Source organism: Flavobacterium sp. GQ95 (assembly GCF_059758655.1).
The window spans coordinates 228,323-285,993 of sequence record NZ_JCAXEB010000003.1 but is presented as its reverse complement, the minus strand read 5'-3'; the positions used below and the strand labels follow the sequence as shown (position 1 = coordinate 285,993).

Annotated in this window: 67 protein-coding genes (2 of these 67 running past the window's edge); 4 read left to right on the top strand and 63 right to left on the bottom strand. The window is 33.0% G+C overall.

Annotated features, from left to right (window positions below; translation table 11 throughout):
• The 26 genes from hisH to AC6CH4_RS08410 all read right to left on the bottom strand — a co-directional run.
• Positions 1-442, bottom strand: the 5' portion of a protein-coding gene (gene hisH / locus AC6CH4_RS08535) for an imidazole glycerol phosphate synthase subunit HisH (protein ID WP_498102007.1). 185 nt of this gene lie to the left of the window's left edge; the window shows 442 of its 627 coding nt (coding positions 1-442); it begins with the start codon at positions 440-442; its stop codon lies off the left edge, out of view.
• On the bottom strand, positions 439-1,569 hold the full coding sequence (locus AC6CH4_RS08530) for an N-acetyl sugar amidotransferase (protein WP_498102005.1): 1,131 nt from the start codon (positions 1,567-1,569) through the stop codon (positions 439-441). Before AC6CH4_RS08530 ends, hisH begins: the two co-directional genes overlap by 4 nt.
• The gene (locus AC6CH4_RS08525; RefSeq protein WP_498102003.1) at positions 1,566-2,105 is read right to left on the bottom strand and encodes a GNAT family N-acetyltransferase; all 540 of its coding nucleotides are present in this window, start codon (positions 2,103-2,105) and stop codon (positions 1,566-1,568) included. Before AC6CH4_RS08525 ends, AC6CH4_RS08530 begins: the two co-directional genes overlap by 4 nt.
• Positions 2,095-3,066 carry a CDP-glycerol glycerophosphotransferase family protein gene (locus AC6CH4_RS08520; RefSeq protein ID WP_498102001.1) on the bottom strand — a complete coding sequence of 324 codons (972 nt, stop codon included), beginning with the start codon at positions 3,064-3,066 and terminating at the stop codon, positions 2,095-2,097. The genes AC6CH4_RS08525 and AC6CH4_RS08520 overlap by 11 nt, the downstream gene beginning before the upstream one ends.
• Positions 3,066-4,355, bottom strand: coding sequence for a DegT/DnrJ/EryC1/StrS family aminotransferase (locus tag AC6CH4_RS08515; RefSeq protein ID WP_498101999.1), 1,290 nt, complete (start codon positions 4,353-4,355; stop codon positions 3,066-3,068). Before AC6CH4_RS08515 ends, AC6CH4_RS08520 begins: the two co-directional genes overlap by 1 nt.
• 1 nt (position 4,356) lies before the next feature.
• Positions 4,357-5,304: a Gfo/Idh/MocA family protein gene (locus tag AC6CH4_RS08510; RefSeq protein ID WP_498101997.1), complete on the bottom strand. Its 948-nt coding sequence runs from the start codon at positions 5,302-5,304 to the stop codon at positions 4,357-4,359.
• Positions 5,297-6,010, bottom strand: a complete 714-nt coding sequence (gene pseF / locus AC6CH4_RS08505; RefSeq protein ID WP_498101995.1) for a pseudaminic acid cytidylyltransferase — start codon at positions 6,008-6,010, stop codon at positions 5,297-5,299. Before pseF ends, AC6CH4_RS08510 begins: the two co-directional genes overlap by 8 nt.
• A 7-nt stretch (positions 6,011-6,017) precedes the next feature.
• On the bottom strand, positions 6,018-6,872 hold the full coding sequence (locus tag AC6CH4_RS08500) for a hypothetical protein (RefSeq protein WP_498101993.1): 855 nt from the start codon (positions 6,870-6,872) through the stop codon (positions 6,018-6,020).
• Between the two features lie 11 nt (positions 6,873-6,883).
• Complete coding sequence (locus AC6CH4_RS08495) at positions 6,884-7,411, bottom strand: hypothetical protein (RefSeq protein WP_498101991.1); 528 nt, start codon at positions 7,409-7,411, stop codon at positions 6,884-6,886.
• 12 nt (positions 7,412-7,423) lie between these two features.
• Positions 7,424-8,476 (bottom strand): pseudaminic acid synthase, encoded by a 1,053-nt coding sequence (pseI, locus tag AC6CH4_RS08490; RefSeq protein ID WP_498101989.1) that lies wholly within the window; start codon positions 8,474-8,476, stop codon positions 7,424-7,426.
• Positions 8,473-8,940, bottom strand: a complete 468-nt coding sequence (locus tag AC6CH4_RS08485; RefSeq protein ID WP_498101987.1) for a GNAT family N-acetyltransferase — start codon at positions 8,938-8,940, stop codon at positions 8,473-8,475. The genes pseI and AC6CH4_RS08485 overlap by 4 nt, the downstream gene beginning before the upstream one ends.
• Positions 8,934-9,971, bottom strand: a complete 1,038-nt coding sequence (gene pseG, locus AC6CH4_RS08480; protein ID WP_498101985.1) for a UDP-2,4-diacetamido-2,4,6-trideoxy-beta-L-altropyranose hydrolase — start codon at positions 9,969-9,971, stop codon at positions 8,934-8,936. Before pseG ends, AC6CH4_RS08485 begins: the two co-directional genes overlap by 7 nt.
• Complete coding sequence (pseC, locus tag AC6CH4_RS08475) at positions 9,952-11,151, bottom strand: UDP-4-amino-4,6-dideoxy-N-acetyl-beta-L-altrosamine transaminase (protein ID WP_498101983.1); 1,200 nt, start codon at positions 11,149-11,151, stop codon at positions 9,952-9,954. Before pseC ends, pseG begins: the two co-directional genes overlap by 20 nt.
• Positions 11,152-12,162, bottom strand: coding sequence for a UDP-N-acetylglucosamine 4,6-dehydratase (inverting) (gene pseB / locus AC6CH4_RS08470; protein ID WP_498101981.1), 1,011 nt, complete (start codon positions 12,160-12,162; stop codon positions 11,152-11,154).
• A gap of 32 nt (positions 12,163-12,194) precedes the next feature.
• A complete protein-coding gene (locus tag AC6CH4_RS08465; RefSeq protein WP_498101979.1) occupies positions 12,195-13,268 on the bottom strand; it encodes a Wzz/FepE/Etk N-terminal domain-containing protein in 1,074 nt (357 codons plus the stop codon).
• A 9-nt stretch (positions 13,269-13,277) separates the two neighbouring features.
• A complete protein-coding gene (locus AC6CH4_RS08460) occupies positions 13,278-15,728 on the bottom strand; it encodes an SLBB domain-containing protein (RefSeq protein ID WP_498101977.1) in 2,451 nt (816 codons plus the stop codon).
• A gap of 42 nt (positions 15,729-15,770) precedes the next feature.
• Positions 15,771-16,817 (bottom strand): dTDP-glucose 4,6-dehydratase, encoded by a 1,047-nt coding sequence (gene rfbB, locus AC6CH4_RS08455; protein ID WP_498101975.1) that lies wholly within the window; start codon positions 16,815-16,817, stop codon positions 15,771-15,773.
• A 12-nt stretch (positions 16,818-16,829) separates the two neighbouring features.
• Positions 16,830-17,837, bottom strand: coding sequence for a mannose-1-phosphate guanylyltransferase (locus AC6CH4_RS08450; RefSeq protein WP_498101973.1), 1,008 nt, complete (start codon positions 17,835-17,837; stop codon positions 16,830-16,832).
• 34 nt (positions 17,838-17,871) lie between these two features.
• Positions 17,872-19,155 carry a nucleotide sugar dehydrogenase gene (locus AC6CH4_RS08445; protein ID WP_498101971.1) on the bottom strand — a complete coding sequence of 428 codons (1,284 nt, stop codon included), beginning with the start codon at positions 19,153-19,155 and terminating at the stop codon, positions 17,872-17,874.
• Positions 19,156-19,451: 296 nt separating this feature from the next.
• Entirely contained in the window at positions 19,452-19,916 is a 465-nt protein-coding gene (locus AC6CH4_RS08440; protein WP_498101969.1) for a UpxY family transcription antiterminator, read from the bottom strand.
• An 83-nt stretch (positions 19,917-19,999) separates the two neighbouring features.
• Positions 20,000-21,391, bottom strand: a complete 1,392-nt coding sequence (locus AC6CH4_RS08435) for a UDP-glucose 6-dehydrogenase (protein WP_498101967.1) — start codon at positions 21,389-21,391, stop codon at positions 20,000-20,002.
• Between the two features lie 27 nt (positions 21,392-21,418).
• Entirely contained in the window at positions 21,419-22,402 is a 984-nt protein-coding gene (locus tag AC6CH4_RS08430; RefSeq protein ID WP_498101965.1) for an SDR family oxidoreductase, read from the bottom strand.
• Between the two features lie 10 nt (positions 22,403-22,412).
• Positions 22,413-24,854, bottom strand: a complete 2,442-nt coding sequence (locus AC6CH4_RS08425) for a polysaccharide biosynthesis tyrosine autokinase (RefSeq protein ID WP_498101963.1) — start codon at positions 24,852-24,854, stop codon at positions 22,413-22,415.
• A gap of 14 nt (positions 24,855-24,868) precedes the next feature.
• Positions 24,869-25,657: a polysaccharide biosynthesis/export family protein gene (locus tag AC6CH4_RS08420; protein WP_498101961.1), complete on the bottom strand. Its 789-nt coding sequence runs from the start codon at positions 25,655-25,657 to the stop codon at positions 24,869-24,871.
• A 70-nt stretch (positions 25,658-25,727) separates the two neighbouring features.
• Positions 25,728-26,348, bottom strand: a complete 621-nt coding sequence (recR, locus tag AC6CH4_RS08415) for a recombination mediator RecR (protein ID WP_498101959.1) — start codon at positions 26,346-26,348, stop codon at positions 25,728-25,730.
• A 162-nt stretch (positions 26,349-26,510) separates the two neighbouring features.
• Positions 26,511-26,876, bottom strand: a complete 366-nt coding sequence (locus AC6CH4_RS08410) for a CoA-binding protein (RefSeq protein WP_498101957.1) — start codon at positions 26,874-26,876, stop codon at positions 26,511-26,513.
• A 150-nt stretch (positions 26,877-27,026) separates the two neighbouring features.
• Between AC6CH4_RS08410 and AC6CH4_RS08405 the strand changes: the two genes are divergently transcribed.
• Entirely contained in the window at positions 27,027-27,656 is a 630-nt protein-coding gene (locus AC6CH4_RS08405; protein ID WP_498101955.1) for a MarC family NAAT transporter, read from the top strand.
• An 83-nt stretch (positions 27,657-27,739) separates the two neighbouring features.
• On the opposite strand, the gene ctlX is transcribed toward AC6CH4_RS08405, so the two are convergent.
• The 37 genes from ctlX to rpsL form a co-directional block, all read right to left on the bottom strand.
• A complete protein-coding gene (gene ctlX / locus AC6CH4_RS08400) occupies positions 27,740-28,675 on the bottom strand; it encodes a citrulline utilization hydrolase CtlX (RefSeq protein WP_498101953.1) in 936 nt (311 codons plus the stop codon).
• Between the two features lie 64 nt (positions 28,676-28,739).
• Complete coding sequence (locus AC6CH4_RS08395; protein WP_498101951.1) at positions 28,740-29,654, bottom strand: dimethylarginine dimethylaminohydrolase family protein; 915 nt, start codon at positions 29,652-29,654, stop codon at positions 28,740-28,742.
• A 65-nt stretch (positions 29,655-29,719) separates the two neighbouring features.
• Entirely contained in the window at positions 29,720-30,997 is a 1,278-nt protein-coding gene (locus tag AC6CH4_RS08390; RefSeq protein ID WP_498101949.1) for a citrate synthase, read from the bottom strand.
• A gap of 155 nt (positions 30,998-31,152) precedes the next feature.
• Entirely contained in the window at positions 31,153-32,445 is a 1,293-nt protein-coding gene (gene eno, locus AC6CH4_RS08385) for a phosphopyruvate hydratase (RefSeq protein ID WP_056195292.1), read from the bottom strand.
• A gap of 100 nt (positions 32,446-32,545) precedes the next feature.
• Positions 32,546-33,664, bottom strand: coding sequence for a glutamine-hydrolyzing carbamoyl-phosphate synthase small subunit (gene carA / locus AC6CH4_RS08380; protein WP_498101947.1), 1,119 nt, complete (start codon positions 33,662-33,664; stop codon positions 32,546-32,548).
• A gap of 248 nt (positions 33,665-33,912) precedes the next feature.
• Positions 33,913-34,401, bottom strand: coding sequence for a 50S ribosomal protein L17 (gene rplQ, locus AC6CH4_RS08375; protein ID WP_007803683.1), 489 nt, complete (start codon positions 34,399-34,401; stop codon positions 33,913-33,915).
• A gap of 36 nt (positions 34,402-34,437) precedes the next feature.
• Positions 34,438-35,430, bottom strand: a complete 993-nt coding sequence (locus tag AC6CH4_RS08370) for a DNA-directed RNA polymerase subunit alpha (RefSeq protein WP_026109818.1) — start codon at positions 35,428-35,430, stop codon at positions 34,438-34,440.
• 21 nt (positions 35,431-35,451) lie between these two features.
• Positions 35,452-36,057 (bottom strand): 30S ribosomal protein S4, encoded by a 606-nt coding sequence (gene rpsD, locus AC6CH4_RS08365; RefSeq protein WP_026982953.1) that lies wholly within the window; start codon positions 36,055-36,057, stop codon positions 35,452-35,454.
• Positions 36,058-36,150: 93 nt separating this feature from the next.
• Positions 36,151-36,534, bottom strand: a complete 384-nt coding sequence (rpsK, locus tag AC6CH4_RS08360; RefSeq protein ID WP_007803677.1) for a 30S ribosomal protein S11 — start codon at positions 36,532-36,534, stop codon at positions 36,151-36,153.
• A gap of 8 nt (positions 36,535-36,542) precedes the next feature.
• The gene (gene rpsM / locus AC6CH4_RS08355) at positions 36,543-36,917 is read right to left on the bottom strand and encodes a 30S ribosomal protein S13 (protein WP_007803675.1); all 375 of its coding nucleotides are present in this window, start codon (positions 36,915-36,917) and stop codon (positions 36,543-36,545) included.
• 2 nt (positions 36,918-36,919) lie between these two features.
• A complete protein-coding gene (ykgO, locus tag AC6CH4_RS08350) occupies positions 36,920-37,036 on the bottom strand; it encodes a type B 50S ribosomal protein L36 (RefSeq protein ID WP_072945378.1) in 117 nt (38 codons plus the stop codon).
• Positions 37,037-37,048: 12 nt separating this feature from the next.
• Entirely contained in the window at positions 37,049-37,264 is a 216-nt protein-coding gene (infA, locus tag AC6CH4_RS08345; protein ID WP_007136545.1) for a translation initiation factor IF-1, read from the bottom strand.
• A gap of 7 nt (positions 37,265-37,271) precedes the next feature.
• Complete coding sequence (secY, locus tag AC6CH4_RS08340; RefSeq protein WP_056195286.1) at positions 37,272-38,618, bottom strand: preprotein translocase subunit SecY; 1,347 nt, start codon at positions 38,616-38,618, stop codon at positions 37,272-37,274.
• A gap of 13 nt (positions 38,619-38,631) precedes the next feature.
• Complete coding sequence (gene rplO, locus AC6CH4_RS08335; protein ID WP_026982954.1) at positions 38,632-39,084, bottom strand: 50S ribosomal protein L15; 453 nt, start codon at positions 39,082-39,084, stop codon at positions 38,632-38,634.
• 11 nt (positions 39,085-39,095) lie between these two features.
• A complete protein-coding gene (gene rpmD / locus AC6CH4_RS08330) occupies positions 39,096-39,278 on the bottom strand; it encodes a 50S ribosomal protein L30 (RefSeq protein WP_017495010.1) in 183 nt (60 codons plus the stop codon).
• A gap of 12 nt (positions 39,279-39,290) precedes the next feature.
• Positions 39,291-39,815: a 30S ribosomal protein S5 gene (rpsE, locus tag AC6CH4_RS08325; RefSeq protein WP_085950271.1), complete on the bottom strand. Its 525-nt coding sequence runs from the start codon at positions 39,813-39,815 to the stop codon at positions 39,291-39,293.
• Between the two features lie 3 nt (positions 39,816-39,818).
• Positions 39,819-40,169: a 50S ribosomal protein L18 gene (rplR, locus tag AC6CH4_RS08320; RefSeq protein WP_007803661.1), complete on the bottom strand. Its 351-nt coding sequence runs from the start codon at positions 40,167-40,169 to the stop codon at positions 39,819-39,821.
• 11 nt (positions 40,170-40,180) lie between these two features.
• Complete coding sequence (gene rplF, locus AC6CH4_RS08315) at positions 40,181-40,723, bottom strand: 50S ribosomal protein L6 (RefSeq protein WP_056195281.1); 543 nt, start codon at positions 40,721-40,723, stop codon at positions 40,181-40,183.
• An 18-nt stretch (positions 40,724-40,741) separates the two neighbouring features.
• Positions 40,742-41,140 carry a 30S ribosomal protein S8 gene (gene rpsH / locus AC6CH4_RS08310; RefSeq protein ID WP_017495014.1) on the bottom strand — a complete coding sequence of 133 codons (399 nt, stop codon included), beginning with the start codon at positions 41,138-41,140 and terminating at the stop codon, positions 40,742-40,744.
• Between the two features lie 104 nt (positions 41,141-41,244).
• The gene (gene rpsN, locus AC6CH4_RS08305; RefSeq protein ID WP_007803655.1) at positions 41,245-41,514 is read right to left on the bottom strand and encodes a 30S ribosomal protein S14; all 270 of its coding nucleotides are present in this window, start codon (positions 41,512-41,514) and stop codon (positions 41,245-41,247) included.
• Positions 41,515-41,517: 3 nt separating this feature from the next.
• Positions 41,518-42,069 carry a 50S ribosomal protein L5 gene (rplE, locus tag AC6CH4_RS08300; protein WP_007803652.1) on the bottom strand — a complete coding sequence of 184 codons (552 nt, stop codon included), beginning with the start codon at positions 42,067-42,069 and terminating at the stop codon, positions 41,518-41,520.
• 2 nt (positions 42,070-42,071) lie between these two features.
• Positions 42,072-42,386: a 50S ribosomal protein L24 gene (gene rplX / locus AC6CH4_RS08295; RefSeq protein ID WP_007803650.1), complete on the bottom strand. Its 315-nt coding sequence runs from the start codon at positions 42,384-42,386 to the stop codon at positions 42,072-42,074.
• 11 nt (positions 42,387-42,397) lie between these two features.
• A complete protein-coding gene (gene rplN, locus AC6CH4_RS08290; RefSeq protein WP_007803649.1) occupies positions 42,398-42,766 on the bottom strand; it encodes a 50S ribosomal protein L14 in 369 nt (122 codons plus the stop codon).
• Between the two features lie 2 nt (positions 42,767-42,768).
• Positions 42,769-43,029, bottom strand: a complete 261-nt coding sequence (gene rpsQ, locus AC6CH4_RS08285; RefSeq protein ID WP_007803646.1) for a 30S ribosomal protein S17 — start codon at positions 43,027-43,029, stop codon at positions 42,769-42,771.
• Between the two features lie 17 nt (positions 43,030-43,046).
• Positions 43,047-43,238: a 50S ribosomal protein L29 gene (gene rpmC, locus AC6CH4_RS08280; protein WP_007803639.1), complete on the bottom strand. Its 192-nt coding sequence runs from the start codon at positions 43,236-43,238 to the stop codon at positions 43,047-43,049.
• A 13-nt stretch (positions 43,239-43,251) separates the two neighbouring features.
• Positions 43,252-43,677: a 50S ribosomal protein L16 gene (gene rplP / locus AC6CH4_RS08275; RefSeq protein WP_007803637.1), complete on the bottom strand. Its 426-nt coding sequence runs from the start codon at positions 43,675-43,677 to the stop codon at positions 43,252-43,254.
• 19 nt (positions 43,678-43,696) lie between these two features.
• Positions 43,697-44,458, bottom strand: coding sequence for a 30S ribosomal protein S3 (gene rpsC / locus AC6CH4_RS08270; RefSeq protein ID WP_007803635.1), 762 nt, complete (start codon positions 44,456-44,458; stop codon positions 43,697-43,699).
• 5 nt (positions 44,459-44,463) lie between these two features.
• Positions 44,464-44,877 (bottom strand): 50S ribosomal protein L22, encoded by a 414-nt coding sequence (gene rplV / locus AC6CH4_RS08265; RefSeq protein ID WP_007803631.1) that lies wholly within the window; start codon positions 44,875-44,877, stop codon positions 44,464-44,466.
• Between the two features lie 6 nt (positions 44,878-44,883).
• Positions 44,884-45,162, bottom strand: a complete 279-nt coding sequence (gene rpsS, locus AC6CH4_RS08260) for a 30S ribosomal protein S19 (RefSeq protein ID WP_007803626.1) — start codon at positions 45,160-45,162, stop codon at positions 44,884-44,886.
• Positions 45,163-45,168: 6 nt separating this feature from the next.
• On the bottom strand, positions 45,169-45,993 hold the full coding sequence (gene rplB, locus AC6CH4_RS08255; RefSeq protein ID WP_007803623.1) for a 50S ribosomal protein L2: 825 nt from the start codon (positions 45,991-45,993) through the stop codon (positions 45,169-45,171).
• A gap of 9 nt (positions 45,994-46,002) precedes the next feature.
• A complete protein-coding gene (gene rplW / locus AC6CH4_RS08250) occupies positions 46,003-46,293 on the bottom strand; it encodes a 50S ribosomal protein L23 (protein WP_310278824.1) in 291 nt (96 codons plus the stop codon).
• A gap of 7 nt (positions 46,294-46,300) precedes the next feature.
• Positions 46,301-46,930: a 50S ribosomal protein L4 gene (rplD, locus tag AC6CH4_RS08245; RefSeq protein ID WP_026982957.1), complete on the bottom strand. Its 630-nt coding sequence runs from the start codon at positions 46,928-46,930 to the stop codon at positions 46,301-46,303.
• Complete coding sequence (rplC, locus tag AC6CH4_RS08240) at positions 46,930-47,547, bottom strand: 50S ribosomal protein L3 (protein ID WP_007803612.1); 618 nt, start codon at positions 47,545-47,547, stop codon at positions 46,930-46,932. Before rplC ends, rplD begins: the two co-directional genes overlap by 1 nt.
• Positions 47,548-47,950: 403 nt before the next feature.
• Positions 47,951-48,256 carry a 30S ribosomal protein S10 gene (gene rpsJ / locus AC6CH4_RS08235; protein WP_007803605.1) on the bottom strand — a complete coding sequence of 102 codons (306 nt, stop codon included), beginning with the start codon at positions 48,254-48,256 and terminating at the stop codon, positions 47,951-47,953.
• Positions 48,257-48,267: 11 nt separating this feature from the next.
• Complete coding sequence (gene fusA, locus AC6CH4_RS08230; RefSeq protein ID WP_056195273.1) at positions 48,268-50,424, bottom strand: elongation factor G; 2,157 nt, start codon at positions 50,422-50,424, stop codon at positions 48,268-48,270.
• Between the two features lie 10 nt (positions 50,425-50,434).
• Positions 50,435-50,911, bottom strand: a complete 477-nt coding sequence (gene rpsG, locus AC6CH4_RS08225; RefSeq protein WP_007803600.1) for a 30S ribosomal protein S7 — start codon at positions 50,909-50,911, stop codon at positions 50,435-50,437.
• A 22-nt stretch (positions 50,912-50,933) separates the two neighbouring features.
• Positions 50,934-51,317 carry a 30S ribosomal protein S12 gene (rpsL, locus tag AC6CH4_RS08220; protein ID WP_007136570.1) on the bottom strand — a complete coding sequence of 128 codons (384 nt, stop codon included), beginning with the start codon at positions 51,315-51,317 and terminating at the stop codon, positions 50,934-50,936.
• A 334-nt stretch (positions 51,318-51,651) separates the two neighbouring features.
• Here rpsL and AC6CH4_RS08215 point away from each other — a divergent pair, with 334 nt between their 5' ends.
• The 3 genes from AC6CH4_RS08215 to AC6CH4_RS08205 form a co-directional block, all read left to right on the top strand.
• Positions 51,652-53,202 (top strand): BamA/TamA family outer membrane protein, encoded by a 1,551-nt coding sequence (locus AC6CH4_RS08215; RefSeq protein ID WP_498101940.1) that lies wholly within the window; start codon positions 51,652-51,654, stop codon positions 53,200-53,202.
• Positions 53,203-53,287: 85 nt separating this feature from the next.
• Positions 53,288-56,533, top strand: a complete 3,246-nt coding sequence (locus AC6CH4_RS08210) for a SusC/RagA family TonB-linked outer membrane protein (RefSeq protein WP_498101938.1) — start codon at positions 53,288-53,290, stop codon at positions 56,531-56,533.
• Positions 56,534-56,544: 11 nt separating this feature from the next.
• Positions 56,545-57,671, top strand: partial view of a SusD/RagB family nutrient-binding outer membrane lipoprotein gene (locus tag AC6CH4_RS08205; protein WP_498101936.1) — the 5' portion only. It continues 319 nt past the right edge of the window; 1,127 of the gene's 1,446 nt are visible here — the first part of the coding sequence; the start codon lies at positions 56,545-56,547; its stop codon lies beyond the right edge, outside the window.

Sequence of the window (57,671 nt, the reverse complement as noted above, 5' to 3'; positions counted from 1 at the left end):
TAGAATTATCTATGTTTCTATTAAATAGTGGTTTAATACTATTTACGGTTACATCATTCCACCCAACGTGCGGAACAGCAAATTCTTTAGGAAGTTGTAATTTTTTTACTTTTCCTTCAATCCAGTTTAATCCTTTGTGGATGCCATTTTCTTCAGACAATGTAGCCATCAATTGCATCCCAACGCAAATTCCTAAAATGGGTTTCTTTTTTTCAAGAACTTGTTCATTTAAAATGAGATCAAGATTTCTCGCTCTTAAATTATTAGCTGCTTCTTCAAACGCACCAACACCTGGCAATATAAGGACATCAGCGTTTTTAATTACAGATTCATTGTCAGATATAATTAACTTGTTATACCCAATATACTTTATTGCATTTGAAACGGAATTAGTATTACCAACTCCATAATCAACTATTACTATGTTTTGTTTTAAACTCATAAGCCAACTCCTACTTCAAATTTTGGAACCCATCTATTTTCTCCATCCCTTTCAAATAAATCTTTATTCACTGATTGATCAACTTTTTCCCAAAATTGTTTTTCAGTAATATCTATGTAATCACAAAAACTCTTGATGTATTTCGGAGAACAAGCTCCATCATATTTTTTATTTAACGCAATTGCTTCGTCGCGTGTCATTCGTCCTAAACGAATGTCTTCATTCACATAATCACTGATACGTCCAAATCCAAATTTTAAATATTTGATCATTTGGTTTAAACCTACCCAATCTTCATCCAGAGAAGTTATTCCTAATGGATCACCTATATCTTTTGGCGACTCATTTCTAATATCTAATCCTCTTAATGCTGAAAAGTTACCATTATCTAACAATGACCAATCTTTCCAAAAATACCCAAGAAATGTGATACGTAAGTTCGCATCCTCCATTTCTTTTTCTGATGGATAATTATATTGTAAGATATCCTGCCTTTTAATTTCATTATTTAACAGCCATGTAATATCTCCTCCTCCTAAAGTATTCATTTTACGAAGATTATTTCCGTCACTGCCATTTTTCCCCATTACATTTAAATCGCCAAGTTGTAATGCAGCATTTTCACCCCACCAAATTAGGGGTATTTGATAAGCGATAGCAAGGCGTGGAACACTACTAAATAAAGCAAGTTCAGTTGATTTTGCCCAGTTTGTATATTCAAAAAAACCTTTCCTCATCAATTTTTTCCATACCTGTGGACTTGGATTAATCGAAATACAATCAAATCCATGAGCAATCATATTCGAAACATTGTCAACTCCACGTTGTGTAACTTGCTCAGGAGGATAGCCTAGACTAACTAGAAGTGGATTCATTTTTAGTACATCTTTTACAAAAAAAGCTTGTCGTGTACTATCCTTACCACCACTAACACCTATAATACAATCGTAACCCGATTGAGCATTGGCTTTTCCAAAAGCTACAATATCATCTAATTCTTTGCGCCTTTCATCCCAATCGACTGTTTTAAGGCTTTCAAAATAATTACAAGCCGGACAAACACCCTTGTCATCAAATTTTGTACCTGGGCGAGTATCTACTTGTAAACATTTTTTACAATATTTCATATCTCTGTTGCTAAAATTCCGTATTCAACAATATCATAGTATTGTCCTTGTTTAAAAATCGCTTCTTTTCTAAGTCCTTCTTTCTTCATTTTTAACTTCAACGCCAGTTTTTGCATTCCTGAATTTTCACTTGAAGTCCCACAATAAATTCTGTGAAGGTTTAAAGTTTTAAAGCCATGATTAATTAATAATATTCCTGCTTCGTACATAATGCCTTTGCCCCAAAAAGTTTTATCGCCGAGTAAAAATGCGATTTCTGCATTTCTATCTAGCCAGCTTATATTTTGAAGACTAATATTCCCAATATGTTTAAGACTTGCTTTATCCACAACAGCTAGTATTAGATCATTCTTTGATGACCTTGAATGGTCAATATAACTTGACAATTTTTCTTTTGTCATAGGAAATCTTCCATGAGAATTAAAAGCTGTAATTTCTGAGTCATTTAACCATAAAGAATAATTACCATCTACATCATTTGGATTAAGTGATCGCAAATAGATATTTTCTCCTTCTAAAAAAAAATCAGTATTCATCTAAATATATTATATTACTTACTAGATTTTCACTATTAGCTTCTACACCTATATTTAACCCCTTAAATGGATCATTATTAAGGTGATTATCTAAAAATCTTATTATCGGCTTATTCATTATACTTGCTTCTATTAATAACGAAGAGAAAAAACCCATAATAATATCTGCAAAATAAATGCTTTGATTCGTATCGACTTCTAATGGTAAAATAGTAAAGTTGTTCTTGTCTTCAAATATTTCTACAAGCTTTTCAACAGATTGGTTTGGGTGCATTTTAATTAAAAAATGATATGTGTCTTTAAATTTTTTATCGGCTTCTCTAATACACTCTTTTACTTTCCTTGAAGCAATAAACTCATCAAAACCAAATTTTTCAATTCCATTAACATTAGAAAGAGGGTCTGGAGCAAATAGAATCATTTTTTTACTTTCGTCAAGGTGCAAATTGCGATAAAATTGCATTCTATTTATCTTTGGCTTCCAATTTTTTAACCAGACATGATATGGATTTCCTGCTACAAACAACTTACTTTTAGCAATTTTTTCTTCTATTGCAATTTGTTTTGCCCTTTCATCTAAAACCCAAATTTCATCAGGAAAACTCAATCCTTCCTTAGTCAAAAATCTATCTGATATTGAAGTCCAATGATCAACAAATGAAATAGTAAAAATATCTTTCTTTTTTGAGTGATCAATTGCTTTTTTTTCTAAATCTGAGGTATAAGATGTTCCCGTAAATACTATATCAGGTTTAAATTCATCTATATATTTAATAATCTCTTTACTAAGTTTTACTACTTTAACTTTAGATTTAAAATCATTATAAAATACATATTCTCTATCTGAAATGATCAGTAGATCTAATGCATCAATGCTTTCACAAATAGACAAACAAGGCTTCGCTCCTCCAGGATCGCTAAATATTACGAGTATTCTTCCTTGTAATTTATCTTTAAACACTACCTCAATTCATTTATATTCTCCAAAACTTTTTGAAAAGCATTCACTACATCATTCATGTCACCCATTGTCATTCCCGGACGCATAAACTCGTGAGTAAAGAGTCTTTCAAAGTGCATTTGTTCTGTAATTGGGCATAATCCTTTTGGATAGCTTATATTTTTATCTGCTAAATGATGCTCAAATGCCCAAGCTGCTTTCTGTTGATAAATTGGCTGCAAGTAAATTGGCATTACATAACCTGCACCAATTAAAGGTGCTGTTTCTCTTAAAATTGCTGATGGTAATTCTGCTTTTAATGCATTTACAAAAGTGTTTCTATCCACTCCAATCAACTCCTTATCATATTTTATTGGATGCACATAATAAGTATGAACTGAACCGTCATTTACTTCTGGTTGTAATTCCAATCCTTGTATTCCTCTTAAATTTGCATTTAAATACGCAACATTCTTTAACCTCTCTTCTAATAAACTTGGTAATTTTTTTAACTGTTCTATACCAATAGCGCACTCAATTTCTGTCATACGATAATTAAATCCAATCATATTTGTCAAGTCCTTAATTTCTTTTGGTCCTACAACATTTTCGGCATGATTTCTTATCATCTGACATCTATCTACTAACTCACTATTATTAGATGTAATTACTCCACCTTCACCTGTATGAATGTGTTTATGATAATTTAAACTAAAAATACCTAAATCACCAATAGTTCCTAAATTTTTCCCCTTATACTTACCCATTGGTGCTTGCGCACAATCTTCAATGACATATAAGTTATGCTTTTGGGCCAATGCCATAATTGAATCCATTTCTGCTGGATGACCAAAAATATGAACAACTAAAATTGCCTTAGTGCGCGGAGTTATACAAGCTTTAATACTGTCCGGAGACATACAAAAAGTAACTGGATCTATATCCGCAAAAACAGGTATTCCGCCATATAATAAAGGTGCAATAGCACTTGCAGACATTGAATATGGGGAGACGATAACTTCATCACCTGGCTGAATGCCAATTGCTCCCATTGCAGTATATAAACCCGAAGTATTTGAATTAACAGACACTGCATGTTTTACATTAAAAGCTTCTGCCCAAGCTGCCTCAAAAGCTTTTACAGTAGGACCACCTAAGAAATCGCTGTGATATGCACCTAAAAACTGCGAAAGATTTCCAGTATCTAACACTTTCATTACCGCATCTTTTTCTTGTTGTCCAATAGTATTATATGCTGGAAACAACTCTGTTCTTATAGCTTTGCCGCCGTTGATAGCTAACTTTGACATATTAATTAATTTTGTAGTTTAACATTTTTAAATTTAAGTTAATAGAGTTAATAAAGTTATCTTCTAACTCTGGTTTTTCTATCAATTCGATAGCATGATTGGTTACAGCTATCATATAACTTTTTAAGCACTCTTTTTTACTAAGATCTTCTTGAAGTATGAGAGGTAAAAGAAATGTAGATTTACCTTCTGATTTATAAATCTCAATACGATTACCTGCATCTTTAATTAAAATTTTGTGTTTTTTGAAATATAAATCTATTTCAAAATGAGAAAACAATACATTACTAAGTCCTAATATATCAAAATTAACATTATCCCAAAGCGCCATTAATGACAATGTAGCATCATTATCAAATTGGTCAAAAACTTTATTATGAATTTTAATTTGATCAAGAGTTATTTCTTTATCTGTAAGAAATTCTAACAAATCCATCGCATGACTGCAGTTATTAACAAAACCTCTTTGATATCGAATAGAAATATTTGTTAATTCATCCCCATATAAATCACTTTGAATAAACAACTTAAGACTTAAGAAATCAGGTTGAAATCTTCTCATGTAATTCACAAGTATCTTCGAATGGCTATTATTGTAGATTTGTTTTAATTGAATCATTTCTTCAATAGAATTCGAAATTGGTTTTTCGCAAATTATTGTCTTGACACCAGCCTCTAAAGCATCACTCAAAATTTTAAAATGAGTAAAAGTTGGGGTACAAATACTTAGAATATCAAATCTTGAGAGAGTATCTATAGAAATATTGTTTACTATTTCACACTGATAATGATCAGCAACTTTAGTTGCAAGGATTTGATCAATATCAAAAATAGAAACAGTTGTTAAGTTGTTTAAGTACCAAGCCTTAACATGAGTTTGTATTTCGTTATTGTTAATATCGTATTGGGCACCAATATTACCACAACCTATTACCAAAACTTTATACATTTGCTTTTCCTTTATTTTTTTCTAAAAGAAAAGAATATTTTATTTCAGCAACTTTCCAATCTTCTTCAGTATCGATATCCTGCACTTCTGATTCAGGCATTTCATATCCTATTGAATTGTTGGAAAATAGTTTTTTGTTTTTCAGAAATAAATCAGTCTGTATAAAATAAAACTGACCGCAATCATGATATGCCGGTGCCAAGTCTTGTGATCGCGTACTTATGTGTTCTGGCCAATTCATCTTAATCAAACCATTCTCCATTTTTAGGGACCTCAATATTGGAAAGCCAAAACTTACAATTGGAACAACTGTTTCTGCATTTTTTTCAATTAGCATTTTATAAGCTTGTTGTAATTTAAAGTCTGTAACAAAAGGAGCTGTAGGGTAAATACAACAAGCATAATCAAAATATTGACCTGCTTTTTGGTACATCTCTAATACCTCCGTAATTACCTCAGCAGTTGTCGCAAAATCATTAGAATTTTCATTAGATCTCATAAAGGGTACTTTCGCACCTAAAGAAAGTGCCAGCGTAGCAATTTCTTCATCATCTGTAGAAACCATTACTTCGCTAAAACAACCTGCTTGTAAAGCTGCGTCTATAGAATATTTGATGATAGGATTACCTAAGAAATTCTTGATGTTTTTTCGTGGAATTCTTTTACTTCCTCCACGTGCAGTAATTATCGCAAGACAATTTTTCATTTTATTCTTATTTTATATCTAATAGAACTTTTAATTTCTCAACAGGTAAGTCTGGTCTTAAAGTTTTACCAATCTCAAAAAGCTTATCCCTATTATTTTGAATTAAACCGGGAATAATTACATAAGGAGTAGAGGTATTAAATGTGAAAAATATCGCCAATCTACCTTGCTTACATCTACTTCCATAATGATAGCAAACGGCAGGATCAACAAAAATTGATTCTCCTGCTTTTCCATAAAAGGTTTCAACTTTACCATCCCCTAGTTCCTTCATAAAATCTTCATCCTTAATTCTTCTAATTAGAAAGGAGCGTTTCATTTTCTTTGATTCTTTCCTATTGACAAAAACAAACGGCCCTTGATTAAGTTCCTCAACATCATTTAAATACATAATACCATGAAACGATTTGCTATCTCCAAAATCCTTGTGCCAATGTTGACTTTCTCTTAAATTTCCATCCGTAGGATAACTATACAAAACTTGTAAACTCTCAAATAAAAGTTTCCCTCCAAAATAATCAATTGCAGGATCCAATATTTCCTTCGAAAAAGCTAATTTAATTATTGGATTATCTATTGTAAAGTCCTCATCACGCATTAGATTCTTAAATGGGGCACCAGTAGCTTTTGGAATTACCTCAGCAATTCTTGATTCATAAATATTATTAATTTCTTTCAAATTTTCAAGAGAACAAGTTGGTCCTGTTGCAAAACCAATATTATTTAAAACTACACTACTTTCAAGTACTGAAGGTTCTGGTTTACTAAATGTTTTGCTGTTGATATTAAACAACATTGAAAACTTTCGTTTCGCAATTAAATGCGATCTTAGGTAGTTTATTTGATATTTAATTTTTTGCATAGCTTACAATTTTATAGATGAGAGATCCACTCATAACTTATTTGATCCGTAATTTTTTTTACTGGGATACCAGCATATACTCCAGGTTCTTCAATAGATTTATTAACTAATGACATAGAAGCAATTAAAACATTATCACAAATCGTAATTGGTCCCAGTATTGTTGAGCTTGTTCCAATAACAACATTGTCACCCAATTCAAAAACACGCTGTTGTTTATGCTTTTCTAAATAAAGTTCATCATTCGGCGATCTGCCACCAAATTTTACTCCAGACATAATCACAACTCTCCCAGTTGAAAAAACGCCATTTCCACCTAACAAAATACCACCAGGATGTGTAATTGACAATTTACCTATATTTATTGAAAATGACATCAATTCAATTCCATATAAAATAAATAAGAAACGATCCATTGTTAAACTCATAAACTTACCTAAAATTGGAATTTTATAATATATAAATCTAGAAAGCTTGATATGTTTATTTATCTGCCATTCAATCCGAAAAATACGAAGTAGTCCAAGTCCCAATCCCATCTTTTATTCTTTCTAAATTAAATCAAAAGATAATGCAGTACCTCTTTTGACAGCTCTATTTATTTTTTTTCCTATTATTGTGTCAAAATATTTAGGTTCAAGTCCTAATCCCGGTCTTATTATTCTAATATTTTCTTCGGTAAAAATATCTCCTTCTTTCATATCTTGAACAATATAAATTGAACGCTTAAACATTTTACTCTTTTTCTCTACTTCCATTATCCCATAGGTAACTTTTCCAATAGACAGGAAAGCTCTCTCCGATTCTTCTACCAACATTTTAAATTCAGCAGGTTCCAAAGAAAATGCAGAATCTACTCCTCCTTCGGATCTATCAATTGTAAAATGTTTTTCGATAACTCTTGCCCCTAATGCAACGCTGCTTACTGCAACTCCTACTCCTAACGTATGATCAGAAAGTCCAACATGACAGTCAAACAAATCGGCCATATGTGGGATAGTCTTGATATTTGTATTATCTGGAGAAGCAGGATATGTACTAGTACACTTTAACAGTACCAGATCTTCACAACCATTCTCTCTTAATGTTTTTACAGCAAGTTCAATATCCGCTAAAGTCGAAATTCCTGTTGACATAATTACAGGTTTTCCAGTTTTAGCAACTTTCCTTAATAAAGGAAGATGATTGTTTTCAAATGAAGCTATTTTGTAAACTTCAACGCCCAATTCTTCTAAAAAATTAACAGAAGTATCATCAAATGGAGTACTAAAGCACATCATTCCCTTTTCTTTTGCTCTATCAAATAAAGCCTTATGCCAATCCCAAGGGGTATAAGCTTCTTGATATAATTCATAAAGATTTCTATCTTTCCATAATGAATTAGGATCTTTAATAGAAAATTCATCATGAGATACATCTATGGTTAATGTATCAGCAGTGTATGTTTGCAATTTAATTGCATGCGCTCCTGTCGAAGCTGCTGCATCAATAATTTCAAGAGCTTTTTCTAATGACTGATTATGATTACCACTCATTTCTGCAATTATGAAAGGTTTGTGATAATCACCAATTGTGATATCACCAATTTTAATATCTCTTCTCATTGTTTGTTTTTATATAAAATAAAACTCGGAATTTCTTTTATTATTTCTTCTTTTAAAAATTTATAACCAGCATTTGTAAAGCTTTTAAAAGACGATTTATTTATTTTAAAAATATAGGCTAATATTGTAAAAGTGTAATTGTGAGACAAGAAATCTTCCGATGCTTTTTCGATCATTTCCTTTGCAAATCCTTTACCTCTAAATTCAGCATCTACCATTAATCCAATTATTGCTTTATTATTTTCGCTTTTACTAATTCTAACTTGGCCAATTGGTATATTAAATTCATTTAAAAAAACATAAAAACAATTATCATCGCTTTTAACCTGATTATTAAACCATTCCACATGATCTTTATAAATAATCTTTTCTTTTTGATATGAATTATTCCGCACTAAATTATCATTAGCCCAATTAAAAAATAATTCTACATCGTCAATATTTGCTTTTCTAAACTTTAACATTTTTCAAGTTTTTTAAACTCATTTAAAATTCTTTCACCTGATTTTCCATCAGCAAATATTGACTGATTTTTAATTAAACTATTTATATAAGATAAATTGTTGATTTTATTTAATTTCAAGACAATATCATCTATACTAACTGAATTAAAGTCTCCAACAGTTTCCGCATAATTCCCTTCTATTAATTGTTCATGAATTAATTTTTGATTATCAACCGTAATTCCAGTAAGTAAACCAGACTTAACACAACAAACTTCCAAAGAAATAGAACTTGCAGGACATATACTTATTTCTGCAGCTTTAATTAATTCTATCATACGCTCAGCATTTATATTTGTATGATGAACAATATTTATTTGTGGATTGTTTGAAATAAATGTCTTTAACTGATCATCCTGCATGTAAGCTGCACCTGTAACCACAATTACCTTTTTAATAAAATCTGTTTGAATACAACTCTGTATAACTTTAAGCGTTATATTAGTCGGATCAGCTCCTCCCATGCAAATAAAGACAGTATCAATTTTTGAAATTTCCCTACTTCCTTTTGTTGCTGTTTTTAAAAATTGTTCTCTAAGAATTAAATATTCAAAACCGCATACCACCTTTGTATTAGGACTTACATTATATCTATAAATTAAATTACTATTGGCATGATTTATAACTAAGTCCGAACTAAAATAACCATTTGCAAAATCATCTATTTGTACAATTTTTTTTATTTGTTTTTTTATTGTACTTATATATTCTTCATCAAATGTATAGCCATCAATAACAACTATATCATTTTTATTTAATGATTTTCCAAATTCTACTAATTCATTTGATTTACTTGGTTCTGATAAAGAAATAATCTTTCCAAACTTTTGCAAAATCAGAATAATCTCTTTAGCCGGACGAGAAATTACAAAAAAACACTCAAATTCATTTTTTAACATTTGAGCTAATGCAATACACCTCATAACGTGGCCCAAACCTATCTTACTATTCCCATCTGCTCTAAATAATACCCTATTTTTTGTAGAACTCATTAATTTTTTGTATTACAAAATTTTGTTCCTCAACTGTTAAAGTTGGAAACATTGGTAAACTAATGCATCCCTTATAGTATCCTTCTGCGTTTGGCATATCTCCTTCTTTCCATCCAAACTGCTTATAATAAGGCATTAAATGACATGGAATATAATGGATTTGTGCAAATATATTATTCCCTCTTAGGTAATTATATAATTCCAAACGATCTTCCACTTCAATAATATAAAGATGATAGGCATGACCCTCAACTATACCTGATTGCCCTTTAACAAAAGATTTATTAGAAAATGCTTTATTATAGATCGCTGCTATTTCTTTTCTTTTTAGTAATCCCTCATCAGCACGTTCTAATTGGCTGGAACCTAAAGCTGCCTGAAAATCAGTCAATCTATAATTAAATCCTAACGTTTGCATTTCCATATACCAGGCTGGGTAAGTACTTATTTCAGTATCTAATCCATTTGCAAATTTTGCAGAATTAATAAAATCTGCGTCATTTTTAGTAATTCCATGGGTGCGTAATTCTAAAAGCTTTTTGTATAAACCCTCATCATTTGTAGTTATCATACCTCCTTCACCACAAGCGATATGCTTAACCGGATGGAAAGAAAAAATAGCTAAATCAGCGAATTTACCATTACCACAATTTTGATATTCATCTTTAGAGCTCTTAAAATGCCCTCCTGGAGCATGACAAGCATCTTCAATAATCCACAAGTTATATTCGTCAGCTAATTTTCTATATGCTTCCAAATCAACAGCTCTCCCGGCAAAGTCGACAGGAATAATTCCTTTATAAGTTCCTTTTGGTGAACTTTTTAATAACTTCTCAACTTTTTGAATATCCAAAAGGTAAGTTTCTGCCTCAATATCTGAAAAAATAACTTCACCGCCACAATAACGAACACAATTAGCTGAGGCCGCAAAAGTAATCGGAGTTGTAATCACTTTGTCTCCTTCTTTTACATCTAACGCAAGTGTACATAAATGCAATGCCGCTGTACCATTTGCAACAGCAACAGCATAAGTACTTCCTACATAATTTGCGAAAGCTTTTTCAAATTCAATGATTTTAGGACCTTGTGTCAAATAATCCGATTGTAGTGCCGCTATTACAACATTAATATCTTCCTGTGTAATATTCTGACGCCCATAAGGTATAGATTTATCAATCATTTATTCAAAATTAGAATCTACATGTTCTTTAATTAGTTCTCTTAAACTAGCAACGGTTTCCCATTCTGTATTTGTACCTGAATTATAAGTAAATCCTTTCTCAACTTTTGTAGCGTTAAAAGTCATTTTAAAATCATCCAAATTAAAATTTGGGACAGAAGGCAATATTGTATAATATCTCCCTAAATCGTATGTATTATAGGAATCCGAAGATGTTATCATTTCTTCATGGATTTTTTCTCCAGGTCTTATCCCAATAATATCCAATTTACATTCAGGAGCAATTGCTTCCGCGACATCTGTAATATTATAAGATGGTATTTTTGGAATAAAGATTTCTCCTCCCCATGCATTCTCAATCGCATGCATTACCATATCTACTCCTCCCTGTAAAGATATATTAAAACGAGTCATTGAAGAATCAGTTATTGGCAATTTACCTTCTAACTTCTTTTTCATAAAAAAGGGAATTACTGAGCCATTTGATCCCATTACGTTGCCGTATCGAACAACTGAAAATTTAATTGGATTTGCTCCTTTGATATTATTTGCAGCCACAAATAACTTATCCGAAGTCAATTTTGTAGCACCATATAAGTTAATCGGTGCACAAGCCTTATCCGTTGATAGCGCAACTACATTACTAACACTGGTTTGTAAAGCAGCATGTATAACATTTTGCGCACCTCCAACATTTGTCTTTATACATTCATCTGGATTGTATTCTGCTAAATGTACATGTTTCATAGCCGCCGCATGAATAACAATATCAACACCTTGAAAAGCCCGAACTAATCTTTGTTCATCTCTAACATCTCCCAACAAGAAACGAATTTGAGGATACCGCCTTTCAGGAAATTCCTGAGCCATTTGAAACTGTTTTTGTTCATCTCTAGACAAAATGATGAGTTTTTTAATGTCTGAATGGCTTTTAAAAATATGGGATGTAAGAGCCTTTCCTAGAGATCCTGTACCACCCGTTATTAAAATTGTTTTATTTTCAAGATTCATATTATTTTCTAAAATAATTAATTATTATAAAATTACTTAACCGTAGTTACATTTTTCAAAAACCGTCTCACAATCAATATTAAAACCACTAAGAATCCTGCTAAAAATCCTCCTATAACTAATCCCTTCGCTTTTCCAAAACGCTCCTTTGGCAAAGGTAAAATTGGCCTATCTATAACTTGAATAAGTGGCGTCTCTTTACGTAAAGTAACTTTTGCTAATTCAGCTTGCTTAACTAACTCAGTCAGTATCGCAGTATTTGCCTGAACATCTACTTGTCTACGAGCAGAAGGAGCACGACGCACGTTAAGAGCAGGATTAAGATTGAATGTATTATCATTAGCAAGAGCAACTCCAGTAATTGCTCCATTCAATTCATGGCGAATAGAATCTGTTTGTCGCTCTAAAATCAGCATATTCTCTCTTGCTTTTTTACTTTTAGTCTCTACATAGAATTTTCCAACTTGTCTGGCCAAAGCTTCACAAAAAAATTTAGCAAATAATTCATTATCAGAAGACACATCCATAGTAATTATAGATACCTTTTTATCTTTTTGACTAACCGCTAAGCCTGATTTAGACAAATCACTATATAATACACCTAAGATACTATCTTGATCTCTGGTAAAATATCTTCGATTACTATTTGGTAAAAATTTAATTGAAGCAAATCTAGGTTTATCATTCCACTTTTCACGCCATTCATTATTTTGAATATACATCTCAGCCAACGAAATAACTTTTCCTTTTGATTTAACTGGTGTTAATAGTGTTTTTTCAACCATTGACCTTGATTTAAAAAGTTCAGCTAAATTGGAACCTGTAAAAATTCCACCTCCACTCCCTCCTAAATCTAAACCAAATGAACTAGCTAATCCTAAAGCTCCACCTAGACCACCGCCTTTTTCATCTTCTAAGGCGAAAGTTAATGTTGCAGTATATATAGGTTTTTTAATTATTGAATATGTTAAACCTAATCCAGCTCCTATTACTCCAGTTAAAACAATAATTTTCCATTTTGAAAGTAAATATGAATACCATTCTTTTACTTTTTGTATCAATTCTTTTAACGAAATTTCATCGTTTTCAAGTGGTTTGTTATCCATGAAATTTATTTATTTAAATGCTGTCACTATTAATAATGCCAAACTCGTAAGAACACTTCCAATACTAACCCATTCTCCTGTTGACATTTTCTTAGTTTCAGGTTTTTCTGGCACCACAATTTGTGAATCTGGCTCCACTTTTGGATATGATCTAAAAAATAAAAATGATCCAGTTACTGAGGCTTTACCATTTGGATAAATAATGTAAGCTTTTTTCTTCCATCCTTTACTATCTACACCTCCTACAGCATCTATATAATATCTAAATCCTTTTCCACTTCTATATGGAATTTCAGAAGTCAGCAACACATTTCCAGTCACTTTTACTCCTTCATTATATACAGCAACTTCAATTTCATCACCTGGAAATAAGGTAACGTTTGAATAATGGTTTTTATCTTTTACAATTTTTTCCCAGTTTACCGGAATAGTAGCATATTTTAACTCTTCTTTTAATTTTTTGGTTAATTTTTCTTTTAATGTATCATTTTTTGATAAATTCAAATCAATACTCTCTAATTGCTCAATTTGTTCCTGCTTAATTGGTCTTTTAATTTTCATACCATCTAAATTAGCAATCGAAGTTAACCCCCCCGCTCTCATAACAACATTATAAACCGTTTCTTTTTTATTAGCCAAAACATATTTTCCTGGGTAACTAACAGCACCACTAACTATTACCATTTGCGGTTTTTCATAAACAGCCATTCGACGAATATTAATAACATCAAAAGGTTTTAAGACAAAGTTTTTAATTTGTTCATTGTTATCAGCAGTGATTTCAAGTTCAATTAATTCAACACGCTTGGGATCGGCATCATCAATTACATCAGATTTAACCATTCTTGCAATTTCAACTCTTTTAGAAGCTGAGCCTGTTAATCCGCCAACCTGAACTACTAAATCATTTAAGGTTAAATTTTCAAAATACTCATATTCACCTGGATTTTTAACTTCACCATCAATAGTAACCTTATATTCTTCTCTGAAATCTAAAATAGAATAAACTGTTATTATATCTTCTCTTTTCAATTCAATATCAGCATTTAAATCCCCTGATAATGCAGCACTTAAATCTACATTTACTATTTCTGTAGTCAAATCCGTTTTTAAACGAATGATCCTTGCCCTTTTAGTATAAGCATCTTCTTTTAGTCCTTCTGCTCTTGTAATAACATCTGAGATTCTCATTCCTTCATTATAAGAGTAATAATCTGGTCTAAAAACTGCACCTTCAATTTTAATTCGATTCTCAAAACGATTTAAAATCTTAGTTATTCTAAAAACATCTCCCGACTGCGGGATATAAGAATTATACTCGCTTTCATTAATGTCGTGAATCTTGAATTCCTTACCTGTTTTTTGTAATACATTTACTGATGCAGTATATGCGAATTCATTAAATCCTGAAGCAAAATTTAATAAATCGGAAAATGTTTCTCCTTTTTTCATTTCAAAAATACCAGGACGTTTTACTTCTCCTTCCACTACAACTCTTTGACTATAAGCGGGAATTCGAATAACATCGTTATCCCTTAAACTAACATTATCTGACTGATCCCCTTTTACCAAAAATTTATAAATGTCAATATTTTTGTAAACTTTACTATTTCGAATTAATTCAATATTTCTATAACTACCATTTTTACCCGGTCCACCCGCTAAATGTAATGCATTGTATACTGACGCAAGAGATGAAATGGAATAATTCCCTGGTTGTTTACCTCCCACTATTGTTATTTTAATTGTTCTTATTTCACTTAAACTAACGCTAACCTGAGATTGCCCTGATCTAACTGTACTATAAACTCTTGCTATTGCAGCTCTTATTTTTTGTGAAGCAGCTTCAATTGACATTCCTGCAACTGCAATTTGCCCAACATTCTGGATTGTAATTTTACCTTCAAAATTAACTGGAACAGTATCATCAAATTGCTGAACACCATAAACACTAATTTCTAATTTGTCTCCTGGACCTAGAACGTAATTTATTGGAGTTGCCATCTTTAAATCCGGTTCAAAATTTAAAGTCGGATTATCAAATAGTTCAGAACCAAAAATCAAGGCATTTAATGAATCTTTTACTTTTTCATTTTTAATTTTTTCCTGTTTTCTGCCAAACTCAGAATCTTTATCAGTTTTCTTTAAATTATCTTCCTTCTCTTTATTTTTGTCCTTATCCGTATTCTTGGCGATTTTCTTTTCATACTCGGTAAGTCTAATTTTAAGCTTATCAAATTCAACCTGACTCATCCCTTTTGACAATGCCATTGATTCAGCTTCACTAATAGTCACATTATTGCTTTTTAATTGAGAACTAATCTTAGCTAAATCATCATCTGATAAATAATCTACTTTTACTGTACTTAAATCCTTCGATTTAAGTATGTCTTGAGCATTCACGCTAAGAGACGCAAGTAATATAAAAAACAGTGTAAGAACGTATGTTATTTTTTTCATGTTAAGTCATATTAAACCTTAAAATCTGGGTATAATCTTATTTTATGAATATTGTTTTTGGTAATAATCTTTATATAATCCTGACGTCACATTTTTTAACCATTCTTCATTACTCAAATACCAATTGATTGTTTTCTCTAATCCTTCTTCAAAAGTTACAGATGGCTTCCACCCTAATTCTTTATTGATTTTTGACGCATCAATAGCATAGCGCAAATCATGCCCAGGCCTATCTTTTACATAAGTAATAAGGTTTGCAGAAGTACCATTTTCTCTTCCTAATTTTCCATCCATAATTTGGCATAATAATTTAACCAAATCAATGTTTTTCCATTCATTAAAACCACCAATATTATAAGTTTCATGATTTTTTCCTTCGTGAAAAACTAAATCAATAGCTATAGCATGATCTTCAACAAAAAGCCAATCTCTAGTATAATTTCCATCTCCGTAAACTGGTAATGGTTTATTATTTATAATATTATTTATAAAAAGTGGGATCAACTTCTCTGGAAAATGATAAGAACCATAGTTATTAGAACAATTTGTCAAAACATATGGAAGCCCGTAAGTTTCACCATAAGCTCGCACAAAGTGGTCTGAACTTGCTTTTGAAGCAGAATAAGGAGAATTAGGATCATAAGGAGTTGTTTCAGTAAAAAGCCCTTCAGCGCCTAATGAACCATATACTTCATCTGTACTAATATGATAGAATCTTTTGCCTTCAAAATTATCTTTCCATTGATTTTTTGCAGCATTGAGCAAATTCATCGTTCCTATTACATTTGTCTTTACAAATGCTAATGGATCTTCAATAGAACGATCTACATGTGACTCAGCAGCTAAATGCAAAACTCCGTCAAAATTGTGAAGTGAAAAGAGTTCATTAATGAAAGTCTCATCAACGATATCTCCTTTTACAAAATTATAGTTAGACTGATTTTCTATATCTTTAATATTTTCAAGATTTCCAGCATATGTCAAAGCATCTAAATTATATATTTGATACTGTGGATATTTGTTTACAAAACGTCTCACTACATGTGAGCCTATAAAGCCTGCGCCTCCTGTTATAAGAATCTTTTTCATTTTCAATTTAAATTAATTTAATAAATCTGAATTTATTTTTTCTAACTCACTGTAAATATCTTTCACATCTTGTGAGTTTTCTTTTTGTAAAATTAAATTAGCGGTATCTGTATAAACAAAAATAGTGTTTTTTAATCCTAGAAAAGTTGTATGCTTACCTGAACCAATTACCATATTGCCATTTTTGTCAACAGGATGCCCTTTTGAAACTAAATAATCATAAACCGATTCAAATGACCCTAAATCAGACCATGAAAATGAAGCAGGAACAACTTTTATCTTTTTACTACGTTCCATCACAGCATAGTCAATACTAATTGATGGAATCTCCAAGGATAAATCTAAATCTAAAAAACCATTTTTACTAGATTCCCAAACTGCTTTAGATTTTTCATAAACATCTGGTTGAAATTGTTTTAATTCATCAAGTAGAACTCCTGCTTTAAAACAAAACATTCCACTATTCCATAAAAAATTTCCTTTTGCAATAAATTCTTTTGCTGTTGTCTCGTTAGGTTTCTCTCTAAAAGAGATTACCTTATCTCCTTTTGCTTCAATATAACCATAACCTGTTTCAGGTTTAGTTGGAACAACTCCAAATGTAACTATAAAGCCATCTTCTGCTTTAGAAACGGCTTCATCGATAGCACTATTGTAATTATCCATTAAATCAATAATATGATCTGAAGGAGTGACAATTAGGATATCTTCAGAATTAGACGCAAACGCTGCAAATGCAATAGCAGCAGCTGTATTTCGAGGAGTTGCTTCTACAATATTCACATAAGAAGTATTGGTTTTATCCATAACTTTACCGCTTAAATGATAATTATCTACATTTCCAACTACCATAACCTTATTTGCTAAATGACTATTACGATCAACTGTCATTTCAAATAATGATTTACCTTCAAAAATTTCTAAATATTGTTTTGGTTGGCTTTTACGAGAGAGTGGCCATAATCTACTGCCTACTCCTCCGGTTAAAATTACATGTGTTATTGATTTATCTATGCTCATATTTTTTTCTAAATAAAAAAAGAACTTTTAGTTACTATAATCTATTGTCAGCTATAGCACCCAAAACTCCTTTTACATCGTATAATAAACTATTTTCTTTTTGTAGCTCTGAAAAATTTAATTTTAAAAATTCATCATGTGAAACTCCCAAAATAATAGCGTCAAATTTATCGGTTGGTACAGAGTCAACCGTTACTAAATTATATTCTTTTTTTACATCTTTTGCATTAGCCAAAGGATCATAAGTAGTCACTGATATACCATATTCTGTCAATGCTGTTATTACATCGACTATTTTAGTATTTCGAACATCAGGACAATTTTCTTTGAATGTAATTCCAAGCATTAAAAGGTTTGCACCGTTAACAGTAATTCCTTTTTTAATCATTAACTTAACAACTTGCGAGGCAATATATTCTCCCATGCTATCATTCAAACGACGTCCTGCTAAAATTATTTCAGGATGATAGCCAAATTCTTGTGCTCTTTGTGCCAGGTAATAGGGATCAACGCCAATACAATGTCCACCAACTAATCCCGGTTTAAAAGGTAAAAAATTCCATTTTGTTGCCGCGGCAGCTAATACTTCCTGAGTATCAATATTCATTAAATTAAATATTTTAGCAAGCTCGTTTACAAAGGCAATATTAATATCTCGTTGTGAATTTTCGATCACTTTAGCAGCTTCAGCAACTTTTATACTTGGTGCTAAATGAGTTCCTGCAGTTATAACAGATTTATATAATGCATCAACTTTTAAACCAATTTCAGGAGTTGAACCTGAAGTTACTTTTAAAATCTTTTCTACAGTATGTTCTTTATCACCAGGATTGATTCTTTCTGGAGAGTATCCTGCAAAGAAATCAACATTGAATTGTAGTCCGGAAACCTTCTCCAGAACTGGCACGCATTGTTCTTCTGTAACTCCCGGATAAACAGTAGATTCATAAATTACGACATCTCCTACTTTTAATACTTTACCAACTGATTCACTTGATTTATACAATGGGCTTAAATCTGGACGATTGTTTTTATCTACAGGAGTTGGAACTGTAATTATATAATAATTACAATCAGAAATATCTTTTAATGAAGTACTACAAAATAATCCAATTTCTGAATTGGGGGTCTCTACTAGTACTTTCTGCAAGTCATGGCTTTCAACTTCTAATGTAGAGTCGATTCCCGACTTTAAACTAGCAACTCTTGAATCATTAATATCAAATCCTATAACTGGATATTTGGTTGCAAATAATCTAGCTAATGGCAACCCAACATATCCAAGACCAATAATTGCTATTTTTATATTTTCTTTCATTTAAAAAATATTAACTTTAATTACAACAGTATATGGCTTCGCCATTCCAAGCCCCATTTATGTGCTCAGTTATAAAAAAGTATAATCTCGGCAAATATAGCATATTAACTCAATTTATTCAATACGGTTTAACGTAATCAGATAAAAGCAAAAATATAAAACGCCTCACAAAATTACAACTTACTATTTATCAGTAGGTAAAATTTTACTTTATAAAAAAAAACAGGAAATAAAATTCTTAAATAAAGAAATTTTATTTCCTGCTTATCTTAAAAGGGCATAATCTCTGCAAAAAATTATTTATATTTTATTTTCAAAATACAACCTAAAGATTCCAGTACCAAAATATAGTGTGTATTAGAAACTTCCTGAACTATTGCATCCTGATTAGAAAAGGCCCCGGAATCTAATTTTATTCTGTCACCCACTTTCATAGCTGTAATTGAAATATCAGTTACATTTGAATCATTAAGACTTTTTTTTATAATACCAATCTCCTCATCTCTGACAATTGCAGGTTTTCCAAGCCAAAAAAGATAGCGTACAACACCTGGCACCTGAAAAACAGTATTTCGATTTATTTCCTCAAGCTGAACAAAGACATAAGAATTAAAAAGCGGCACTTCAACCTTTTTTTTCCTGTCTGACCATTGTTTAATCTGGGTAATTAAAGGACAATAGCATTCAACTCCGACTTGCATAAGTCTTTCTGCAACTTTTTTCTCCCATTTGGGCTTTGTATAAACTACATACCAATTCATAATACCGTTGTATATGGAAATAAAACTTTCAAATCCTTCTCGTTATCCATTTTACGTTAAATTTTAATCCAATAATATCTCAACTAAGAACCAATTCCTTTATAAACAAAGCCAATTGATTCCAATTCTTTGGCATCCAGTATATTTCTTCCATCAAAAAGAAATGCTGGTTTATGCATAGAATCATAAATTTTTTTCCAATCGTAAGTTGTAAATTCATCCCACTCTGTTAAAACTGCAATGGCGTGTGCACCTTTACAGGCTTCGTAAGCATTATCAAATATTGCGAGTGCATTATTATTTTCTTCAACTGATCTAGTTTGCAAATAGTCCAAATCACTCAACATTTTGTTTCTTGAAACTTTTGGGTCATAAACAGAAATCTTAGCCAGCTCATTTATTAAATCATCAGCTACATAAATAGCTGCAGATTCTCGGGTATCATTAGTATCTTTCTTGAAAGCCCATCCTAAAAACGTAATTTTCTTATCTGCGACAGTATTATATAATGTCTGAACTATTTTATTAGAAAATCTTCTTTTTTGATGATCATTCATTATAATAACTTGTTCCCAATAATCTGCCACTTGGTTTAATCCATATGATTTCGCAATATAAACCAAATTCAGAATATCTTTCTGAAAACAAGAACCTCCAAACCCAACTGAAGCTTTTAGAAATTTTGGTCCAATTCTGCTATCCATTCCAATTGCTTTTGCAACTTCATTAACATCAGCGCCAGTTTTTTCACACAATTCCGACATCGCATTGATCGACGAAATTCGTTGCGCTAAAAATGCATTTGCAGTAAGTTTGGATAATTCTGATGACCAAACATTGGTCGTTAAAATTTTGTCCTTATCAACCCAATTCGCATAAACATCAACTAATGCATTAATAGCAGCTTCTCCTTCCGGAGTTGTATCTCCACCAATTAAAATTCTATCCGGGTTTAACAAATCTGTTACTGCTGTTCCCTCAGCTAAAAATTCAGGATTTGATAATATTTGAAATTGAACTCCATTTCCTGTATTATCTAAAATACTCTTAATTGCTTCAGCTGTTCTTACTGGCAAAGTAGATTTTTCTACTACGATTTTATTCTGCTTTGCAACTTTTGCGATTTGCCTCGCACATAACTCAATATATTTCAAATCGGCTGCCATGCCTTTTCCTTTTCCGTAGGTCTTCGTTGGCGTATTTACTGATATAAAAATTACCTGAGCTTCATCAATTGCTTTATCTACTTCTGTCGAAAAGAAAAGATTCCTGCCCCTTGCCTTCGCTACGATTTCTGAAAGACCAGGCTCATAAATCGGAATATTATCTGTACTTGGATCGTTCCAGTCTTTGATTCTTTGTTCATTCAAATCAACAACAGTGACTTGAATATGTGGGCATTTTTGAGCTATTACTGCCATTGTCGGACCTCCAACATAACCTGCGCCAATGCAACAAATTTTTGTAATTTTCATTTATCTTATCCTTATCTTGATCTCTATTTATTTCAAATTATTCCAATACCAGCTAACAGCTTCTTTCAATCCTTCTTGTAAAGAATACTTTGGATTATAACCCAAGATTGATTTTGCTTTCTCTATACTTGCCAATGAATGCGGAATATCACCAACTCTATTGGCACCATAAACTATTTCTACATCTGCAATTTTAGAATCAAATTCGGCTAAATATTTTTTCAAATAACCAACCAAATTATTTAATGTATTTCGATCACCGAATGCAGTATTGTAAACTGTGTTTATAGCTTGCGGATTTTGACTTGTCATCGCCAATTCATTCATCTGAATTACATTATCGATATAAGTAAAATCTCTTGAATAGTTTCCATCACCATTAATAACCGGACTTTCATAATTCATCAACTGCATTACAAACTTCGGAATCACCGCTGCATAAGCACCTTTAGGATCCTGCTTTCTTCCAAAAACATTAAAATAACGCAGTCCAATAGTTTCCAAACCATAGGTTTTGCTAAAAATCTCCGCATACAATTCATTTACATATTTTGTAATAGCATAAGGTGATAATGGTTTCCCAATAACATCCTCTACTTTTGGTAACCCTTGGGAATCTCCATATGTTGAAGAACTCGCAGCATATATAAAACGCTTAACTTTCGCATCACGGGAAGCTACTAGCATATTTAAAAATCCTGACACATTTACATCATTTGTGGTTATAGGGTCATTAATCGACCTAGGAACAGAACCAAGGGCAGCCTGATGTAAAACGTAATCAACGCCTTCTGCAGCTAAAATACAATCAGCAATATTCCGGATATCTCCTTCTATTAATTTAAAATTTTGATTGTCTATAAAATCTTCTAGATTATATCGATGACCTGTTGAAAAATTATCTAAACAAACTACTTTATTACCTAATTCTAAAAAATGTTCACATAAATTTGAACCTATAAAACCTGCACCTCCAGTAATAAGAATAGTATTTTGAGTTGATGTTTTCATTTATGTCAGATTATTTTTTATTGAATCTGTTAAAAATAGTTTTCAGGAAATGTGATTTTTCTTCCTCATCATGATATCCGTTAGAATAAGCCCCATATCCATATCCATATCCAGATCCGTATTTAGCCTTATTCTCATAGCCATTGAACACAATACTCGCATTATTAAGCTCACCTCTTTTTATTCTAGTGTTCAACAACGTAATCATATCCTTTTTAGTATAATTTTGTCTTACTATATACAATGTAACATCTGCATATTGAGCCAATTCCAATGCATCAGAAACCAATCCAACCGGAGGTGTGTCTAAAATTATATAATCATATTTTTGCTTCAATTCATCTATTAACTCTTTCATTGCATCACTTAAAATAAGCTCAGAAGGATTTGGTGGTATAGGACCTGAAAGAATAACATCAAGATTTGGAATTTGGGTGGAATTAGTAATTTCTGACAAGCTATTCTGTTTAATTAAGTAATTTACAACACCCAATTGAGTAGTTAAATTAAATTCATCAGCTAATCTTGGCTTTCTTAAATCCAAACCGATAATCACTGTTTTTTTCTCGCTTAAAGCAAAAACAGTTGCAATATTGATAGAACAAAATGTTTTTCCTTCTCCACTAATTGACGAGGTTATCATTAAAGTCTTTGATCCACTTACCTGTTGTTTTTTATACAAAAATTGCAAAGATGAACGAATTGTTCTAAAAGCTTCAGAAAGAGCTGATTTTGGCTTATCAAATACGGCTAAGCTAACATTATCCTTATTAACTCCAACAACACCAATTAATGGAATTTGCGTTAATTTACTAATATCATCAGTATTCTGAATAGAATCATTAATAAAGAAAATACCAAAAACAATCAACAACGGAATTAACAAACCAAGAAAGAGTGCTAAAACATAATTTACCGAGGTTTTTGGTCCGATTAAACCACCTCCAATATCTTTTGCAGGATCTATAAAATGAATATCCGATAAATTAGACGCTTTTACAATTTCTGCTTCATTTCGTTTCTGAAGAAATTCGGTATAAATATTATCGTTTAAATCATATTTTCTTTTAATCTTTAGTAATTCCTGTTGTTCTTCAGGAAGGCGCTTTACAGCACTCTCTGCCTCACCGATTTTAGCGTTTACCAATGACAAATCATACAATAATGATGATTTTGCTGAAGCAATATTTTCTAACAGAACACTTTTAAGTGCCTGCATTTGATTATCAAAATCCTTAAAAATCTTTTCACTTTTTACAGCATAAGCCATTTCTGATCTTTGAGTAGAAAGCGCAATAAGTTTTGAAACACCAGCCACAATATTTGGATCTTCAATTCCTGCAACAGACGGAGCTGGCAATCTTGAATAATCTACACTATTATTCAGGTACATTTTTAAAGAATTGTAATAAGCTATTTTTCTAGAAACCTGATCTCTTTCTACATCAAAATCCATTATTTTATCAGAAAACTTAGCTCCTCCACCTTCTATTTCGTAGATATTTTTATCTTTCCTAAAAGACTTTAACTCGTTGCCATTTTGTTTCAATTGCGATTCCATAGCAACAAGAGTGCTATCAATGAATCTTATTGTATTAGTTGCAAACTGGTTTTTACCGTCAAGCTGAATTTTGATTAACATTTTTACTGTCGAATTCAAATATTCAACCATTCTGGCTTTGTTTGTTCCCTGCATTCCTAAGGTTAATATTGAACCAGCTTTATCATCAGCGTCAACATTGATTCCTTTATATCGGGAAACTGTACCATCAAAATCATTAAATCTTACAAAGTATTCATTTCCATTATAAAGTCCGGGATTATCATTTATCTGTAATTTCCAATTCAGAAAAGGGAGTGAAACTTGTTCTCCAACTCTATATTTTTTTACAAACTCGACCGGCTGAACAGCAGTATTAGAATAAGAATTATCAGAATAATTAATTAGTGAAACCGAATTGTTTTCAAATGGAATTCGGATTTCATATTCATTTGGACTTAAAAATTTAATCCCTATTAAAGCATTGGCAAGTTGCCCCTTCGACTTGTCAATATCTACATAAAAAGGAACTGCACCATAAGAATCTACCAAATTATATTTTCCTTGTGTTAGATAATCAATATAAAACTGCAGTTTACTAACTACTAATTCATTATGAGACCTAGATTGTAATATAGTTGATATTCCATTTACCTGATCTGAAATTCCTCCCCAATTAAAAACCAAACTTGTATTAGATGTAAAAAACGGATTGCTTTCCTCTTTAATAGAAATCATCGTTTGCATTCCGTAGATCTTTTCTTTGCGGATATTTACCTGATAAGCAATAGTAAATGCAATCATCAAACTAACTAAAAACCATTTCCAGTAGCTGAGAATTTTTAGTAAAAATCCTTTAAAATCAAAATTTGAATGATTCTCAAAAATGGAAAAATCTTTTATATCTAACATTCTTTGAATTTACTTTAGTTTTTGATAATTAAATATACTGTTGTCGCCAATGACAATAAGGTAATTATAGTACTTATTGACTGGATACCGGTTTGACCAGTTCCCCACGTTTTCTGTCTTAGTGGTTTTACATAAATATAATCGTTAGGTTGTAAATAATAATAGGGTGATTTCATTACGTTAGCATCTGTAAGATCAATTTCATTCATCTGTACTCCGGTTGGAGTTTGACGAATTATCATCACGGCTTTTCTATTACCTACAGTAGTTATATCTCCTGCATTCGCAACTGCTTCAAGAACATTTACATGTGGCTGAAACAATGTTTTTGTTCCTGTACTTCCAACTTCTCCATTTATTGTATATCTGAAACCAGCTAGTTTTACTGTCACAAAAATATTCGCTTCGCTTTTAAAATATTCTTCGAGTAGTTTTTTCTCGATTATCCCTCTAACTTCTTCAAGAGTATAACCAATAACATTTATTTCTCCTAAAATCGGCATTCTTATATTGCCATGATCATCAACGGTAAATCCATCAAAGTATAAGGCTGATTCTGATTTTCCTATAGTTGAGCTTTCTGTGGTGTTAAAAATCGAAACCAATTTAGGATCAATTGCCTTTATATTAACACTTAAAACATCATTTACCTGCAGTCTATAAGGTTTAGATTCGACAGCCGAAACTGTATTTTGCTCTCCTGAATTGTTTTTATCTTGTAAGTACCATAAATCTTTTACAGGAATACAGGATGTAAATAGTGCACTAATTAGTAATACTATATAAAAGCTTTTTTTTGTCATTATTAAAAATTTATCGCAAATATAGCTTTTCCTTTAATTCTCAGGAAATCTAACTTTTATTTGATCGTATTTAATTATTTTTAAAAGTTTTTTCGAACGGAACCCGATGTAAAATACTTCTTCCAAGCGTAATTTCATCAGCATATTCTAATTCATCACCAACAGCTATTCCTCTTGCAATTGTTGAGATTATAATCTCCGACTCACCAATTTGCTTATAGATATAAAAATTTGTCGTGTCTCCCTCCATTGTTGAACTCAATGCAAAAATAATCTCTATTACTTTTCCGTTCTTTATCTTCTCAACTAAACTCGAAATATTCAACTGACTTGGGCCCACACCTTCAATTGGCGAAATCTTACCACCCAAAACATGATAAATCCCTTTATATTGGCCCGTATTTTCTATAGCCATTACATCACGAATATCTTCGACTACACAAATTGTCTGATGATTTCTAGTTGCATTTGCACAAATTTCGCAAATCTTTGTATCTGAAATATTATGACAGCTTTCACAAAATTTTATATCCTCACGCATGTTTAATAATGCCTGAGCTAAAAAACCAGTTTGTTCTTTCGGTTGTTTTAACAAATGAATAACTAATCGTAATGCCGTACGTTTACCAATTCCGGGTAATTGAGACATTTCGTTAACTGCTTTTTCTATTAATTTTGATGAAAATTCCATGACGACAAAAGTAATACTTTAATGTTGCTTTTAGTCCCGATAGAAGTGGAAATCCTTTTTGTTTTTAAAGGAAAAACAAAAAGATTACTAACCTTGTTTTCATTTAACTGGAGTTCATTGAACTTCGTTTAAAACAGATAGCGGGATTAGCTCCTTAAAAAATTAATATTGATTAGTAGCCAATAAAACCAAAGTACAAGCCACTTCAGCCTTAATTTTATTCAGCTCCAGCAATTGATATAATTCTGGATTTTCAGTTCCGGGATTAAAAACAACTCTTTTTGGCTGCGCTTCAATAATATAATTATAATAATCACGCTGACGACTTGGATTTAAATACAAGGTTACTGTGTCTATATTTTTTACAGGTATTGCTTTGGTGTGAATTTTCACCCCGGCAACCTCACCGGTATTTTGACCAATTGCTAATACCGTATGTCCTTTTTGAACCAACATATTTATAGCTCTATATGCGTATCGATCTGGTTTTGTAGTAGCTCCCAGAACTAAAGTTTTTTTATTTTTCATTATTTTTTAAAATATAATGCAAAAGTAATCAAAAAGAATGAGCTGGGTTTATCTTATTAATTTAGAATTCAATCAATAAAACAATATCTAACATGATTTTACTTTGTTCAATTAAAATTTGATTATTTTTACTTTACTAACCAAAACTCTATGGATCTTTTCATTTATTTATTTGCTGCTCTTTTTTCAGTTTTAAATCCAATTGGTACTGTTCCTATTTTTGTTGGCCTTACCCAACATGATTCTCAAAAAGAACGTTCACGAATTTCATTATGGACTGCAATAAACGTTTTTATTATTTTGATTGTATCTTATTTTATAGGTCAATATGTTCTAACTTTTTTCGGAATTAGTATTGACGCCCTTCGAATTGCCGGCGGAATTGTGATTGTAAATTCTGGCTTTTCGCTGCTTTCAGGAAAATTCAATAAAAAAAGAGGAATTAATAAAAAGATTGAAAATGAAGCTCACCAAAGAAATGATATTGCTTTAACTCCTTTAGCTATTCCTATGCTTGCCGGACCAGGTTCAATATCATTATTGATTGCTTTCTACCAGGAACATCACCAAATGAATGAAATTATTCTTTCGAGTTTAGCCATTTTAGCGATTGCGGTTGCCATTTTTGCTATTTTAAAAAGTGCCCATTATTTAGCAAGAATATTAGGTGCTTCAGGAATTGTAGCGATATCACGAATTGTTGGCTTTATTGTAATTTCTATCGGAATTCAATACATAGTGAGTTCAATAATTAATATCATAAAAGGGAATTTGATGTAAATCAGCTTTAAATCTCACATAAATAAAAAGGGATAGAACTTTTTTAACGTTTTATCCCTCTTTTATATTTTATCATTAATTTTTCAATTTCTTGGCAAAAATACTTCAGCCATCATACATCTTGCACTTCCTCCTCCGCAAGCTTCGATAGTATCTAAACTTGAACTTAGAATTTCAGCATGATTTTCTAATTGAGCAATTTGTTTTGGAGTTAAACTTTGATGTGCTGATGCACTCATAACAATATATTTTTTATCATTTGTTCCTCGAACTTCTAACATATTGCCAGCAAAATTATTTACCTGAGCTTCTGTGATTAGAATAATTTCCTTTTTATCTGCTTTTAGATTTTCCAGAACCATTTTACGTTCTTTTTTATCATCGATACAATCTGCACAAATAACTGCAAAAGTTTCTCCCAAGCACATCATTACGTTTGTATGATAGATTAACTTACGTTCTCCATCAACCGTTTGAAATGCTTCAAAAATTACTGGAGCATAATCAAAATCTTCACAAAACTCTATAAACAATTCTTCATCAGCACGTGGAGACAATGCACAATATGCTTTTGCATTTGCACGATCTAAAAGCAAGCTTCCTGTTCCTTCTAAGAAAAACCCATCTTCTTCTGCAGATGTATAATCCATTATATTAGAAATCTCAAAACCTTTCTCTTCAAGAGTGTCCAAAATATCTTCACGACGCTCCTGACGACGATTCTCTGCAAACATTGGATATAATGCCACATCTCCATTTTCATGAAAAGAAACCCAATTGTTTGGAAAAATACTATCAGGTGTATCCGTTTCTAAAGTATCATCAATAACCGTAACATCAACACCTACTGCTCTCAATTTTACAACAAAAGTATCAAACTCTTGTTGCGCTTTTGCATTTACTGTGCTCGGCAAAAGTCCATCTAATACTTTTTGATAGTAATTATTTACTGCTGTTTGCTCATTCATTCTGAAAGCAACCGGGCGAATCATTACGATTGCATTTGTTGTTTGTTGCATAATCTATACATTTTATTTTCTCAGGTTTCAAGTTATAGCACTTGAACACCTAAAAACTTATTTTTTAATCTCTAATTAATGGTAAAGTGGAACATCTTAACAAACCTTCTTGTTTTGCAATTTCAGCGTATGGAATTTCTTCAACAGTAAATCCATTTACTCGAAGCCAATTGTTCAGACGAGTAAAATTTTTCTCAGAAACAACTACATTTTTATCAATAGAAAAAACATTCGAAAACATATTGTACATTTCATTTCTTTCAATGTGAAATAGATTTTCTTTACCAAAAAGATTGACCAAATACAAATAATCAGCTTCTTCACGGAAGCCTCTTTTATAAATTATCCCTTTATCTTTTCCAACAGGCTGAAAACAACAATCTAAGTGTAACGCATTATCGCGAGCCTCTAATTTAGATTTTACCAAATCAAACTCTTTGACAATTTTATTTGGGAACAATTCTTTAATATAGTTCACACCATGCATATTAGTTCTTGCAGTGATATAATCTTTATAATCGCTTCCTTTATAGGTTCCGATAAATATATGATCATTCCAAAGCATTACATCTCCTCCTTCAATATGAACTTCCTCAGGTGGACGAACCACTTTTGAAGAATCTATTTGATCAATAACATATTGAATTGCATCTAATTCACGTTCTCTATCAGGCAAAATATTCGATTTTACAAAAATATCATCAATTACAAAACCTATATCTCTTGCAAAAATTTGATTGTAATTTTCAATCATTTCCGGACGATAAACGGTTACATCATATTTCTGAAAAACAGCATTAAAAGCATCCATTTCAGCAACCATATCCTTTTCAACAGGATAAGTTCCTGCCTTAATATGTTCCAATGATTTGGGATCATAGGCTTCATCTAAAGATGGAGTTGGCCCATTATGAACGGCAGAACCCAAAACTACTGCACGCAGTCTTGACGTTTCGTTCTTTATATTTAATTGCAACATAACTCTATTATATTTTGAGCAAATATAAAAAAAGCTTCACAGTTAAGTGAAGCTTTAAAGTTATTTTATTTATTAGACTTAAAGTCTCTCAATGGATGTCCTGTATAAATTTGTCTAGGTCTTCCAATCGGTTCTTTGTTTTCACGCATTTCTTTCCATTGCGCGATCCAGCCTGGCAATCTACCAATAGCAAACATTACTGTAAACATATCAGTTGGAATCCCTAATGCTCTGTAGATAATTCCAGAGTAGAAATCAACATTAGGATATAAATTTCTTGATTTGAAATAATCGTCTTCAAGAGCAGCTGCTTCAAGCTTTTTAGCAATTTCCAAAATAGGATCATTAACACCTAAAGTTTCTAAAACTTCTTTAGCTGCCTTTTTAATAATTTTAGCTCTTGGATCAAAATTTTTATATACTCTGTGACCGAATCCCATTAAACGGAAAGGATCATTTTTGTCTTTCGCTTTCGCTAAAAACTTATCTGTATCTCCACCGTCTTTATTAATTTCTTCTAACATTTCAAGCACAGCCTGATTTGCTCCACCGTGAAGTGGTCCCCAAAGAGCAGAAACCCCTGCAGAGATTGATGCAAATAAACCAGCATGAGATGAACCTACCATTCTTACTGTAGATGTAGAACAGTTTTGTTCGTGATCAGCGTGAAGAATAAATAATTTATCTAAGGCGTCAATAACAACCGGACTTGCTTTGTAAGGACCTGTAGGCAATTGAAACATTAATTGCATAAAATTTTCTACATACCCTTTTGTGTTGTCATAATAATTCAACGGATAACCCATTGATTTTCTGTATGTCCAAGTAGCAATTACAAGAAATTTCGCCATTGTTTTACATATAGCTTCATACATTTCTTTTTCATTGTCAACATTTACTGCTTTTGGATTAAATGCTGTCAAAGCACTTGTTAAAGCAGATAAAACTCCCATTGGATGGGCAGTTTTTGGAAATCCGTCAATGATATTTTTCATTTCTTCGTTTACCAAAGTATGTTTTTTAATATCATTTTCAAATTGCTCTAATTGTTGAGCTGTTGGCAATTCACCAAAAATTAAAAGATAAGAAACTTCTAAAAAATTTGCCTTTTCAGCTAAATCTTCGATTGAATACCCTCTGTAACGCAAAATTCCTAATTCTCCGTCTAAGAAAGTGATTTCACTTTTGCAAGAACCAGAATTTTTATAACCTGGATCAATTGTGATAACACCAGTTAAATCACGTAATTTGTTAATATCGATAGCTGATTCATTTTCGCTCCCTGTAATAACCGGAAGCTCAATTTTTTGACCATCTACTTCTAATGTAGCTATTTTTGACATAATATATCGGAAATAAATCTTTAAAATAATAATTTATCAAATCTAAGGAATTTAAGACTAATTAAAAAAGGAATACTGCTATGAATTTGTTAAAACTCCAAAAAAAAACCACCCATTAAAAAATGGATGGTCTAAATCTATATATAAACTTACAATTATTTAATCTTGAAAGCCTTTAACCCCGGAAAATAAGCAGTACTTCCCAACTCTTCTTCAATTCTTAATAATTGATTGTATTTTGCCATACGATCAGAACGAGAAGCAGAACCGGTTTTAATTTGACCGCAATTTAAAGCTACAGCTAAATCAGCAATAGTATTATCTTCTGTTTCTCCTGAACGGTGAGACATTACTGAAGTATAACCAGCATTTTTAGCCATGTTTACAGCTGCAATAGTTTCAGTCAAAGTACCAATTTGGTTTACTTTTACTAAAATTGAATTTGCAATTCCTTTTTCAATACCTGTAGACAAACGCTCAACATTAGTAACAAATAAATCATCACCAACTAATTGTACTTTATCTCCAATTTTATCCGTTAAATATTTCCATCCGTTCCAGTCATCTTCGTACATACCGTCTTCGATAGAGATAATTGGATATTTAGCAGCAAGTTCAGCTAAATAATCAGCCTGCTCTTCAGAAGTTCTGATTTTTCCAGTTTCACCTTCGAATTTAGTATAATCGTATTTACCGTTTACATAAAATTCAGATGCAGCACAGTCAAGAGCAATCATGATTTCGTCACCGAAAGAGTAACCCGCTTTTTCAACTGCTAATTTGATAGTATCTAAAGCATCTTCAGTACCTCCAGCTAAATTTGGCGCAAAACCTCCTTCATCACCTACAGCAGTACTTAAACCCCTGTCATGTAATACTTTTTTCAAGCTGTGAAAAATTTCAGTTCCCATTTGCATTGCATGTGTAAATGAAGTTGCCTTTACAGGAAAAATCATAAACTCCTGGAATGCGATAGGCGCGTCCGAGTGAGAACCACCATTGATGATATTCATCATTGGTACAGGTAATGTATTAGCAGAAACTCCACCAACATATCTGTACAATGGCAAGCCAAGTTCATTTGCAGCAGCTTTTGCAGCAGCTAAAGAAACTCCTAAAATAGCATTAGCTCCTAATTTAGATTTATTTGGAGTTCCATCTAAATCAATCATTAACTGATCGATTGTGTTTTGTTCGAAAACAGAAGTTCCAACTAACTCTTCAGCAATAACAGTATTTACATTGTTCACTGCATTCAAAACTCCTTTTCCTAGAAATGCTTTTCCTCCGTCACGTAGTTCAACAGCTTCATGTTCTCCGGTTGAAGCTCCAGAAGGAACAGCTGCTCTACCTAGAACGCCATTTTCTGTAACTACATCAACTTCAATAGTAGGATTACCTCTGGAATCAAAAATTTGTCTTGCGTGAACTTTAATTATAATACTCATTATTTTTGTTTTTTATTAATAAATTATATTTTTTTTCGAAATTATAAAAATATTTAATAGAAAAAATGCATTCTTACTATTAAACGCCTTTATTTATTAACTATATCGTTTTAGCAGCAGCTTGTTTTATATTCTCAACAAACTGATCAAACAAATAAGACGAATCATGTGGTCCCGGACTTGCTTCCGGATGATATTGAACTGAAAAGCAATTCTTGTTTTTCATTCTCATTCCGGCAACTGTATCATCGTTTAAATGCACGTGCGTAATCTCTAATTCCGGATGACCATCTAATGCCTCTCTTTTTACAGCAAAACCATGATTTTGAGAAGTTATTTCCCCTTTACCAGTAATGATGTTTTTTACGGGATGATTAATACCACGGTGACCACCAAACATTTTATATGTTTTAACACCGTTTGCCAACGCTATAATCTGATGACCTAAACAAATTCCGAATAAAGGCTTGTCATCAGCTATAATTTCTTTAGCAACCTGTATAGCTCCAAATAACGGATCTGGATCTCCAGGTCCATTTGACAAGAAGTATCCATCCGGATTAAATTCTGTCAAATCTTTATAAGTGGAATCATAGGGAAAGACTTTAATATAACAATCTCTCTTAGCAAGATTTCTTAATATATTCTTTTTGATCCCTAAATCTAAAGCTGATATTTTATAAGTAGCATTTTCATCTCCAAAAAAATAAGGTTCAGTAGTCGATACTTTTGAAGCCAACTCTAAACCTTCCATATTTGGTACATTTGCCAATTCTTTTTTCAACTCTTCAACCGAAGTTCCGTCTGTACAAATAACAGCATTCATAGCTCCGTTGTCACGGATATAACTTACCAATGCACGGGTATCAACATCAGAAATACAGATTAAATTTTGTTTAGTAAAATAATCTTCTAAACTCCCTGAAGCATCTTCACGTGAATAATTAAAGCTGAAGTTTTTACAAACCAAACCAGCAATTTTGACACTGTCAGATTCTATTTCTAAATCATTAATACCATAATTTCCAATATGTGCATTAGTAGCCACTAATATCTGACCAAAATAAGAAGGATCCGTAAATATTTCCTGATATCCTGTCATTCCTGTATTAAAACAAACTTCACCAAAAGTTTTACCGCTAATTCCGATAGATTTTCCGTGAAAAATTGTCCCATCACTAAGTAATAAAATGGCGCTTTGTCGTGTAGTGTATTTCATTCTTTAATTTGTATTGTTTTTTATCGTCTAATGAATCAGGTAAACCTGTTCCATTTGTAATTAGATATTTTGCAAATTTACTTCTTTAAAAGAGTGTCTCCAAGATTTTTTAAAACTTTCCTTCATAAAAATAAAACCTGATGAATCAAATAAGTTAAAAATCAGATTTACTTTAAAAAAAATCAAAAAAAAAGGATAAACTAAAAATTAGCTTATCCTTGATGTTTATAGAATCATTATTTTCATAATTATTCAGAAGCTTCAGTAGTCGTTTCAGACTCAGCAGCTGGAGCTTCAGTAGTTTCTTCAGCTTTCTTTGCTTTACCACCACGACGGCTTTTTGCTTTTTTAACTTCTTTTTTACCTCCATTGTAAAGTTCATTGAAATCTACAAGTTCGATCATTGCCATATCAGCATTATCTCCCAAACGATTTCCAACTTTAATGATACGAGTGTATCCACCTGGACGGTCTCCAACTTTAGCAGCTACGTCTCTGAACAAGTCAGTTACCGCATATTTGCTACGTAAGTAAGCAAAAACAATACGACGATTGTGAGTTGTATCTTCTTTTGATTTTGTGATTAAAGGCTCAACGAATTGTTTAAGCGCTTTAGCCTTAGCAACAGTAGTGTTAATACGTTTGTGCTCAATAAGAGAACAAGCCATATTAGCTAACATAGCTTTTCTATGTCCAGTCTGTCTGCTTAAGTGATTGAATTTTTTTCCGTGTCTCATTGCTATTTTAAATTTAATCCGCCGTGGCGGATTGAATTATTCTTTATCTAATTTGTATTTAGCTAAGTCCATTCCGAAAGTTAAATTTTTAACTGCAACAAGTTCATCAAGTTCAGTTAAAGATTTTTTACCAAAATTACGGAATTTCATCAGGTCATTTTTATTGAACGATACTAAATCACCAAGTGTATCAACTTCAGCCGCTTTCAAGCAATTTAATGCTCTCACAGATAAATCCATATCAACAAGCTTAGTTTTAAGCAATTGTCTCATATGCAATGACTCTTCATCATACGATTCTGTTTGTGCAATTTCGTCAGCCTCGAGTGTAATTCTTTCGTCAGAAAATAACATGAAGTGGTGAATTAAAACTTTAGCAGCTTCAGTAAGAGCATCTTTTGGATTAATAGATCCATCAGTTTTAATTTCAAAAACTAATTTTTCATAATCTGTCTTTTGTTCTACACGGAAGTTTTCAATTGCATATTTTACATTTTTTACCGGAGTAAAAATAGAATCTGTAAAAATGGTTCCAATTGCAGCGTTCTGTTTTTTGTTCTCCTCAGCAGGTACATATCCTCTACCTTTTTCGATTGTTAAATCGAAGTTCAATTTGATTTTAGAATCTAAATTACAGATAACAAGGTCTGGGTTCAGAACTTGGAAACCTGAGATAAATTTTTGAAAATCACCTGCTGTTAATTGATCTTTACCTGAAACAGAAATAGTAACTGCTTCATTATCGATATCTTCAATTTGACGTTTGAAACGTACTTGCTTTAGATTAAGGATAATTTCGGTAACATCTTCAACAACACCTGAAATAGTAGAAAACTCATGATCTACACCTTCGATACGAACAGATGTAATTGCATAACCTTCTAATGCTGAAAGCAAAACTCTTCTAAGTGCATTACCAACTGTCAATCCGTAACCAGGTTCTAAAGGTCTAAATTCGAATTTACCTTCAAAATCGGTTGAATCGATCATGATAACTTTATCGGGCTTTTGAAAATTAAATATTGCCATAAATTTCGACTAAGTCAATTATTATTTGTTGTACAACTCTACGATTAATTGTTCTTTAATGTTTTCTGGAATCTGAAGTCTTGCAGGTACAGAAACAAAAGTTCCTTCTTTAAGATCATTATTCCAAGTAATCCATTCATAAACATGACTTGAATTTGACAAAGAACGTTCGATAGCTTCTAAAGATTTAGATTTTTCACGAACTGCAACTTTATCACCAGGTTTAAGGTGGTAAGAAGCGATATTTACAACTTCACCATTTACAGTAACGTGTCTGTGAGAAACTAATTGTCTAGCACCTCTTCTAGAAGGAGCGATACCCATTCTAAAAACAACGTTATCTAATCTTGCCTCACATAATTGTAAAAGAACTTCACCAGTAACACCTTTAGTAGCTGATGCTTTTTTGAATAAATTTCTGAATTGTTTTTCTAAAATTCCGTAAGAATATTTAGCTTTTTGCTTTTCCATTAACTGAACAGCGTACTCAGATTTTTTACCTCTTTTTTTAGCCATCCCGTGTTGTCCAGGTGGGTAATTTCTTTTTTCGAAAGATTTATCATCTCCGAAGATTGCTTCGCCAAATTTACGAGCAATTCTAGTTTTAGGACCAGTATATCTTGCCATTTCTAAAAAATTAAATTTAAGGTAGAGATTATGAATTCAGGTCAAATCCTTCGATAATCTATATCCTACCTTGTTATACTATAAATAAATAAATTAAACTCTACGTCTTTTTGGAGGACGACATCCGTTGTGAGGCATTGGAGTAACATCGATAATCTCTGTAACTTCAATTCCACCATTATGAATAGAACGGATAGCAGACTCACGTCCGTTTCCTGGTCCTTTTACATAAACTTTTACTTTTTTAAGTCCAGCCTCAAGAGCTACTTTACTACAATCTTCTGCTGCCATTTGGGCTGCGTATGGAGTATTCTTTTTAGAACCTCTGAAACCCATTTTACCAGCTGAAGACCAAGAAATAACTTCACCTTTTTTGTTAGTCAAAGAAATGATGATGTTATTGAAGGTAGCAGAAATATGAGCTTCTCCCGTTGATTCAACGATAACTTTACGTTTTTTTGCAGTTGCTTTAGCCATATTACTTATTATTTAGTTGCTTTTTTCTTGTTAGCAACAGTTTTTCTTTTACCTTTTCTTGTTCTAGAGTTGTTTTTAGTTCTTTGCCCTCTTAACGGAAGACCAGATCTATGACGGATACCTCTGTAACAACCAATATCCATTAAACGTTTGATGTTTAAAGAAACCTCTGAACGTAATTCTCCTTCAATTTTGTAAAATGAAACTGCATCACGAATTGCTCCGATCTCATCATCATTCCAATCTTGAACTTTTTTGTCTTGGCTAACTTGAGCTTTTTCTAAAATCTCAATAGCTCTACTTCTTCCTAATCCAAAGATATAGGTAAGTGCTATAACACCTCTTTTATTTTTTGGGATATCTACCCCTGCTATTCTTGCCATAATTATCCTTGTCTTTGTTTAAATCTAGGATTCTTTTTGTTTATTACGTACAATCTCCCTTTTCTACGCACAATGATGCACTCGGGACTTCTCTTTTTTACTGATGCTCTAACTTTCATAGTGAATATCCTTTAATATCGATAAGTAATTCTTGCTTTTGACAAATCATAAGGACTCATTTCTAGTTTCACTTTATCACCAGGTAATAACTTGATGTAATGCATACGCATTTTACCAGAAATATGAGCAATTACGATATGTCCATTTTCTAACTCTACACGGAACATCGCATTTGACAATGCTTCAATGATTGATCCGTCTTGTTCTATTGCTGATTGTTTTGCCATAAATATATTAAGCTACCGCTTTTCTATTTTTACCAGTCTTCATTAAACCATCATAATGTTTGTTTAACAAGTATGAATTGATTTGCTGAATAGTATCTATTGCAACTCCAACCATAATTATTAATGAGGTACCTCCAAAAAACATTGCCCAAGATTGTTGTACATCCATAATACTTACAACAATAGCTGGGAACACAGCAATCAAAGCAAGGAATAAAGATCCTGGGAAAGTTATTAAAGACATCACTTTATCTAGGAAGTCTGAAGTTTCAGCACCTGGACGAACGCCCGGGATAAAACCACCACTTCTTTTTAAATCATCAGCCATTTTGTTCGTAGGAACAGTAATTGCAGTGTAGAAAAATGTAAATACAATAATTAAAGTTGCAAATACAAAATTGTACCAAAAACCGAACATATTACTAAATGCTCCAACAATAGATTGTGATGTGTCTGATTTAGACAATCCAGCTACAGCTGCAGGTATAAACATAATTGCCTGAGCAAAAATGATTGGCATAACTCCAGAAGCATTAAGCTTAAGAGGAATCCATTGTCTATTACCACCTGCTAAGTCTTGCTCATAATCACCAGTTGTTGTACGACGAGCGTATTGAACCGGGATTCTACGTACTGCCATTGTAAGCAATACACAAGCAATAATCACTAATAACCACACAATAATTTCAATAACTAATAACATTGGACCACCATTGTTATTGGTAACTCTCGTTGTAAACTCTTGAATAAAAGCTTGCGGTAAACGAGCTAAGATACCAACCATAATTAATAATGAAATTCCATTTCCAATACCTTTATCAGTAATTTTCTCTCCAAGCCACATAGCAAAGATTGTACCTGTTACCAAGATGATAACTGATGAGAACAAAAATTCAGGAGAATTAAAGCCTAGTAAGAATGCACTACCAGGCAATGTTCTGTATAAATTATAGATATAAGTTGGACCTTGAACCAGTGTAATAGCTATAGTCAACCAACGAGTGATTTGATTAATCTTTTTTCTACCACTTTCTCCATCGTTTTGAAGTTTTTGTAAATAAGGAATCGCAATTCCCATCAACTGAACTACAATAGACGCAGAAATATAAGGCATAATACCTAAAGCAAAAACTGAAGCTTTAGAGAAAGCACCCCCAGTAAACATGTCTAGGATAGATCCTAAACCATTTTTAGTTTGTCCCGCTAAACCAGTTAATTGAGTTGCGTCAATTCCAGGAAGCGTAACGTGTGCACCAAAACGATATACTAAAAGCAATCCTAATGTAATTAAGATTCTGTTTTTCAGTTCTTCGATTTTCCAAACATTACTTATTGATTCAATAAATTTCTTCATCTTAATAGATAAGTTATATAGTTACAGCTTCTCCACCAGCAGCTTCAATAGCAGCTTTTGCAGTAGCAGTAAATTTGTGGGCAGTTACTTTTAATTTTGCTTTCAACTCTCCTCTACCTAAAATCTTAACGATTTCATTTTTGGTAGCTAGACGATTTGCTACGAAATCTGTCATAGAAACAGAATCAGTAATCACACCATTGTCTACTAATAATTGAAGCGTATCTAAATTAACACCTTCGTATTCTTTACGATTGATGTTTGTGAAACCAAACTTAGGCACACGTCTTTGAAGTGGCATTTGCCCTCCCTCAAAACCAATCTTTTTAGAATAACCAGAACGAGATTTTGCTCCTTTGTGACCTCTTGCAGCAGTGCCACCTTTTCCAGAACCTTCTCCTCTACCTAATCTTTTATTTTGATTGTGTGTTGACCCTTCAGCTGGTTGTAAGTTACTTAAATTCATAACAGTATTTGTTATTTAGCTTCTTCGACAGAAACTAAGTGTTTAACTTTGTTTATCATCCCAAGGATAGCAGGGTTTGAATCATGCTCTACAACTTGTCCCATTTTACGTAGACCCAAAGCTTCCAAACCTCTCTTTTGAGAAAGAGGACAGTTGATTTTGCTTCTTACTTGTTTTACTAATAATTTAGCCATAATTTCCTTGAATTAACCTTTAAAAACTTTTTCTAAAGAAACACCTCTTTGTTTTGCAACAGTATAAGCGCTTCTCATTTGTAATAAAGCATCAAAAGTTGCTTTAACTACGTTATGAGGATTTGATGATCCTTGAGATTTAGATAATACATCGTGAATACCTACTGATTCAAGAACTGAACGAACAGCTCCACCAGCAATAACTCCTGTACCATGAGAAGCAGGAATTAAGAATACACGTGCACCACCAAATTTACCTTTTTGTTCGTGAGGAACAGATTGTCCGTTCAAAGGAATTTTTACTAAATTTTTCTTAGCATCTTCTACTGCTTTCGCAATTGCTTCAGAAACGTCTTTAGATTTTCCTAATCCGTGACCAACTACTCCGTTTTCATCACCTACAACTACAATAGCAGAAAAACCGAAAGCTCTACCCCCTTTTGTAACCTTAGTAACACGATTAACACTTACCAGACGATCTTTAAGTTCAAGACCACTTGGTTTTACCAATTCTACATTTTTGTATTTAGACATAATATATTAGAATTTAAGTCCAGCCGCTCTTGCGCCTTCTGCTAATGATTTAATACGACCGTGATATAAATAACCTCCTCTATCAAAAGTGATGGTATCAATCCCAGCTTTTAACGCTTTCTCCGCAACTAGTTTTCCAACAGCAGCAGCGATTTCAACGTTAGTACCTTTTCCTATTTCTTTTTCTCTTGAAGATGCAGCTAATATAGTAACTCCATTTACATCATCAATAAGTTGAGCGTAAATTTCTTTGTTACTTCTAAATACAGATAGTCTTGGATTAGTAGCAGTACCACTGATCGATTTTCTAATTCTGAATCTAATTCTCTGTCTTCTATCAGATTTTGTTAATGACATAATCTTATTTTTTAAGCTGATTTACCTGCTTTTCTTCTTAATACTTCACCCACAAATTTAACACCTTTTCCTTTGTATGGTTCTGGCTTACGGAAACCTCTGATTTTCGCAGCAACCTGACCTAAAAGTTGTTTATCAAATGATGTTAATTTTACTATAGGGTTTTTACCTTTTTCAGATATTGTTTCTAAAACTACTTCCGGAGCAACTTCTAAAACAATATTGTGAGAATATCCAAGAGCTAAATCTAACTTTTGACCTTGGTTTGAAGCTCTATAACCAACTCCAACTAATTCAAGTTCTTTTGTAAAACCTTCAGATACACCAATTATCATATTATTGATTAATGATCTGTATAATCCGTGTTTTGCTCTTTGGTCTTTATGATCAGACGATCTTTCTAATAGAACCTGATCGCCTTCAACTTTTACAGTAATGTCCGAAAACTCCTGAGTTAGTTGACCTTTTTTTCCTTTTACCGTAACGATACCGTCTTTAACTTCTACAGTTACTCCAGCAGCGATTACAATTGGGCTTTTACCTATTCTTGACATCTTATTTAGTCTTTAAAATTAGTATACGTAACAAATTACTTCACCACCTACATTTAATTGTTTCGCTTGCTTTCCAGTCATAAGACCTTTTGAAGTTGAAACAATTGCAATTCCTAATCCATTAAGGATTCTTGGTAATTTGGCAGCACCTGCATATTTACGTAAACCAGGTTTACTAATTCTTTGGATATCTTTAATTACTGGCTCTTTAGTATCTTTATCATACTTCAAAGCGATTTTGATTGAACCCTGAACAGAGTTGTCTTCAAATTTGTAACTCAAGATATAACCTTGATCAAATAAGATCTTAGTTATTTCTTTTTTTAGATTAGAAGCTGGAATTTCAACAACTTTGTGGTTTGCAGCCACAGCGTTACGAACTCTAGTCAAATAATCTGCAATAGGATCTGTATACATATGTATTTGATTGCGACTATGGTTTTCGGGAGGCACCCGCCTCCCGAACCTTTAATCAATTAAAATTATTTTTTGGTTTGCAAAAGTAGTAACTTATTGCGAGATTACCAAGATGCCTTTTTAACTCCAGGAATTAATCCATTATTAGCCATTTCACGGAAAGTTACACGTGAAATACCGAATTGACGGATATACCCTCTTGGTCTACCTGTTAATTTGCAACGATTGTGCAAACGAACTGGTGAAGCATTTTTAGGTAATTTTTGTAAACCTTCAAAATCTCCAGCCTCTTTCAAAGCTTTTCTTTTCTCAGCATACTTTGCTACCGTTTTTTCTCTCTTAACCTCGCGGGCTTTCATTGATTCTTTAGCCATGTCTTAATTCTTTTTAAAAGGTAATCCTAATTCAGCCAATAATGACTTTGCTTCCTTGTCTGTTTTTGCAGTAGTAACAAATGTAATATCCATTCCTGAAATTTTGTTTACTTTGTCAATATCAATTTCCGGGAAAATGATTTGCTCCAAAACTCCAAGGTTGTAATTACCTCTTCCGTCGAAACCAGTAGCTTTAATACCACTAAAATCTCTAACGCGTGGTAAAGCAGAAGTAACAAGTCTATCTAAAAACTCATACATTCTTTCTCCACGTAAAGTAACTTTTGCTCCAATAGGCATCCCTTTTCTCAATTTAAAAGACGCAACGTCTTTCTTTGAAATTGTAGATACTGCTTTTTGTCCAGTGATCTTTGTTAACTCATCAACTGCATAGTCAATAAGTTTTTTATCAGATACAGCTGCACCAACTCCACGGCTCAAAACGATTTTCTCAAGTTTTGGAACTTGCATTACGTTTGTATATCCGAATTCCTCTTTAAGAGCAGAGATTACTCTACTCTTATATTCTTCTTTTAGTCTAGGTGTATATGCCATTACTATAGTACTTGATTAGATTTTTTTGAAAATCTTACTTTCTTATCTCCTTCTACTCTAATACCAACTCTAGTTGTTTCCTTAGTTTTAGGATCAATTAGTGAAATGTTAGATATTTGTATAGAAGCTTCTTTCTTAACGATACCACCTTGAGGGTTTTTCGCACTTGGTTTTGTATGTTTCGAAACCATGTTTACACCTTCAACTATCGCTTTATTTTTCTCACGGTAAACACGTAAAACTTTACCTTCAGCACCTTTATGGTCTCCAGCAATAACTCTTACGATATCTCCTGATTTTATTTTTAGCTTTATCATCTTAAAACGAATTAAAGCACTTCTGGTGCTAATGATACAATTTTCATGAATTGTTTTTCACGAAGTTCTCTTGCTACCGGACCAAAAACACGAGTTCCTCTCATTTCCCCTGCAGCATTCAAAAGAACACATGCATTATCATCGAAACGGATATAAGAACCATCAGCTCTTCTCACTTCTTTTTTGGTACGTACAACAACTGCAGTTGAAACAGCTCCTTTCTTAACGTTACCGTTAGGAGTTGCATCTTTAATAGATACTACAATCTTGTCACCAACAGAGGCATACCTTCTTTTGGTACCTCCTAAAACACGGATAGTTAAAACTTCTTTTGCTCCCGTGTTATCTGCTACTTTTAGTCTTGATTCCTGTTGTACCATAATTATTTAGCTCTTTCTAAGATTTCAACTAATCTCCAACATTTTGTTTTACTTAAAGGACGCGTTTCGCTAATTCTTACAGTATCTCCAATGTTACAGTCGTTTGTTTCGTCGTGTGCAACGTATTTCTTTGTTTTCAACACGAACTTACCGTATAATGGGTGTTTTACTTTTCTTACTTCAGCAATAACAATAGATTTATCCATTTTATTTGAAGTAACAACACCTATTCTTTCTTTTCTTAAATTTCTTTTTTCTTCCATCTTTCAGCAGAATACAATTATTGTAACTCTCTTTTAGTTAGCTCTGTAGCCAATCTTGCAACTGTTCTTCTTACACTTCTAATTTGAAGTGGGTTCTCAATTGGAGAAATAGCGTGGGCCATTTTTAGGTCAGCATATATCTTCTTAGTTTGACTAAGTTTTTCTTGCAACTCCGCTGCAGAAAGATCTTTTATTTCTGATTGTTTCATAATATAATATAAATTATGCTTCGAAATCTCTAGCAACGACGAACTTAGTTTTTACTGGAAGCTTTTGAGCTGCAAGACGTAAAGCCTCTTTTGCAACTGATAAAGGAACTCCTCCAACTTCAAACATAATTCTTCCGGGTTTAACAACGGCAGCCCAATATTCAACGGCACCTTTACCTTTACCCATACGTACCTCAAGAGGTTTCTTAGTAATTGGTTTGTCTGGAAATATTTTGATCCATAATTGTCCTTCTCTCTTCATGAAACGAGTTGCAGCGATACGCGCAGCTTCGATTTGACGAGAGGTTAAGAACATTCCATCTTCATGTACAGATTTAATACCAAACATTCCATTAGAAAGTTCATGCCCTCTTTGAGAGTTACCTTTCATTTTACCTTTTTGTACCTTACGGTATTTTGTTCTTTTAGGCTGTAACATTTTTCTTTAGTTTAAAAATTTACTTTCTTTTACGAGCGTCTGGTTTACCACCTTTATTAAAAGGTTTTCTGTCTCCTCTCGGAGAATCTCCACCTTTACCACCACCAGTTCCAGATTGTTTTTTATCCATTCCTGCAAGTGGAGAAAGATCTCTCTTTCCATAAACTTCACCTTTCATGATCCATACTTTGATACCCATTCTACCGTAAGTAGTGTGAGCTTCAGCCAAAGCATAATCAATGTCAGCTCTGAAAGTTGATAGAGGAATTCTACCTTCTTTGAAACCTTCTGAACGCGCCATCTCAGCACCATTCAAACGACCAGAAATCAAAACTTTGATACCTTCAGCGTTCATACGCATAGAAGCAGCAATAGCCATTTTGATTGCACGTCTGTAAGAGATACGGCTTTCGATTTGACGAGCGATGCTTGTCGCCACAAGATAAGCATCTAATTCAGGTCTTTTGATTTCAAAGATGTTGATTTGAACCTCTTTGTCAGTAACTTTCTTAAGTTCTTCTTTTAACTTGTCTACCTCTTGTCCACCTTTTCCGATAATGATACCAGGTCTGGCAGTAGTGATAGTAACGGTTACAAGTTTCAAAGTTCTCTCGATAATTACTTTTGATACACTAGCTTTTGATAAACGAGCGTGGATATACTTTCTGATTTTGTGATCTTCGGCAAGTTTATCACCGTAATCATTTCCACCATACCAGTTTGAGTCCCACCCTCTGATGATACCAAGTCTATTTCCAATTGGATTTGTCTTTTGTCCCATGCTGCTTAAGAATTGCTTTGTGTGTTATTGATAGCTCCAAGCACGATTGTCACGTGATTAGAACGTTTTCTTATTCTGTGTGCACGACCTTGTGGAGCTGGACGAAGTCTTTTCAACATCATTCCACCATCTACTCTGATCTCTTTAACAAATAATCCAGCTTCTTCTAAATTACCTTCACTATTTTTTTGCTCCCAGTTGTTGATTGCAGATAATAATAGTTTCTCTAATTTTCTTGAAGCCTCTTTAGAACTGAATCTTAAGATGTTAAGTGCTCTTTCTACCTTCTGACCTCTTACCAAGTCCGCTACTAAGCGCATTTTTCTAGGTGAAGTAGGGCAGTTATTCAATTTTGCGAAAGCAATAGACTTATTAGCCTCTTTTCTCGCATCTGCTGTTTCTCTTTTACGAACTCCCATTGCTTCTTATTTTTTACCTTTATTTTTTGCTCCAGCATGACCTCTAAAAGATCTAGTTGGTGAAAACTCTCCTAATTTGTGACCTACCATGTTTTCTGTTACGTAAACTGGTACAAATTGACGACCGTTATGAACTGCGATAGTCTGTCCAACAAAGTCTGGAGTAATCATAGAAGCTCTAGACCAAGTCTTTACCACTCCTTTATTTCCGTTTTCAATGTTTTCCTGAACTTTCTTGTCTAACTTATAATGAACGAAAGGTCCTTTTTTTAATGAACGTGCCATATCTTATTATTTCTTTCTACGTTCTACGATATACTTGTTACTCGGGTTTTTCTTAGAACGAGTTCTATAACCTTTTGCTGGTATTCCATTTCTTGAACGTGGATGTCCACCAGAAGAACGTCCTTCTCCACCACCCATTGGGTGATCAACAGGGTTCATTGCAACAGGTCTTGTTCTAGGTCTTCTTCCTAACCATCTTGTTCTACCAGCTTTTCCTGATACAACTAATTGGTGGTCTGAATTAGAAACAGCTCCAATTGTAGCCGAACAAGTTAACAAGATCAATCTTGTTTCACCAGATGGCATTTTGATTGTAGCATATTTTCCATCTCTTGCCATTAATTGAGCAAATGTACCAGCCGAACGAGCGATAACCGCTCCTTGACCTGGACGTAACTCAATACAAGAGATTACAGTTCCTAAAGGAATTCTGCTTAAAGGCAATGTATTACCAATTTCTGGTTGAGATTCTGGACCAGAAACTAATTTCTGACCAACTTTCAATCCGTTTTGAGCAATTACATAAGTTTTCTCTCCATCAGCGTAAGCTAATAAAGCGATAAATGCAGTACGATTTGGATCGTATTCGATTGATTTCACTGTAGCCGGAATTCCGTCTTTAGTTCTTTTGAAATCAATAATACGATATCTCTGCTTGTGACCACCACCCGTATAACGCATGGTCATCTTTCCTTGACTATTTCTACCTCCAGAGTTTTTTATCGGCGCTATCAAAGAGCGTTCCGGCTTATCAGTTGTAATGGCGTCATAACCATTCACAACTCTAAATCGCTGACCTGGGGTAATAGGTTTTAATTTTCTTACTGACATTTTTCTATCTTAGATATTGTTGTAAAAATCAATTGTTTCTCCTTCTTGTACTTGAACAATCGCTTTTTTATATGCATTTGTCTTTCCACTGATCAAACCACTTTTAGTGTATTTTGTGCTTCTATCCGGTCTTACGTTCATCGTGTTAACTGAAACGATAGTTACTCCATAAGCAGCTTCAATAGCTTTCTTAATCTGAACTTTGTTTGCTTTTTTGTCAACAACGAATCCGAAGCGGTTTAAAACTTCACTTTCTTTGGTTACTTTTTCTGTTACTATAGGTCTAATTATGATACTCATATTCCTATTATTTGCTTAAATTTTCTTCGATTAACTCCAAAGAACCTTCTAAAAGCACTAAATTGTTAGTGTTTAAAATAGCGTAAGTGCTTAATTCTGAGCTAGTTACGACATTAGAAGCCTTTAAATTGCGTGAGGACAAATATACATTTTTATTCGACTCTCCCAACACAAATAGAGATTTTTTATTTTCTAACCCTAAAGCTTTCAAAACGTTAATGAAATTTTTAGTGTTTGGCGCTTCAAAATTAAAGTCTTCAAGAACGATGATATTCGCCTCTTTTGCTTTGATTGAGAAAGCTGATTTTCTAGCCAATCTTTTCAAAGATTTATTCAATTTGAATGAATAACTTCTTGGTCTTGGTCCAAAAACTGTTCCACCACCTTTAAACAATGGATTCTTAATACTTCCCGCACGAGCAGTACCAGTTCCTTTTTGCTTTTTAATCTTACGTGTACTTCCTGTCACTTCAGCTCTTTCTTTAGCTTTGTGAGTACCTTGTCTTTGATTAGCAAGATATTGCTTAACATCAAGGTATACAGCGTGATTGTTTGGTTCAATTGCGAATACTGAATCAGAAAGTTGAACTTTTCTTCCAGTATCTTTTCCGTTGAAATCTAATACTTTTACTTCCATTACTTCTGAATGATTACATAAGAGTTTTTATGTCCAGGAACACATCCTTTAATAACAAGTAGGTTCTTTTCAGCAACCACTTTTAAAACTCTAAGGTTTTGAACTTTTACATTGTCTCCTCCCATTCTTCCAGCCATACGCATTCCTTTGAATACTCTAGATGGATATGAAGAAGCTCCCACAGAACCCGGCGCTCTTAAACGGTTGTGTTGACCGTGAGTTGCTTGTCCAACACCACCAAATCCGTGACGTTTAACAACCCCTTGAAAACCTTTACCTTTAGATACACCTTGTACATCTACAAATTCTCCTTCAGCAAAAATAGAAACATCAATAAGATCTCCTAATTTTTGTTCAGTTGCAAAATCTTGAAATTCAACGACTTTTTTCTTAGCAACAGTTCCAGCTTTTTTAAAGTGACCTAAAGCCGCTTTAGTGGAATGTTTCTCGTTTTTGTCATCGAAACCAAGTTGCAACGCTTCGTACCCGTCAACACCTTTGGTTCTGACTTGGGTAACAACACACGGCCCAGCCTCGATTACTGTACAAGGAATGTTTTTCCCGTTTTCGTCGAAAATACTAGTCATGCCGATTTTTTTACCAATTAACCCAGACATAAATATTAATTATTAATTACTAAAATTCCCTTCAATTTGAAAATAACAGAAATTTCCAAACAGGGAGTGCAAAAGTAGATATTAAAATTGAATATACCAAACAGTTACAAAAATTAAATCGCTCATTATCAAAATCAAAGCATCATTCACTCTTCTTTAAATATTTTATTTCGTGTAAAAAACAAATTTAAACACTTTAACACACATCTTTATTTAGCTTAATAATTAGTTAGTCCAACTAATAAAAAACATCCGCAACAGCCTAAACTAAAGACATTTCAGTAAAAACAAAAATAATTTCTAAAAAAATATATCAAAAAAAAACACCCATCAAAACTTTTAGCCACAAAAAAAAGCGAGACATTTCTATCTCGCTTTTTATATGTAAAATATAATAAATAAATTATACTTTTATTTCTACTTCAACTCCACTTGGCAATTCAAGTTTCATTAATGCATCAATAGTTTTAGATGAAGATGAATAAATATCAATCAATCTCTTGTATGACATTACTTCAAATTGCTCTCTCGCTTTTTTGTTAACGTGCGGAGAACGCAACACAGTGAAAAGTTTTTTGTGAGTTGGCAACGGAATTGGACCTGTTACAACTGCCCCAGTAGTTTTTACTGTTTTTACGATCTTTTCAGCAGATTTATCTACCAACATGTGATCGTAAGATTTTAGTTTTATTCTGATTTTTTGACTCATTTTCTTAAGAATTAAGCGTTACCTTTTGCTTTTTTAATTACAGCTTCTGAAATATTAGAAGGTGTTTCTGCATAATGTGAAAACTCCATTGTTGAAGTAGCTCTACCAGAAGACAATGTTCTTAATGTTGTTACATATCCAAACATTTCTGATAAAGGCACATCAGCCTTAATAGTTTTAGCACCATTTCTGTCACCCATGTCATTAACCTGACCTCTACGACGATTGATATCACCTACGATATCCCCCATGTTTTCTTCAGGAGTAATAACCTCCATTTTCATGATAGGCTCAAGAATAATAGCTCCAGCAGCCTTAGCTACTTCTCTATAACCCATTCTAGCTGCTAATTCAAAAGAAAGCGCATCAGAATCGACAGGGTGGAAAGATCCGTCTGTCAAAGTTACTTTCAAACTATCCACTTGATAACCAGCCAAAGGACCAGTTTTCATAGCTTCACGGAAACCTTTTTCTACAGATGGAATATATTCTTTAGGAACGTTACCACCTTTTACTGCATTAATAAATTGCAATCCTACAGGAACTTTACCATCAACTTCATCAGCTGGCTCAAGTGTAAATACAATATCACCGAATTTACCACGACCTCCTGATTGTTTCTTATAAGTCTCTCTATGAGTTGCAGTTCTTGTAAACGCTTCTTTATACTCAACTTGAGGCTCACCTTGGTTCACTTCAACTTTAAATTCACGTTTCATACGATCTACCAAGATATCTAAGTGAAGCTCACCCATACCTGAAATAATTGTTTGACCTGAAGCCTCATCTGTTCTAACAGTAAATGTCGGATCTTCTTCAGCTAATTTAGCCAAAGCCATACCCATTTTATCAACGTCAGCTTTAGTTTTAGGTTCAATCGCAATACCAATTACCGGTGCAGGGAATTTCATAGACTCAAGAATAATTGGATGCTTTTCATCACACAATGTATCTCCAGTTTTAATATCTTTAAATCCAACAGCAGCTCCAATATCTCCAGCCTCAATATATTCGATTGGATTTTGTTTGTTTGCGTGCATTTGGTAAATACGAGAAATTCTTTCTTTATTTCCTGAACGAGTGTTCAAAACATAAGAACCAGCATCTAAACGACCAGAATAAGCACGGAAGAAAGCTAAACGACCTACGAATGGGTCAGTAGCAATTTTAAATGCCAAAGCAGCGAACGGCTCTTTCACATCTGGTTTACGCAAGATTTTAGTTTGATCTTCTTCTAACAATTCAGCATCATCAGGATGAATTCCTTCGATACCTTCCTTATCCATTGGAGAAGGTAAATATTTACAAACTGCATCCAACATAAATTGAACACCTTTGTTTTTAAAAGAAGAACCAGCGATCATAGGAATGATTGCCATATCCATAGTAGCAGCTCTTAAAGCATTGTTAATTTCTTCCTCTGTAATAGAGTTTTCATCTTCCATGAATTTCTCTAAAAGATTTTCATCATAATCAGCAACCGCCTCAATAAGAATAGATCTGTATTCTTTAACCTCTGCTAACATATCCTCAGGGATTGGCACAATATCAAAAGTCGCCCCTTGAGTTGCATCATGCCAGATGATAGCTTGATTTTTTACTAAATCCACAACACCTTTGAAATCATTTTCTTCACCAATTGGCAAAGTGATCGCAACAGCGTTAGATTTTAACATATCGCGAACTTGTTGACAAACTGCCAAAAAGTTAGATCCTTGACGATCCATTTTATTAACGAATCCCATACGAGGAACTCTATATTGATCAGCAAGTCTCCAGTTAGTTTCTGATTGAGGCTCAACACCATCAACAGCACTAAACAAGAAAACCAAACCATCAAGTACACGTAAAGAACGGTTTACCTCTACAGTAAAGTCAACGTGTCCAGGAGTATCAATAATATTAAAGTGATATGGTAATGATTCAGGTAAAATTTTACCTTGCTCGGTTGGAAAATTCCATTCACAAGTTGTAGCAGCCGAAGTAATTGTAATACCTCTTTCTTGCTCTTGCGCCATCCAGTCCATTGTTGCAGCACCATCGTGCACCTCACCAATTTTATGTGACTTTCCAGTATAAAAAAGGATACGCTCAGTTGTTGTTGTTTTACCAGCATCAATGTGAGCAGCAATTCCGATATTTCTTGTATATTTTAAATCTCTAGCCATTTCTTACGAATTAAAATCTAAAGTGAGAGAAAGCTTTATTAGCTTCTGCCATCTTGTGAGTATCCATTCTTTTCTTAACCGCAGCACCTTCTTCTTTAGCAGCAGCTAAACATTCTGACGCTAAACGTTGTGCCATAGATTTTTCATTTCTTCTTCTAGAATAAAGTATTAACCACTTCATTGCCATAGAAATTTTTCTGTCTGGTCTAATTTGCATTGGAATTTGAAATGTAGCTCCACCTACTCTACGACTACGTACTTCTACGTGAGGCATAACATTAGTTAAAGCATCTTTCCAAATTTCCAATGAAGATTTTTCTGAATCCTGCTTTTTAGACTCAATGATGTCAATTGCATCATAAAATACTTTGAAAGCTGTAGATTTCTTACCGTCCCACATTAAGTTGTTCACAAAACGCGTTACCAATTGGTCGTTAAACCTCGGATCTGGTAAAAGTGGTCTTTTCTTTGCCGCTCTTTTTCTCATGTCTTTTTCTTAAAAGTTTAAATTACTTTTTTGCTTCTTTTGGGCGTTTAGCACCGTACTTAGATCTTCTTTGCGTTCTTCCTGCAACTCCTGACGTGTCAAGCGCTCCACGAACGATATGATATCTAACACCTGGTAAATCTTTTACCCTTCCGCCTCTAACTAATACTATCGAGTGCTCTTGTAAATTGTGTCCTTCTCCAGGGATGTAAGCATTCACCTCATTACCATTTGTCAAACGTACACGCGCAACTTTACGCATTGCAGAGTTTGGTTTTTTTGGTGTAGTAGTGTAAACACGCGTACAAACCCCTCTTCTTTGAGGACAAGAATCTAAAGCAACCGATTTACTCTTCTTAGTTATCTGAGTTCTTCCTGTTCTTACTAATTGTTGAATTGTTGGCATAATTAATACTAAAAATTTATTATGTATATTAAATTCCCGCTTTTTACGGGGTTGCAAATGTATAAAATATTTTTCACTATACAAACGTTAATCCATTAATTTTCAATAACATTATTTAAGACTATGTTTTTACAAACAAACAATTGATATTTGCAATACTTTTTAATAAATGAAACAATTGCATTTGAAACAGTTATTATACATATTTTTTCTAACCTCATATCTTAGCTGCTATGCCCAAAATTTTCATTTAAAAATAAAGGGAACAAATAACAACGAAGATCAAATTATTGATTCATTAAATTACGCGCTAAACCATCCAAATTTAAAATCTTTGTATGACGAGATAAATAACACTTCCAACAAGCTATCAAAAAAAGGATATTTAGACAACAAAATACTAGAAACAAACAAGGCAAACGACAGTTCATACCTCTGCATTATATCATTAAAAACAAGAACAAAAAAGATACATATATATATAGGTAGAAATAATCTTTTTTTTGATTCATCAGAAACAAATAATGACACCTTAATTTTACCTTATGAAGAAACCGAAATCTATCTAAATCAAAAGATAATTGAAGCAGAAAAACAAGGTTTTGCCTTAAGTAAAATAAAGCTTGAAAATATACGAAGAGAGAATTTGACAATTTTCGCAAGCCTAAATTTTAAATCCGAAAAAAAACGTCAGATAAATTCGATTATCCTGAATTACACAAATAACAAAGACAAGGCTCAATTCCCAAAAGGACACCTAAAACAACTTAATAAAAAATACCTGCATAAAACTTTCAATCAGGAAATCACCAAACAACTTTACAACGAAATCAATAGTTATGAATTTGTAAGTCAAACAAAATATCCGGAAATATTATTCACAAACGATTCCACTAAAATTTACATCTACCTCGAAAAAAGAAAAGCAAATACTTTTGATGGATATATAGGCTTTTCAAACGACAAAGAAAAAAAAGCAAACCTAAACGGATACCTGGACATATCACTATCAAATACTCTTCATGCAGGTGAACAGTTTTCATTATACTGGAAAAGCGACGGTAATCAACAAAAAACTTTTAATACTAAACTAGAAATTCCATATATCTTTAAGTCTTCATTAGGTTTGAAAGCCCAATTAAACATATTCAAACAAGACAGCACTTTTCAAAACACAAAAACCGCAATCGATCTGGGTTATTATACCAATTACAATTCAAAAATTTATCTTGGATACCAAGCAACAGAATCCAGTGATATTCAAAACACAAACAACTCAACAATTAGCGACTTCAAAAACTCTTATATCACATCAAGTTATGAATTTAAAAAAACAGATCATTTAAACAATCTTATTCCAAAAAAAGCGAATATAAACTGGATAATTGGATACGGAAAAAGAAATACCAACAACGACCCTGCAACAGCGGGAAGCAGTCAACAATTTTACACCAACTTAAATGTGTCTTATAATTTTGAGCTAAATGAAAAGAACTTCATTAACATAAATTCACAAAATTTTTATCTTAACAGTAAAAATTACATTTCTAATGAATTATTTCGTTTTGGAGGAATAAATTCAATACGAGGCTTTTTGGAAAACAGCTTACAATCTAACTTTAATTCTTTAATTCTTACAGAGTACAGATATAAATTTTCAAAAAATATTTATGTTAACACTATAACTGATTACGGACTTTACCAAGACTTAACAAGCATAACCAACCCAAACAAAATAAAAAAATTAATAGGATTAGGAATTGGAACCTTAATTCAGACGCCAAACGGATTACTTAAGATTAACCTCACAAACGGAGGGTCAAATGTTCAAGAAATACAATTATATAACACTATCATAAACATATGTTATAATGTTAAATTTTAGCAGTAACCGAAAAAAGTTTAAATTAATATTAGGATAGTTAACAAATTATTAAGAGTTTTGCGATACTAATTCAAAATATTTAAAAATGAAACTAAAGTTCAATGGATTCTTAGTACTTTTATTAGTACTAGTGGCGCAACTTACTTTTGCGCAAGAAAGAGCTGTTTCAGGAATTGTAACCGATAATACAGGTATGCCTTTACCAGGTGTAAGTGTGTTAGTGAAAGGAACAAAATCTGGAACACAAACTGATTTTGATGGTAAATTTTCTATCAAAGCATCAACAAGCCAAGTTTTGGTATTTAGCTACATTGGGATGAAAACTCAAGAAATAGCTGCAAGTTCATCAGCAATTAACGTAAAGCTACTTGGAGATGCACAACAACTTGAAAGTGTTGTCGTAACAACAGCTTTAGGTATTAAAAGAGAGAAAAAATCTCTTGGTTATTCTGCTCAATCAGTATCAGCTGAACAAGTATCAACAGTTCCGACAGGAAACTTTGTAAACAACTTGTCAGGAAAAGTTGCTGGTCTTAGTGTAACTCAAGGTACAAACTTTGGAGGATCTACGAACGTTGTTCTTAGAGGTTTCAAATCACTTTTAGGAGACAACCAGGCTTTATTTGTAGTTGATGGTGTGCCAATTCTGAACAATAACGTAAACAGTAATGATCAAAAAAGTGGTAGAGGTGGTTACGATTACGGTAATGCCGCATCAGATATCAACCCAAATAATATTGCTGAAATCAACGTACTTAAAGGTGCTGCTGCAACAGCTCTTTACGGATCTAGAGCTCAAAATGGTGCGATCATCATTACTACTAAAAAAGGAAAATCAAGAACTGATTTATCAGTTGAATTTTCTTCATCTTACACTATGTCTACTGTAGACAAAGATACATTCGCTAAATACCAAACTGAATACGGTCAAGGATATTTCGGACAAAGATTTTCAACTTACAACGGTGAGCCAAGATCTAGATCTGGAGATGATGCTTCTTACGGTCCTAAATATGATGGTTCTCAAGTATGGCAATATGATGCATTTATACCTGGATCACCTACTTACGGTCAAAAAACTACATGGGAAGTTGCAAAAAATGGTCCAATCGAATTTTTTGATACAGCAACATCTACAATCAACAACATTTCATTAAATGGAGGTACTGAAAAAGCTACTTACAGATTAACGTATGCCAACACAAACAGCAGTGATATTTTACCTAACTCATTGTTAAGTAAAAACAATTTTAATGCTTCAGCTACTTACAAATTCAATGACAAGTTAAGTTCTACTTTCAATGCAACTTATGTATCACAGAATACAAGAAACAGAAATACAACTGGATACGGAGGAAACCAAATTGCTGGTTTTAGACAATGGTGGGCTACAAATGTTGACTTAAAGGAACAAAGAAGCCTTTATGAAATGAGTCACCAAAACTACACATGGAACATTAAAAGTGCTGCAGATATTACTCCTGCTTATTGGGACAACCCTTACTTCCAAAGATACGAAAACTACAACAATGATAGCAGACAAAGAGTTGCTGCAAATGCAAGTATAACTTACGATGTAAATAAAAATTTAAGTTTTACAGGTAGATTAGGTACTGATGGGTTTAATTTAAAAACTGAAGACAGAATTGCTGCAGGTTCAACTCCGGCAACTCTTGGATCTAATTCAAATCTTCAAAACTTACCAGCGCAACCATCAGGTTACGCCTTAGATCTTTATAACTTTAGCGAGCAAAATTATGATTTCCTTGCAACTTACAAAAAAGACCTAACTGAAGATTTAAATCTTAATGTGCTTCTTGGTACTAATTACAACGTACAAAGTAGATTCAGTAATCAACAAATGACATCAGGAGGATTATACATTCCTGGATTATATACTATTTCTAATTCTGTTTCTGCTCCGGCTTTACCAAGAATTATAGACACAAGAAAAGAAGTACTAGGTTTATTTGCACAAGCAACATTAGGCTACAAAGGAACTTACTATTTAGAAGGTTCTGTAAGAAGAGATCAATCTTCTGCTCTACCTCAAGATAACAATGCATATTGGTATTCTGCAGTATCAGGAACTGTTGTTTTCTCAAACTGGTTAAAAGATGTTGAATTCATCAACTTTGGTAAATTTAGAGCTGCTTACGCTCAAGTAGGTTCTGATACAGATCCTAACCAATTATTGAATTCTTACACTGCAAGAAATCCATTTGGAACTCCAGTTTATTCATACAACACAACTGCAAAAAATGCAAATTTAAAACCACAACAATTAGACAACGTCGAGTTAGGTTTGAATATGCAATTTGCAAATAACAGACTTGGATTTGATGTGGCTTGGTTCCAAAACAAAGCATATGATCAAATCTTACCATTACCAGTATCAACATCTACCGGATCAGCATTCAACACTATCAATGCTGGTACATTAACAACAAAAGGATTTGAGGTTACACTTACTGGAACTCCAGTTAAAACAGAAAATTTCTCTTGGGATGTAAGCGTAAACTGGTCTAATCCTAACACTAAAGTTACAGAATTAGCTCCTGGTATTGAAAATATCAACATTAATTCTCTTCAAGGAGGTATCAGTATCAACGCTCCTCTTAACCAGGATTATGGACAAATTTGGGGAACAACATACGTATTAGATGATGCTGGTAACAGAATTATTGGATCTAACGGTGCATATGAAGTTTCTACAACTACTGATAATAAATTAGGAACTTATCAAGCAGAATGGATTGGTGGTATTAATAACAAATTCAACTATAAAAATCTTTCTTTTAGCTTCTTAATTGACGTGAAAAAAGGTGGAAGTCTTTTCTCACTTGATCAATACTACGGATACGGAACAGGTATCTATGCTAATTCAGTTGGAAATAATGACTTAGGAAATCCAATCAGAAACACATTAGCTAATGGTGGTGGTGAAATTTTACAAGGTGTTATGGCAAACCCTGCTTACACTCCTGCAAATGGTCAACCACAATACATAACTAATACAACAAGATTAGACAGAGCTCAATCTAGCCAGGTTTTAGGTACAGATCCTCCTGCTGCTGCATTCGTTTACGATGCTGGATTTGTTAAATTAAGAGAGGCTGTTATAACTTATAATCTTCCTTCAAGCATTTTAGGGAATTCTATTAAAGGCGCTTCATTTAGCGTAATTGGTAATAATCTTTGGATCATTGACAAAAGCTTACCATACGCTGATCCAGAAGCTGGATTATCTTCAGGTAACACTCAAGGGTACCAATCTGGACCTATGCCGACAACAAGAAATATTTCTTTTAATGTCAAAGTTAATTTTTAAAAAAAATGAAAATGAAAAAAATAATAGCAATATTAACAATTGGCCTGTCAATGGCGGCTTGTGTTAATGAAGATGCAAATACAGATCCAAATAGTGCCTATAGCACTGTGCCGGGTTCGCTAATTACATATGCTCAAAAAGAATTAAGTGATTACATTAACACACCAAGTGTAAATGAGAACAACTTTAGACTGACGATGCAATACTGGCAAGAGACAACTTATGTAAATGAAAGTAATTATGACTTTACAAACCGAAATGTTTCAAACCAAATATATACAGACAATTATGTAAATGTCTTGAACAATCTTGGTAAAGCAAAAGAGATCATTAATCTTTACGAACCAACTCCTACTGAATTAGCAGATTGGCCAGCAAACAAAAAGACTCAATTAGCTATAATTGATATTATGCAAGTATACACTTATCAACTTTTAGTAGATACTTTTGGTAATATCCCTTACACTCAAGCTGCAAACCTTGTTGCTTACCCATTACCTTCATATGATGATGGAGCAACTATTTACTCAGATTTGATCACAAGAATCAATGCTGATATTACTGCTTTAACTAGTGGTACCGCAAACAGCTTCCCAACGTTTTCTGACGGAGATAAAATATATGGAGGTGATCCAGTTGCATGGCGCATATTTGCTAACTCTTTAAAATTAAAGTTAGCAATTGGAATCGCTGATTCAAACCCAACATTAGCACAGACTACAGCAACTTCAGCTATTGCTGCAGGAGTAATGACATCTCCAGCTAATAACGGGCAATTTCAATATTTAGATCCTTCACCAAATTACAATCCTTTGTATGAAAACTTAGAAGCAAGTGGTAGAGAAGACTTTGTTGGTGGAAAAACTTTAGTTGATTATATGAACGCAAGTAACGATCCGAGGATAGATAATTACTACACAGATGTAGAGGGTGAATTTATTGGTTTACCAATTGGTGAAGGTGGTGAATTTGCAGAGTTTTCTCATGCTGGAGAGTATGCATATACACCAACAACACCAGGAGTTATCTTAACTTATACAGAAGTTGCTTTTTATGTAGCTGAAGCAAATGCTCGTTGGAATACAGCAGCTGCACCTGCTGCTTACTCTGCAGCAGTTACTGCTTCTATTTTAGAGTG

Coding starts and splice junctions, on each gene's coding strand:
- AC6CH4_RS08530 (WP_498102005.1), bottom strand. CDS start 1,569: ATGAAATATTGTAAAAAATGTTTACAAGTAGATACTCGCCCAGGTACA.
- AC6CH4_RS08525 (WP_498102003.1), bottom strand. CDS start 2,105: ATGAATACTGATTTTTTTTTAGAAGGAGAAAATATCTATTTGCGATCA.
- AC6CH4_RS08515 (WP_498101999.1), bottom strand. CDS start 4,355: ATGTCAAAGTTAGCTATCAACGGCGGCAAAGCTATAAGAACAGAGTTG.
- AC6CH4_RS08510 (WP_498101997.1), bottom strand. CDS start 5,304: ATGTATAAAGTTTTGGTAATAGGTTGTGGTAATATTGGTGCCCAATAC.
- pseF (WP_498101995.1), bottom strand. CDS start 6,010: ATGAAAAATTGTCTTGCGATAATTACTGCACGTGGAGGAAGTAAAAGA.
- AC6CH4_RS08500 (WP_498101993.1), bottom strand. CDS start 6,872: ATGCAAAAAATTAAATATCAAATAAACTACCTAAGATCGCATTTAATT.
- AC6CH4_RS08495 (WP_498101991.1), bottom strand. CDS start 7,411: ATGGGATTGGGACTTGGACTACTTCGTATTTTTCGGATTGAATGGCAG.
- pseI (WP_498101989.1), bottom strand. CDS start 8,476: ATGAGAAGAGATATTAAAATTGGTGATATCACAATTGGTGATTATCAC.
- AC6CH4_RS08485 (WP_498101987.1), bottom strand. CDS start 8,940: ATGTTAAAGTTTAGAAAAGCAAATATTGACGATGTAGAATTATTTTTT.
- pseG (WP_498101985.1), bottom strand. CDS start 9,971: ATGAGTTCTACAAAAAATAGGGTATTATTTAGAGCAGATGGGAATAGT.
- pseC (WP_498101983.1), bottom strand. CDS start 11,151: ATGATTGATAAATCTATACCTTATGGGCGTCAGAATATTACACAGGAA.
- pseB (WP_498101981.1), bottom strand. CDS start 12,162: ATGAATCTTGAAAATAAAACAATTTTAATAACGGGTGGTACAGGATCT.
- AC6CH4_RS08465 (WP_498101979.1), bottom strand. CDS start 13,268: ATGGATAACAAACCACTTGAAAACGATGAAATTTCGTTAAAAGAATTG.
- AC6CH4_RS08460 (WP_498101977.1), bottom strand. CDS start 15,728: ATGAAAAAAATAACATACGTTCTTACACTGTTTTTTATATTACTTGCG.
- rfbB (WP_498101975.1), bottom strand. CDS start 16,817: ATGAAAAAGATTCTTATAACAGGAGGCGCAGGCTTTATAGGCTCACAT.
- AC6CH4_RS08450 (WP_498101973.1), bottom strand. CDS start 17,837: ATGAGCATAGATAAATCAATAACACATGTAATTTTAACCGGAGGAGTA.
- AC6CH4_RS08445 (WP_498101971.1), bottom strand. CDS start 19,155: ATGAAAGAAAATATAAAAATAGCAATTATTGGTCTTGGATATGTTGGG.
- AC6CH4_RS08440 (WP_498101969.1), bottom strand. CDS start 19,916: ATGAATTGGTATGTAGTTTATACAAAGCCCAAATGGGAGAAAAAAGTT.
- AC6CH4_RS08435 (WP_498101967.1), bottom strand. CDS start 21,391: ATGAAAATTACAAAAATTTGTTGCATTGGCGCAGGTTATGTTGGAGGT.
- AC6CH4_RS08430 (WP_498101965.1), bottom strand. CDS start 22,402: ATGAAAACATCAACTCAAAATACTATTCTTATTACTGGAGGTGCAGGT.
- AC6CH4_RS08425 (WP_498101963.1), bottom strand. CDS start 24,854: ATGTTAGATATAAAAGATTTTTCCATTTTTGAGAATCATTCAAATTTT.
- AC6CH4_RS08420 (WP_498101961.1), bottom strand. CDS start 25,657: ATGACAAAAAAAAGCTTTTATATAGTATTACTAATTAGTGCACTATTT.
- recR (WP_498101959.1), bottom strand. CDS start 26,348: ATGGAATTTTCATCAAAATTAATAGAAAAAGCAGTTAACGAAATGTCT.
- AC6CH4_RS08410 (WP_498101957.1), bottom strand. CDS start 26,876: ATGAAAAATAAAAAAACTTTAGTTCTGGGAGCTACTACAAAACCAGAT.
- AC6CH4_RS08405 (WP_498101955.1), top strand. CDS start 27,027: ATGGATCTTTTCATTTATTTATTTGCTGCTCTTTTTTCAGTTTTAAAT.
- ctlX (WP_498101953.1), bottom strand. CDS start 28,675: ATGCAACAAACAACAAATGCAATCGTAATGATTCGCCCGGTTGCTTTC.
- AC6CH4_RS08395 (WP_498101951.1), bottom strand. CDS start 29,654: ATGTTGCAATTAAATATAAAGAACGAAACGTCAAGACTGCGTGCAGTA.
- AC6CH4_RS08390 (WP_498101949.1), bottom strand. CDS start 30,997: ATGTCAAAAATAGCTACATTAGAAGTAGATGGTCAAAAAATTGAGCTT.
- eno (WP_056195292.1), bottom strand. CDS start 32,445: ATGAGTATTATAATTAAAGTTCACGCAAGACAAATTTTTGATTCCAGA.
- carA (WP_498101947.1), bottom strand. CDS start 33,664: ATGAAATACACTACACGACAAAGCGCCATTTTATTACTTAGTGATGGG.
- rplQ (WP_007803683.1), bottom strand. CDS start 34,401: ATGAGACACGGAAAAAAATTCAATCACTTAAGCAGACAGACTGGACAT.
- AC6CH4_RS08370 (WP_026109818.1), bottom strand. CDS start 35,430: ATGGCAATATTTAATTTTCAAAAGCCCGATAAAGTTATCATGATCGAT.
- rpsD (WP_026982953.1), bottom strand. CDS start 36,057: ATGGCAAGATATACTGGTCCTAAAACTAGAATTGCTCGTAAATTTGGC.
- rpsK (WP_007803677.1), bottom strand. CDS start 36,534: ATGGCTAAAGCAACTGCAAAAAAACGTAAAGTTATCGTTGAATCAACG.
- rpsM (WP_007803675.1), bottom strand. CDS start 36,917: ATGGCAAGAATAGCAGGGGTAGATATCCCAAAAAATAAAAGAGGTGTT.
- ykgO (WP_072945378.1), bottom strand. CDS start 37,036: ATGAAAGTTAGAGCATCAGTAAAAAAGAGAAGTCCCGAGTGCATCATT.
- infA (WP_007136545.1), bottom strand. CDS start 37,264: ATGGCAAAACAATCAGCAATAGAACAAGACGGATCAATCATTGAAGCA.
- secY (WP_056195286.1), bottom strand. CDS start 38,618: ATGAAGAAATTTATTGAATCAATAAGTAATGTTTGGAAAATCGAAGAA.
- rplO (WP_026982954.1), bottom strand. CDS start 39,084: ATGAATTTAAGTAACTTACAACCAGCTGAAGGGTCAACACACAATCAA.
- rpmD (WP_017495010.1), bottom strand. CDS start 39,278: ATGGCTAAATTATTAGTAAAACAAGTAAGAAGCAAAATCAACTGTCCT.
- rplR (WP_007803661.1), bottom strand. CDS start 40,169: ATGTCATTAACAAAATCTGATAGAAGACAGAGAATTAGATTCAGAATT.
- rplF (WP_056195281.1), bottom strand. CDS start 40,723: ATGTCAAGAATAGGTAAAAGCCCAATTGTAATCGCTGCTGGAGTAACT.
- rpsH (WP_017495014.1), bottom strand. CDS start 41,140: ATGTATACAGATCCTATTGCAGATTATTTGACTAGAGTTCGTAACGCT.
- rpsN (WP_007803655.1), bottom strand. CDS start 41,514: ATGGCTAAAGAATCAATGAAAGCCCGCGAGGTTAAGAGAGAAAAAACG.
- rplE (WP_007803652.1), bottom strand. CDS start 42,069: ATGGCATATACACCTAGACTAAAAGAAGAATATAAGAGTAGAGTAATC.
- rplX (WP_007803650.1), bottom strand. CDS start 42,386: ATGATAAAGCTAAAAATAAAATCAGGAGATATCGTAAGAGTTATTGCT.
- rplN (WP_007803649.1), bottom strand. CDS start 42,766: ATGGTACAACAGGAATCAAGACTAAAAGTAGCAGATAACACGGGAGCA.
- rpsQ (WP_007803646.1), bottom strand. CDS start 43,029: ATGGAAGAAAAAAGAAATTTAAGAAAAGAAAGAATAGGTGTTGTTACT.
- rpmC (WP_007803639.1), bottom strand. CDS start 43,238: ATGAAACAATCAGAAATAAAAGATCTTTCTGCAGCGGAGTTGCAAGAA.
- rplP (WP_007803637.1), bottom strand. CDS start 43,677: ATGTTACAGCCTAAAAGAACAAAATACCGTAAGGTACAAAAAGGTAAA.
- rpsC (WP_007803635.1), bottom strand. CDS start 44,458: ATGGGACAAAAGACAAATCCAATTGGAAATAGACTTGGTATCATCAGA.
- rplV (WP_007803631.1), bottom strand. CDS start 44,877: ATGGGAGTTCGTAAAAGAGAAACAGCAGATGCGAGAAAAGAGGCTAAT.
- rpsS (WP_007803626.1), bottom strand. CDS start 45,162: ATGGCACGTTCATTAAAAAAAGGACCTTTCGTTCATTATAAGTTAGAC.
- rplB (WP_007803623.1), bottom strand. CDS start 45,993: ATGTCAGTAAGAAAATTAAAACCTATTACCCCAGGTCAGCGATTTAGA.
- rplW (WP_310278824.1), bottom strand. CDS start 46,293: ATGAGTATCATAATTAGACCTATAGTAACAGAAAAAGTAACCAAAGAA.
- rplD (WP_026982957.1), bottom strand. CDS start 46,930: ATGGAAGTAAAAGTATTAGATTTCAACGGAAAAGATACTGGAAGAAAA.
- rplC (WP_007803612.1), bottom strand. CDS start 47,547: ATGTCTGGGTTAATTGGTAAAAAAATCGGCATGACTAGTATTTTCGAC.
- rpsJ (WP_007803605.1), bottom strand. CDS start 48,256: ATGAGTCAAAAAATCAGAATAAAACTAAAATCTTACGATCACATGTTG.
- fusA (WP_056195273.1), bottom strand. CDS start 50,424: ATGGCTAGAGATTTAAAATATACAAGAAATATCGGAATTGCTGCTCAC.
- rpsG (WP_007803600.1), bottom strand. CDS start 50,911: ATGAGAAAAAGAGCGGCAAAGAAAAGACCACTTTTACCAGATCCGAGG.
- rpsL (WP_007136570.1), bottom strand. CDS start 51,317: ATGCCAACAATTCAACAATTAGTAAGAACAGGAAGAACTCAGATAACT.
- AC6CH4_RS08210 (WP_498101938.1), top strand. CDS start 53,288: ATGAAACTAAAGTTCAATGGATTCTTAGTACTTTTATTAGTACTAGTG.